The organism is Pseudomonas frederiksbergensis (assembly GCF_900105495.1).
Taxonomy (GTDB): domain Bacteria; phylum Pseudomonadota; class Gammaproteobacteria; order Pseudomonadales; family Pseudomonadaceae; genus Aquipseudomonas; species Aquipseudomonas frederiksbergensis.
The window spans coordinates 6,181,374-6,237,030 of record NZ_FNTF01000002.1 but is presented as its reverse complement, the minus strand read 5'-3'; the positions used below and the strand labels follow the sequence as shown (position 1 = coordinate 6,237,030).

Genomic DNA, 55,657 nt, shown 5'->3' with positions numbered 1-55,657 from the left:
GCTCACACAGCCCGGCGTGACCGGTACCGGCGTTGTTCCACGGGTTCGAACTCTCCGCAGCACCGGAATCCATCAGCTCGACGACTTCCAGCTTGATCGCGGGGTCGAGCTCTTTGAGCAGTACAGCGAGGGTGGCACTCATGATGCCGGCCCCAACCAGTACTACGTCGACTGCTTCGTTATGCGCCATTTAACGCGTCTCCAAAATCTGCAGCACCAAATTGTCGGCATGGCTGCCAGGTGTTCAGGGGCGTGTCAGTGAGGCCCCAAGTAACCATGGCAGTATCGCCATGTCCGAATCTTCGCAATTTTTTGCAACTTCGACGGACGCTACCGGCCGGGTCTAAAAGAGTCACATGAACTCACTTCAACACGCGGCTGGCAATTCGACTTATGGTCGATACATCCGTTTGTGCAACCAAATCCGTAGAGGACAGGCTTCAGGATCCGGTGTTCGAGGCGTACTCGGTCCTGTGTCGTTGGGCTGTTTCAGACGCTAATGGTGCATGTTCAGACGCAAAACTATTCATTTGCTCGCCACACTCTTGTGAAGTTGTGAAAACCCGTTTTTTTCACGCTCTTTTGAAGACGTGAACCTCAAAAAAGGGCTGCCCCAGCCTGGCACCGTGCCCGGATGGATTGCCGCCATGGGATACATGACAGGCAAAACGGGCAAACAGCTCAGTGACCGAGCGTAATGACAGCTCTGCAGATTCGCGAAAAGTGGGGTTTTTGCTCAAGGAACAGCAAGCGCGCCAGCTTCACTCGATCTGTGTGGGCGGCTCTCTGTAGGGCGGTGCGGGGTGTCAATACAAGCGCATTGACGATGCTGCGAGGCCCGATCAGGAGACGTCCTTATAATCGGGGGGAGATTGTAGCGAAGAAACGCAGGGAAATGGTCGTGTTAAATGACTTTTATTAGGTGTTCGGTCAGGTGGTCAACAGTTGCTGAGCCCGCGCACGAGGCTGGCGCTGGCTGACACGGGCGCTAGGGGGCAGGGGGTGATGTAACCAGTTGAGACGGATTTCTTCGATTTCGACCCAGCCATCACCCATCGGCTGGAGGCTGCACTGTTTGAATGCCTGGCAAAGGCCGTTGCGGTCGAGCAGGGCGAAGCAGCGATGCAGAGGGCGTGGAGTGAACAGCGAGATGAGATAGCGCATGGCGAAGTACCTTGTGGGGTGACTGCTCTGAAGGTTGCCAGCGTGCCGTGACGAGCAAGTGTATGGGCGGTGACATATCTGTGACAGGAACCGCAGTCTGGAGGGTTTGTCAGAGATTTCAGTATTCACTGTGAGGTGCTAGTTACCCACAGTGGCCCACCGCTATACTGCGGGCCTGTTTGTGCCTGATTCTGGAGAGAAGAGCATGTTGCAACGCCTGTTGTTCGGTTTGATCACTGTGACCAGTTTGACCCTGGTCGGCTGCGCCCACAGCCCGCAACAACTGAATCCGGAACCCAAGCTGACCACTCAGCTGGCACCGGTCGGCCGTGGCCAACCGGTGGTGGTGCGTGTGGTGGACGGTCGTCCGTCGCCGACCTTGGGCACCCGTGGTGGCCTGTACCCCGAGACCAGCGCGATCACCGTGCAGGGCGCGCAGATTCTGCCGAAGTTGCAGGCTCAGGCCGAAGCGGCCGTGCGGTTGTTGGGCTTCACCCCAACTTCCAATGCGCTGAATGCTCCGCAGTTGACCGTGACCCTGTCGGAGCTGAAGTATCAGTCGCCTAAAGAAGGCATGTATGTGACTGAAGCCACCATTGGTGCGACATTCCGTTCCGATGTGCAGAACGCCAACCGTCGCTACAGCGGTCGTTATGGTGCCTCCCTGGATCAGCGTTTTGGTATGGCGCCGAATCAGGAAACCAACACCAAGCTGGTCAGTGATGTGTTGAGCGATGCGTTGACGCGTCTGTTCAAGGATCCGACGATTGGTCAGATTCTCGCCGAATAAACGTTCGCTGGAATCAAAAAAGCCCGGTGCCAGCAATGGCCCCGGGCTTTTTCATGCGTGCTGATTTGGTGGAACTGCACCCACAAGGGATCCGCGGTGTCAGGCGGCCTGCGAATAAAAATCCAGAACACTCACGCCCGTCAGCAAATCCGTCTCCGGCAAATCCGCATGCTGATGCCCGCCCAATGCGCAATACACCAGCCAGTGGCAGTCCTGGACGTTGAAGGCGAGGCTGCCGACGAGGTTTTGTTGTTCGTCGCTTTGGGCGATGAGGTAGAGGCGATCCTGGTTTTCGGCGTGCAACATGACGGTTTCCGTGTCGGTTTCGAAGGGCGCCAGACTGGATGATCCAGATGAAGGTGCCGTGACACAGGACAGGAATTGATCGAATGGTTCGTTATTTGTCGGAAAGCAAGGGCAGGAGGTGAGGCTTTCGGTAGAATTCGCGCCGCGGTCGCCGGTTCGGCGTCTGCCACCTGTTTTGCTGAGGTCCGTGATGTCGTTGCATTTGATTTCGCTGTTTACCAACCATCCCGCCAAGTTGATCAACCTGTTCGCCTTGTTGTTGGCCTTTCCGGGCAGCTGGTTGCTGCATGCCACTCGGCGCCGCGAACAGCGCGCGCGGGCCATTCTCCAGGCGCAAAGCCAGAGCCGTCGTATCGATGAGCCGACGTTGATGCCGGACAGTGCGACCTCGCGCATGAACCGGTTTTTCTATCGTTTCGGTTTTGCCTGCCTGGGGTTGGCGCTGCTGGTGTCGTGGATCAGCACGCGCTTCTGAAGCGCTGACACCAACCTTGTGGCGAGGGGACTTCTGTGGCGAGGGGATTTATCCCCGTTCGGCTGCGCAGCAGTCGTAAGTCGGTACCCCTGGCCTGTCTGAAAAATATGATCGCAGGTTTTGGGGCCGCTTCGCAGCCCAACGGGGACAAGTCCCCTCGCCACAGGTGATGTGGTGACAGTCAAATAGAGCGCCGTTGTCGTATCCAGCCAAAAGCCCTACAGCGGCAAACCTGCTTTCACACGGTACTGATTGCGCACCGGCGTCGCGTATTGCAGGACCATGAACGGACGATGCTCCTCAGGGCACGCGTCCAGACGCTGTTGCCATTGCTCCTGCGCCTTGGCCAGTTCGTCGGCCGCAAACACTTCAGAGGCTTTCGGCACCTGCAATTGCGGGTCGGCGTCTTTCCACTGGGCGTAGGCCAGGTAATGCACCGGGAACAGGCGGTAGCCGCCGAGGATCTGCCGGTCTATCTCGACCGCCAATTGCTTGGTGTCGTCGAACAGTTCAGTGATCGGCGAGGCGAAGTTCACATGCACCCGGCCCTTGTAGCCGGTGATGCCCTTGGCGATGCTGACATCGTCCTCGCCCGGCACTTTGGTGTAGCTGCCGGTGGTGGCGCGGATGAACAGCTCGCGAGCCTTGGCTTGATCGCACGGATCGTATTCATAGCTGATCGACACCGGGGTGAGGTTCAACGACTGAATGACTTCGCCGAACGGCTCGTCCTTGCGGCTCATGTGGAACATCTTGAGGATCGCCGACTCGGTGCGGTCGTCGCCGTCCTTGGCCCGGCCTTCGGCCTGGGCGATCCAGATCGAGGCGCAATCGTTGCGGATCGAGTGGTTGATGTAGGCCGACAGCAACTGATACGCCGCCATCTTCTCGCGTCGACCGGTGATCGAACGGTGCACGATAAAACTCTTGTTCAGGCGCATCAGATCGCTGACGAAGGGCTTTTGCAGCAGGTTGTCGCCGATCGCGATGCGCGGTGTCGGCAGGCCGGCGTGGTACACGGCGTAATTGACGAAGGCCGGGTCCATCACGATGTCGCGGTGGTTGGCAATGAACAGGTAGGCGCTGCCGGACTTGAACTGCTCGACGCCGGTGTACGTCACACCGTCCGTGGCTCGCTCGATGGTGTGGTCGACATACATCTCGACTTTATCCTGCAACGTGGCCACCGACGTCACGTCGGCGAACTCACGGCGCAGCCGATGAGCTATAAGAGGTTTGAGCATCCAGCCGAAAGCACCGGCAAAACGCGGGAAGCGGAAGTGGATGAGGATATCTAGAAACGCCTTGTCGCCGAGCAGCCGGTCCAGCACCGCAGGGACTTCGCTGTCATTGTAAGGTCGGATGGCATCGAATTCGCCCATCATGCTCTCTTGTTAGAAACGGCTAGGGTAAGTAAAGGTTTTGATCGAAAACCAACGGGGTACGGTCTGAAAAGTTAGCCAGACAAAAATAGCCCTGCAAATAGACCGGCGATTATACGCACAAGTCACCTGGGAGACCGCGATGCTGGAAACCGAGCGCTACGAATGTCCATATTGTGGTGAAGAGGCTGAGGCCGTTCTGGACTTGTCCGGCGGCGATCAGACCTATATCGAAGACTGTCCGGTGTGTTGTCGCCCCATCACGTTTGTCCTGCAGACTGACGGTCAGGAATGGTTGCTCGAAGTTCACAGCGAAAACGAATGAAAGGGGCACCCCATGCAGCGAATCTACGAGCCGGAAAACCTCATGGAAGGAGAGTTGCTGCAAAGCATGTTGGCCAGCGAGGGCATAGAAGCGCATCTTGTTGGGCGTGACTTGCTCGGTGGCAGCGGAGAATTGCCGACCTTTGGCCTGCTTGGCCTGTCGGTCGATAACGACGAGGCCGAGTACGCCCGGGAGCTGATCACTGCGTACAATGCCGCGCTGCCACTGCCCGGCGATGAGCCGGACAGTTTTCCCGGCACGCTGGTCTGTTAGGCTGACGTTCGTTTTATCAAGAGTCGTGTTGCCCCATGTGTGGACGTTATGCCCTGTTTCGCTGGAACCCCGCCTTCGCGGCCCTGCCTGGCTTTCCCGCCGATCAGCAGGCCCAGTGGAATATTTCCCCCAACGATTCGGTGTTGATGCTGCGCGCCGGTGTTGACGGTCAGCGTGAGTTGGCCCGCGCGCGTTGGGGTTTGACGCCGCCGTGGCTGACTGATTTGTCTCGCACGCCAGCCCATGCCCGGGCCGAAACCGTTGCCGAACAACCGATGTTTCGCCAGGCCCTGCGCGAACGCCGTTGCCTGCTGCCGGCCAATGGTTTTTACGAATGGCGCGGCACCACACGTAAGCGTCCGTATTGGTTGACGCCGGGTGAGGGTTCGACGCTGTTCTTTGCGGCGATTTGGGAAGCGTATCCGGTGCAGGAGCAGGTGTGGCTGAGTACGGCAGTGATCACGCAACCGGCGGCGAGTCAGCGCCGTCCTTTGATTCTCGATGCGGCGGGGCAGGAAGCATGGCTCAATCCCGAGACTCCGTTGCATGCTTTGCAAGCGTTGCTCGCCAGTGAGCCCGCGGCGTTGCGCGAGCGGGTGTTGGCGAATCTGGTGAATGATCCGAAGCTCAATGGGCCGGAGTGTTTGACCCCGGGCTAAATGGGCGTTGGTGCTGGCCTCATCGCGAGCAGGCTCGCTCCCACATTTGATCTGCAGTGTTCACAAAAAATGTGTTCACAGGAGCATCCCCTGTGGGAGCGAGCCTGCTCGCGATAAGGTCCGCAGGACCTTCCGGCGATTGTTAAACCATGAACTAATTGATCGTTATGTGAGTTTTTTTCTACGGCCATGAGAGCTTTGTCTGAAATGTGCGTCTACACCTCTGTTGTATCTGGCGTCGATGCAAATCCACGCCTAGGATACGCGGCATGTTTTCAGGGAGTTTTTTGATGAACAAGACATTGGTTGTGTGTGCACTGAGCGCAGGTTTGCTGCTCGCCGGTTGTCAGTCGGTCAACACCACCAGCGGTGGCGCGGTGGGCGTTGAACGCAAACAGTACATGTTCAGCATGCTGTCGACCGACGACGTCAACCAGATGTACGCCCAGTCTTATCAAAAGACTGTCGGTGAGGCGAACACCAAAGGCGTGCTGGACAAGACCAGTAACAATGCCAAGCGCGTCCAGGCGATCTCCAGTCGCCTGATTGCCCAGGCGCCAGTGTTCCGTCCGGATTCGGCCCAGTGGCAATGGGAAGTGAACCTGATCAAGAGCGATGAGCTGAATGCCTCCTGCGGGCCTGGCGGCAAGATCATTTTCTACTCCGGGCTGATCGACACCCTGCAACTCACTGACGACGAAATCGCCGCCATCATCGGCCATGAAATCGCTCACGCCTTGCGTGAACACGGCCGTGAAGCGATGTCCAAGGCTTACGGTATCGAAATGGCCAAGCAGGGCGCCGGGGCATTGTTCGGTCTGGGCGAGGGCAGCCTGGCTCTGGCGGACACCGTGGCCCAATACGGCATGACCTTGCCCAACAGTCGCGGCAATGAAAACGAGGCGGACCTGATTGGCCTCGAATTGGCCGCCCGTGCCGGTTACAACCCGAACGCTGCGATCACCCTATGGAACAAGATGAGCAAAGCCTCGAATGGTGCACCGCCAGAGTTCTTGAGCACTCACCCGGCGTCGGCCAGCCGGATTGCTGCTTTGCAAGCGGCGATTCCGAAAGTCATGCCGCTGTACGAGAAAGCCAGGAAGTCCTGATCATGATCGTTCCCACGCTCTGCGTGGGAATGCATCCTGTGACGCTCTGCGTCACGACGTTAAAGCGGACGCGGAGCGTCCAAGGCGGCATTCCCACGCGGAGCGAGGGAACGATCAATGTCCCGAGTTACACCCACCCACTGCTCTGCATCGCCTTGTACACCGCGACAATGGCGAGGATGAAGAATGCCGACGCCGCCAGGCGACGGATCAGGGTCAAGGGCAGTTTGTCCGCAGCAAAGTTACCGGCCAAAACGACCGGCACGTTGGCAATCAACATCCCGACGGTAGTGCCGATGATCACCAGCCACAGTTCCGGATATTGTGCCGCGAGCATCACCGTGGCGACCTGGGTCTTGTCGCCCATCTCGGCAAGGAAAAACGCGATCAGCGTGGTCAGGAACGGTCCGAATTTGCGGGCGGTGCTGGCTTCGTCCTCATCCATCTTGTCCGGTACCAGGGTCCACAATGCGGTCGCGGTAAAGCTCGCGGCGAGGATCCAGTGCAACGTCGCATTCGAGAAGAAACTGCCGACCCAGGCACCTACTGCGCCTGCGGCCGCGTGGTTGGCCAAGGTTGCAGCGACGATACCGGCGATGATTGGCCAGGGTTTGCGAAAGCGAGCGGCGAGAATGAGCGCGAGCAGTTGCGTCTTGTCGCCGATTTCGGCCAAGGCAACGATTGCGGTGGGAACGAGAAGTGAATCCAGCATCAGGGTTTTCCTAAGGGGCGGGTCGACACGGCTATGACACGTACAGCCTTCCCGCCCCGGGTAAGGTGTTCGTGTCATAGGTCTTGTCAAACCCTGCGATCCGTCTGATGCGGACGCTTGGGTCGCATACGCCATGGTCTGTTGACCAAGTATGTTGACGTATGCCGGACGAGCATGGCGCTCGTGGGAGACTACTCCCCTAGGACGGAGCGGATTCTGCCTAGGCAAAATCCGTTAGGCAAGCACTTATTTATCAGCCGCGTTTGGCCCGATAGATTCTGAAACCCTGTCCTTCGGCCTTGATTGCGCACACCCCCAGATGCTCCTCGATCAGCGGCTGGTACTTCAGGAAGCTGTTGGCTACCAAGCGCAGTTCGCCACCGTTTTTCAGATGTTTAGCTGCTTTTCGCAGCAAGTTCTCGGTGGCGAAGTAGTCGGTATGAACCCCGACATGGAACGGTGGGTTGCTCAAGATCGCACTCAAACCCATCGGTGCGGCGTCGATACCGTCACCGGTGATCACGTCAGCTTCCAGGCCGTTGGCAGCCAGTGTCAGACGACTGCTGGCGGCGGCAAACGCATCTACATCAAGCAAGGTGACCTGGTTGTGTGGGTAGCGACGTTTCACGGCTGCGCCCAACACACCGGCACCGCAACCGAAGTCCAGCAAATGGCCACTCGGCAATTTGTCCAGATGCTCCAGCAACAGTGCGCTGCCGCGATCCAGCCGACCGTGGCTGAACACGCCTGGCAGGCTGATGACTTTTAGCGGACCTTCGGCCAGCGGCAACTCATAAGTCTGGGCCAGGCTTTCCAGCGACTTGGCTTGCGGTGCCGTGGCCACCGTAACCAGCCACAACTGACAATGCCGCGCGCTGTCGAGTTTGCGCGGCTTGCCGAAGGGGTTCAGTTGCTTGGCCGCGCCTTCGATGCCGCTGCGTTTTTCACCCACCAGATACAGCTCACGACCGGCCAGCCGTGAGGCGAGGGCGTTGAGGATGTAGTCGGTGAGGTCCTTGGACTTGGGCAAAAACACCACGGCGGTGTCGAACGCGCGCTCCGGTACATTCACGCCGAAATGGCTACGTTCGGCAAAACGGGCGTCCAGCGCTGCTTGATCGCCGGCATGCCAGCACCAGCCATGAGCGTCGGGCAGACGGCCCAGCAAGTCATCGGCGGGCAAACCGGCCAGCAGCACCGAACCCTGGAATAACTCGGCCTGACGAAGCAGTACTTCACTGCGCGGATCCATACTCTGCTCCTGTGAAAAAAGTGCCGCAGTCTATCAACTGACGACCCGCAGTGCTTTACCGCTGAAGTATCCCCGCGCGTTTTCGGTCAACTGGCCCACGATCCGCTGACGTGCCTCGCGGCTGCCCCAGGCGTTGTGCGGGGTGACAATCAACCGCGGAATGTCGTGGGCCAGCAGCGGATTGCCGGCGGTCGGTGGTTCGACGCTCAACACGTCGGTGGCCGCGCCACCCAGGTGGCCTTTGCGCAAGGCATCGGCCAGGGCCTGTTCGTCGATCAGGCCGCCGCGCGCGGTGTTGACCACGAACGCACCGGGTTTCATCGAGGTCAGCTCACGGGCTCCGATGAAATGGCGGGTGTGTTCGTTGAGCGGGCAGTGCAGGGTCAGCGCGTCAATTTGCGGCAGCAGCTCTTCCAGTGGCAAACGATCCGGCCGGGCAGGGCGCCCGGGAATCTGCCCGAGCAGTACACGCATGCCAAAGGCTTCGGCCAGTCGTGCGACCGCGCCGCCCAATTCGCCGTGACCAAGCAGGCCGAGGGTTTTGCCTTCCAGTTCGACAATCGGGTAATCCAGCAGGCAGAACTGTTTCGCCTGCTGCCAGCGACCTTCGCCGACAGCCTTTTGATAATCAGCCAGGCGTGTTGCCAGATTGAGCAGCAACATGATCGTGTGCTGCGCCACCGACGGCGTGCCGTAACCCTGACAGTTGCAGACAGTAATCCCGTGGGCGCGGGCGGCGACGAGGTCAACGTTGTTGGTGCCGGTGGCGGCGATCAGGATCAGCTTCAACTCGGGGCTGGCAGCGATGGCGGCGGCATCGATCGGGATTTTGTTGCTGATGACAACGGTGGCGCCCTTGAGGCGTTCGATCACTTGGTCCGGCGTGGTTTGGGCAAAAAGCTTGAAGTCGCTGAAACACTCTTGCAGCGGGCTGAGGTCGAGGTCACCCAGGTCCAGGGACGGGTGGTCGAGGAAAACGGCGCGGTGAGTGTTCGTCATCAACTGTACCTTTTGTGCAATGAACTGAAGGCGTAATCTGCCGAGCCTATCAGATGAAACAAACAGTTACGCTTGGCCAAAAGGATCCCCCCATGTACTGGACAGAGTTTTTGACCGTTGCCCTTATTCATTTGTTGGCCGTAGCCAGCCCCGGCCCGGACTTTGCCGTGGTAGTGCGTGAGAGCGTGACCCATGGTCGTCGCGCTGGCACCTGGACGGCGCTGGGGGTCGGCACCGCCATTTTCCTGCACGTCGGCTATTCGTTGCTCGGCATTGGCCTGATCGTGTCCCAGTCGATCGTGCTGTTTAATGCCTTGAAATGGGCGGCCGCCGCGTACCTGCTGTACATCGGCTTCAAGGCCTTGCGAGCACAACCGGCCCAACCTGCGACTGACGATCTGCACAAGGAAGCGGGCGAGCGCACTGCTCGCGGCGCTTTCACTTCAGGCTTCGTGACCAACGGCCTGAACCCGAAAGCGACGCTGTTTTTCCTTTCGTTGTTCACCGTGGTGATCAATCCGCACACGCCGCTGACGGTGCAGGCGGGCTATGGCATCTACCTCGCGGTGGCCACCGCTGTGTGGTTCTGCCTGGTGGCCATGCTGTTCAGCCAGCAGCGCGTGCGCGCAGGTTTTGCCCGGATGGGCCACTGGTTCGATCGGACCATGGGCGCGGTGCTGATCGCCATCGGGGTGAAACTCGCATTTACCGAAATGCACTGAGTCGCGCTTAGCGATGTAATACCAGCCGCTTGAAGCGTTTGAAGCTGGTTCTATTAAGGTGTCGCCAGGGAATCGAGCGCAACAGCTGCCAGGCTTCTTTCTTGTCCTCGACCACGGCATATTTGAGGGCCTTGTTCACCAGTCTGGTGCGGGCGCTCTGATAGCCGGGATGGTTCACGTACGGCGCGATCGCCTCAAGGTCCGCCTGGAGCAGCGTCCGGTATTTTCTCGACAGGTTGTTGGCATGGCGGCGATAGCGGGACATGCAGATCGGCAACTCATGGATCTCATAACCCAGCCGGGCAATCCGCAACGTCATCTGAAAGTCCTGAACCCGCAGCTTCGGCGCGTAGAAGTCGGCACTTCGCATCGCTTTCATGCGATAGAGGGCAACAGGGGCGCCGACCACGACGGCACCTCTGAGGACCTGATCGAAGTTGTAGGTGTGTATCCGGTCGCGGTGTTGTTGCTTGATGGTGTTGCCATCACTGTCCATGTAGCTGACCAACGCACCTACGCAGCCGACGTTCGGGTGCTGGTCCAGGTATTCGGCGCGCATGCGCACTGACCCCGGCAGCATGATGTCGTCCAGGTCCGGGGTCGCCACATAGACGCCTTTGGCGTATCGCAAGCCGTGGTTGAGCGCCGCGCTCACGCCCTGGTTCGGTTGCGAATACAGCTGGAAGTCATAGGTTTGTTGCAAGCGCTCGAGAATGGCGAGGCTGTCGTCGCTGGACCCGTCATTGACGATGATGACTTCGAAATTTGGATAGTCCTGGGCGAAGATGCTCTTCAGGGCGTCTTCCACAAATTTTTGCATGTTGTAGCAGGACGCCACGATGGAAACCAGGGGCGCAGGTGTTGATGGGCAGTGCTCGGGGGCGTTCAGTTCAATGCTCATTATTTATGCAATACCGATGGCGTTTGACCAGGCAGGTCTAGTGAACAAGATCCTTCTCTTGAAGATGAGGTGAAGGCCGGGGCGACCAGGGGGAGGCAACCTGTTTGGCTGCCAACCGATCGGCTCATCGTGTCCGTATGGTACGTAGGCTCACAGACAAGTGTTACGAGCATGCGTTGCAACGTTTTACAACGCAACTGCCGAATTCCCGACGAAACAGTCCAGACAGTGGCGCAAAGCTAGCATTTGCCCCTCTTCTGCAAATCATTCCTTTGGCTGATTTGGCTGGCGCCCAAGGGCACTAAAGTGCTTACTTTCAGCCACGACCGTGTAGTCAGAAAAGGGACTCTTATGTTGCAGACTCGCGTTATCCCTCCAGCCGAAGGCGCTTACCAGTATCCGCTGCTGATCAAACGGCTGCTGATGTCCGGCGCTCGTTATGAAAAAACCCGCGAGATCATTTACCGCGACCAGTTGCGCTACAGCTATCCGACCCTGATCGAACGGGTGGCCAGGCTGGCCAACGTGCTGACGGCGGCCGGCGTCAAGGCCGGGGATACCGTGGCGGTGATGGACTGGGACAGCCATCGTTATCTGGAATGCATGTTCGCCATCCCGATGATTGGCGCTGTGATCCACACCATTAACGTGCGCCTGTCACCGGAGCAGATCCTCTACACCATGAACCACGCCGAGGACCGCTTTGTGCTGGTCAACAGTGAGTTCGTGGGGCTTTACAACGCGATTGCCGGGCACCTGACCACCGTCGAGAAAACCTTGCTATTGACTGACCTGCCGGAAAAAACCGCCGACTTGCCGGACCTGATCGGCGAGTACGAGCAATTGCTGGCGGCGGCGAGCACGCAGTACGACTTCCAGGACTTCGACGAAAACTCCGTCGCGACCACGTTCTACACCACCGGCACCACCGGTAATCCCAAAGGTGTGTATTTCACCCATCGGCAACTGGTGCTGCACACCATGGGGGTGTCGACCATCATGGGCGCCATCGACAGCGTGCGGTTGCTGGGCACCAACGACGTTTACATGCCGATCACCCCGATGTTCCATGTGCACGCCTGGGGCCTGCCATATGTGGCGACCATGCTCGGACTCAAGCAGGTCTATCCCGGTCGCTATGATCCTGAATACCTGGTGGAGCTGTGGCGCAAGGAAAAGGTCACCTTTTCCCATTGCGTGCCGACCATCCTGCAAATGGTCCTCAATGCCAAAGCGGCGCAAGGCACGGATTTCGGCGGCTGGAAAATCGTCATCGGCGGCAGCGCGCTGAACCATGCGCTTTACGACGCGGCCAAGGCCAAGGGCATTCAACTGACCGCCGCGTATGGCATGTCGGAAACCGGGCCGTTGGTATCGTGTGCACACCTCAATGACGAGCTGATGGCCGGCACCGAAGACGAACGCACCACGTACAGGATAAAGGCCGGTGTACCAGGCCCATTGGTGGAAGCGGCGATCGTCGATACCGACGGCAACTTCCTGCCCGCCGATGGCGAGACCCAGGGCGAACTGGTGTTGCGTGCGCCGTGGCTCACCGAGGGCTATTTCAAGGAACCGCAGAAAGGCGCAGAGCTCTGGGCCGGAGGCTGGTTGCACACCGGTGACGTGGCGACTCTGGACAGCATGGGTGTGATCGACATTCGCGACCGGATCAAGGACGTGATCAAGACCGGCGGCGAGTGGATCTCCTCCCTGGACCTTGAAGACTTGATCAGTCGCCACCCTGCGGTACGCGAAGTAGCAGTGGTGGGCATCGCCGATCCGCAGTGGGGCGAACGTCCGTTCGCCCTGCTGGTGGTCCGCGAAGGCCATGAGATTGGGGCCAAGGAACTGAAGGAACACCTCAAGCCGTTCGTGGAACAGGGGCACCTGAGCAAGTGGGCCATCCCAAGCCAGATCGCCCTTGTTACTGAAATTCCCAAGACCAGTGTCGGCAAACTCGACAAGAAGCGTATTCGTGTCGACATCACCGAATGGCAAGCCAACAACAGCACCTTCCTCTCGACGCTTTAAGCGTCACCTGGCGTGCCCAAAAAGGGCACGCCAGCCCCACCAAGCAAGCGCTTGGCTTGTCAAATCTGAAATTTCAGCCATTCTTGCCGTGCCGACGGGTGTCGGCTTGGCAAAGGACTGTTCCAGAGTGGCTGGCAGCTGCAAATCACACTTTAGAGGGATCAAGCAGTACTACCTGCTGGCTATAGTCCGCTCAAGGATTTTTAAGAACGGGGCAAACGCACAAACCGGGGCGATGCAACTTTGGAATGACTTGGGGACACCTTGGCTCCCCGTCATCCAAGCGTTTTTAAAAGTGCTCACTGCCATAACAATAATGCACATGGAGTAGCGTCGATGACATCAGTAAACCAGTTCTGGCGCCGGGCAAAACTGCCCCTGGCGGTCAGTCTTGCCTCTTCGCTCGCCGGGCCAGCATTCGGCGTCAGTTTCAACGTTGGGGAAATCGAAGGTCAGTTCGACTCGTCCCTGTCGATCGGTTCCAGCTGGTCGACTCAAAGTCCCAACAAGAACCTCATCGGCGTCAACAACGGCGGCCGTGGCCTGTCCCAGACCTCCGACGACGGTCACCTGAACTTCAAGAGTGGCGAAACGTTCTCCAAGATCTTCAAGGGTATCCATGACCTTGAATTGAAATATGGCGACACCGGCGTTTTCGTCCGTGGCAAATACTGGTACGACTTTGAACTCAAGGACGAAAGCCGTCCGTTCAAGGACATCAGCGACAACAACCGCAAGGAAGGCGCCAAGTCCTCCGGCGGTCAGATCCTCGACGCTTTCGTCTACCACAACTACGCCGTTGCCGATCAGCCGGGCTCCGTGCGCCTGGGCAAGCAAGTAGTAAGTTGGGGTGAAAGTACCTTCATCGGCGGTGGTATCAACTCGATCAACCCGATCGACGTGTCCGCGTTCCGTCGTCCCGGTGCCGAGATCAAGGAAGGCCTGATCCCGGTCAACATGTTCTACGTCTCGCAGAGTCTCACCGAGAACCTCTCGACCGAAGCCTTCTACCAGCTCGAATGGGACCAGACCGTCACCGACAACTGCGGCACCTTCTTCTCGCAACCGGACGTGATTTCGGATGGCTGCGACAACAATCTGGCCGTACTGCGCACCCGTAACGGGCTCAACAGCGCATTGGCGGCGGCGGGGCTGCCGGCTTCGTTGCGTAATGCCAGCATCAACACCCTGGCTGCCAGGGGCGTCACCTGGGGGACCCGGATGAAGGCGTAATCGTTCGTCGCGGTCCGGATCGCGATGCCCGTGACAGCGGGCAATTCGGCGTGTCCTTCAAATACATGTTCGATCCGCTGGACACCGAGTTCGGCGCCTACTTCATGAACTACCACAGCCGTGCGCCGATTTTCAGCGGCAAGGGTGCTCCGGCGAGCGCTTACAGCGCGGCGGGCCTGGTAGGCGCGCTGACGGCCAGGGGTGTTCCTCTCGCTGTCGCGCGTAACCTGGCACCGACCTTGTTGCCATTGAACGTGGCCGGTAATTCCAGCTACTACGTCGAGTACCCTGAAGATATTCGCCTGTATGGCTTGAGCTTCTCCACCACGCTACCGACAGGTACTGCGTGGAGCGGTGAAGTCAGCTACCGGCCGAATGCTCCCGTTCAGCTCAACACCACCGACATTCTGTTTTCCGGTCTGACGCCGCTGAACCCTAACGTTTCCGTGCTCCAGGGGACGCCAGGACAGGATCAAAAAGGCTATCGCCGCAAGGAAGTGACCCAGCTCCAGACGACCCTTACCCACTTCTTCGACCAAGTGATGGGCGCCGAGCGACTGACCCTGGTGGGCGAGGTCGGCTTTACTCACGTTGGCGGTCTGGAAAGCACTAACAAAGCGCGTTACGGCCGTGACCCGAGCTACGGCCCTGGTCCATTGTCTGCGGGTCAATGCGTGGCATTGAACACTTCTACCCTGGCAGGCGGACCGCAAAACAACGTCAGTCGCTACTGCGAAAACGACGGGTTCACCACCGCAAACTCCTGGGGCTACCGTGGTCGCGCCATCTGGGAATACAACGACGTTTTCGCTGGTGTGAACCTCAAGCCGAACGTGGCCTGGTCTCATGACGTGGAAGGCTACTCGCCTGGCCCTGGCGGCAACTTCGAGGAAGGCCGCAAAGCGGTGAGCCTGGGTGTGGATGCCGAGTATCAGAACACCTACACCGCGAGCCTGGCCTACACCAACTTCTTTGATGGCAAGTACACCACCGTCGATGACCGCGATTTCGTTGCGCTCAGCTTCGGCGTGAACTTCTAAGCACTGCATTATCAGGACGAACACACCTATGAAAATAACAAAGAGTCTGTTCCACGTCGGTGTTCTGGGGCTTTCGCTGCTGGCGACCGGCGTCATGGCGGCGGTCCCTGCGGCCGAAGCGGACAAACTGGGCAAGAGCCTGACGCCGATGGGCGCCGAAATGGCGGGTAACGCCGACGGATCGATCCCGGCCTGGAAGCCGATGGCGAAAAACGCCGGCACCGCCGACAGCAAAGGTTTCCTGTCCGACCCGTTCGCCAGTGAAAAACCACTGTTCACCATCACCGCGCAGAATGTCGACCAGTACAAGGACAAACTCGCACCGGGCCAGTACGCGATGTTCAAGCGCTACCCGGAAACCTTCAAAATGCCGGTCTACCCGTCCCATCGCGGCGCGACCGTGCCGGATGCCGTGTTTGCCTCCATCAAGAAAAACGCCACGTCCACTAACCTGGTGTCCGGCGGCAACGGTCTGGAGAACTTCGAAACCGCCATTCCATTCCCGATTCCGAAGACCGGCGTCGAAGTCATCTGGAACCACATCACCCGTTATCGCGGTGGCAGCGTGACCCGTCTGGTGACCCAGGCCACGCCGCAGCCGAACGGCTCGTACAGCCTGGTGTACTTCCAGGATCAGTTCGTATTCCGCGACAAGATGAAGGATTACGATCCGGCGAACCCGGGCAACATCCTGTTCTACTTCAAGCAGAAAGTGACCGCGCCGGCACGTCTGGCCGGTGGTGTGCTGCTGGTGCACGAAACCCTCGACCAGGTGAAAGAGCCACGTTCGGCGTGGGTCTACAACGCCGGTCAGCGTCGTGTGCGTCGCGCACCACAAGTGTCCTATGACGGGCCGGGTACTGCAGCCGACGGCCTGCGTACCTCCGACAATCTGGACATGTACAACGGTGCGCCGGATCGTTACGACTGGAAACTCGAAGGCAAGAAAGAGATGTACATCGCCTCCGACGCCTACAAACTCGACTCGCCGCAACTCAAGTACGACGACATCATCAAGGCCGGTCACATCAACCAGGACCTGACTCGTTACGAGCTGCGCCGGGTCTGGCATGTGGTGGCTACCTTGAAGGAAGGTCAGCGTCACATCTATGCCAAGCGTGACTTCTACATCGACGAAGACACCTGGCAAGCAGCGGTGATCGACCACTACGACGGTCGTAATCAACTGTGGCGTGTGGCGGAAGCTCACTCCCAGAACTACTACAACGTCCAAGTGCCGTGGTACACCCTGGAAACCTTGTACGACCTGCAATCGGGCCGCTACCTGGCGCTGGGCATGAAGAACGAAGAGAAATCGGCGTACGACTTTGGCTTCACCGCCACTACCAGCGACTTCACCCCGGCCGCGCTGCGCCAGGATGGTGTTCGCTAAGCTGCCCTGAACAGAGGCCGCATCCTCGAAAAACGCCCCGACTGGTTCGGGGCGTTTTTTTTACGGCCATAACAATTCCTTGTAGCAGCTGTCGAGCCTCGCAGGCTCGACAGCTGCTACAAGGTGAGTTCAGATCAGGCATTGCTTGTATTCTTTTTGTAGCCATTTGTAGCAATAACCTTCATTCCCTCTTCGTTTACCGCTAGGCTGCGGACATCTGCAACGCCGCCAACAGCATTTCAAACAAGAGCCGGCCATGACTGATCTGTCCCCACCCCCGGGCCCTGCAAGCGTTGCCGTCGCGGCACTGGACGGGCGTTTTTTTCGGCCTCCGTTGCCTGACGGCCATGTCCTGCGACCTCGTCTGTGCGAGCGCCTGAGTGCGGGCCTCGGCGGCAGGTTGTTGCTGGTCAGCGCTCCGGCAGGGTTTGGCAAGAGTTCGTTGGCGGTGGAGTTCTGTCAGGGCTTGCCGGCTCACTGGCAAAGTCTGTGGCTGGGGTTAAGTCCGCGAGACAGCGATCCCGGACGTTTTCTTGAGCGGATGCTCGAAGGCCTCCAGGACTTTTTTCCGCAACTGGGCAGCCAGTCCCTGGGGCTGCTGAAAATGCGGCAGCGGCACCAGCCGTTTGCCTTTGAGGAATGGCTGGACGGTTTGCTCGATGAGTTGGCCGTGCACCTGTCAACGAATACGCCCCTGCTGTTGGTGCTGGATGACTACCATCTGGCACAGGGTCCGGTTCTCGATCGCTGCCTGCAATTTTTCCTCAATCACTTGCCTGACGGTTTACTGGTGATGGTCACCAGTCGACAGCGGCCGGACTGGCATCTGGCGCGCCTGCGGCTGTCGCGGCAATTGCTCGAGTTGAATGAACAGGACTTGCGCCTGACTCACGATGAAGCCTTGACCTTGCTTGATCGGCACAGCAGTTCCTTGCGCGGCGAAGCGCTGGAAAGCCTCATCCAGCGCAGCGAAGGTTGGGTTGCCGGATTGCGTTTCTGGCTGTTGGCAGCGTCTGAAGCGGGCTCCCAAGGGGCTTTGCCGCAGACCTTGCATGGCGGGGAAGGGCTGATCCGCGATTATCTGCTGGAAGAAGTCATCGATTGTCTGCCTGCCGAGGTGCAGTCGTTCCTTTACGACACCGCCCCTCAGGAGCGCTTTTGCAGCGAACTGTGCGATGCCGTTCGCGAAGCCCATGACAGTGCCGAGATCCTGCGTTTTCTGCTGGCCCACCAGGTGTTCCTGGTGCCACTGGATGAAAACGGTCACTGGTATCGCTACCACCATTTGTTTTCCGACCTGTTGCGCACCCGGCCTACCGCTCAAGCGATGGTGCCGGCGGCCAGCCTGCACCTGCGCGCCTGTCGCTGGTTCAATGCCCAAGGGCTGCTCGACGAGGCGGTTGAGCAGGCGCTGCGTGCCGGGCACCTGGACGTCGCGGCGAACCTGGTGCAGAACCTCTCCGAAGAACAATTGCTGGCCGAACAGAACGTCGGCATGTTGCTGCGCTGGAAAATGGATTTGCCCGACAGCCTGCTGATCAGCACCCCACGGCTGATTGTGCTGTACAGCTGGGCGTTGGGGCTGGCTTGTCAACTGGACGCCGCCGAGGAATTGGTCAGCCATTTGAGCCGCTTCCTGCCGGCCCCATCGGCCACTGCGCAGAAATCCATGCTGGCGCAATGGCTGGCCCTGAGCGGGATCATTGCTCGCGGGCGCGGCAATCGTGAGCTGACGCTGCGCTATTGCACCGAAGCGCAGGAGAGCCTGCCCGCTAAACGCTACGGGCAACGCCTGATGTGCCTCTCGACCCTGTCCAACCTGGCCATTGCCGATGGCGACTTGTGGCGTGCCCGCGAGTTGAACCGAGAATCTCTGGAGTTGGCGCAACGGGTCGGCAACCCGCTGTTCGAAGCGCTGGCCCATTACGATCGCGCTCGCGTACTGCAAGCGCGAGGGGAAATCCTGCGTGCACTGGATGAGGTGCGCCAGGGGCTGCAACGGCTGCAACCGTTATCCCCGCAACGACTTTATGCCGTGCGCGCCCGACTGATTCTGTACGAAGGCTTTTTGCTAGCCCTGCGCTTGCAGCCCCAAGCTGCGCGCGCACGCTTGCAAGCCGGTTTGAATGAGGCACGCGCCTGTCGGGACATCAGCGTATTGATCGGTCACTGCGTGATCGCCAGGCTTGAGGGCAGCAGCGGCGAATTCGCCAAAGCCTTCGCCGAACTTGCCGAAGCCGAGCGCCTGATGCACATCTGGGATGTGCCGCCGATCTACTACCTGGCGATGATTACCCTGGTCAAATGCGAACTCTGGCTATCGCAGGGGCGCACCGACCTGGCCGAAGCCTGGCTCGCTCGCTTGGGGCAGACCTACAACGGCGAACACGCGGCGGCCCCTCCAGAGTTCCATCCGCAACTACCGCTGCATATCGAGTTGCAACAGGCCTTGCTGGAGGTCATTCAGGGGCAACCGATGCTGGCCGAAGGACGATTGAACGCGTTGCTTGAGCATGGGCAGCAAACCGGCAGGCAGCTGCTCAGCGTGATGGCGCTGACTCAAAAAGTGACGTTATTGCTTGGGAATGGGCGTGAACCCGAGGCCCGCAAGGCCCTGGGTCAGGCGCTGGAAGCGGCGGCCGGTGGAGTGCTGCAACCGTTTGACCGGTTGTTGGCTGAACATCCGGACTGGCTGCGTACCCAACTTCAACTCGGTGTGCCGACGCCCGTTTCGCAGAGCCTTTCAGAGCAGCTTCCGGCAGTGTCAGCCCGTCCGGCGGAGTCATCCGCCGCAGCGGAACAACTCAGTACGCGGGAAATGGCCGTCCTGCGACTGATTGCCCAAGGCTGTTCGAATCAGGAAATCAGCGATCAGTTGTTTATTTCGCTGCACACGGTGAAAACCCATGCCAGCCATATCAACAGCAAGCTTGGGGTTGAACGGCGCACGCAGGCGGTCGCCAGGGCGAAAGAGTTGGGTGTATTGCAGTAATCACCGATTAAAGACCTCTGGCACAAGGTGGGCCTTGCGATCAGAGGTTTCGGTCATTTCTCCTCGGAGGCAGTCACTCCGGGGCGTTTGCCTCACGTCGATTCAGGGCTTCAGGATCGACAGTAAGCCCAGGGAGCAGTCATCTTCGGTTTTACTGGCAATGGACTGTTGCAGGTTGTCAGCCAGCACTTCCTTCATTTTTTTTCTGGGCAGCGTTGCATTCAACTCCAGTAGCTTTTGAAGCGCCGGGGCGGGGACGCCGCTGGATTTTTCATAGAGGCTTTCTGCGCTGCCTTCGCTCATGATCGCGAAGCCAGTCGTGGCTTCGATTGGCCCACGGTACAACCTGAGTCGCGACGCCGCTTTATGGTCAGTCAGAAACAGGGCGGTGTTGGCGAGCTCGCCGTTTTCCGGATGAGAAAGGGCCTGAAGTTGTCCGTCCGCATCAGCGCTTGCGATAACGCCATCGCCCAAGTGGCCTGCCAGGTAGCGGCCTCGTGAGTAAGCGACGAATGACAAGTTGCAGGCCAGGTCATTGATCTCGCCGCCAAGTTTTGCAGATTTACGCCTGAACGCATCGAGGCAGCGATTAACCAGACGCTGGGCTGCCTTCGCGTTGTGTTTGTCCATGTTTTGCCAGAGGCTTTCAAAGTTTTTGCAGACAAAGGCCAGGGTCGCCGTGACCGCTACCTGGGCGCCGATTGCAGAGCTGGCTGGGGAGCCGGCCCCATTGGCCAATGAAATGCAGGTCACCTCGTTGGACTCTCTGGCCGCGACATAGTCCTGGCAAGGGGTTTGAGTCTTGAGGTGCGAGCGTCCTGGCACAAACGCGCAGGTCGTTTTACAGCTGAAGTCTATCGGGATCTCAGGCATGGTTCAGACCTGTGCCCAGGCTTCGATACCTTTAATGTCCTGATGAAGGAGATAGTCTTCTTGCATGGGATTATCCTTTTTGGGCTGAGCGTTAGAAAAAACGCTTCAAGAGTCGTTTGAACCAGGCATTGGCTTCCTGCCGTCTTGTTTCAAAACTGGCGCGGCGCGAGGATAACCTATCAATTTTGCGGATCACAACCGCAGTACCCAGCCCTGGCACCAGGATTTAACCCATGCAAACCCCCAATACTGCCCTCATCCGCGAAACCTTCCCCGTCGGCCCCTTGCAGTGCAACTGCACGATCATCGGCGATCCGATCACCAAAAAGGCCATCGTGGTCGATCCGGGCGGTAACCACGAACTGATCCTCGCGCGGCTCGACGCATTGGGCCTGAAGGTGGTCAGCATCATTCACACCCATGCTCACCTCGACCACTTTCTGGCTTCCGGTCAGTTGAAGGAAAAAACCGGTGCTACCCTGCACCTGCATAAAGAAGATCAATTTCTGTGGGACAACCTGGAGATGCAATGCCAGATGTTCGGTGTGCCCTACACCCCGGTGCCGCCGCCGGATCGCTGGTTGGCCGATGATGAAGAACTGGCCTGCGGCTGTGGCGTGGCGTTGCACACGCCGGGTCATACGCCGGGCTCCATGAGCTTTTGGTTTTCAGAAGCTAAGCTGCTGATTGCCGGAGACACGTTGTTTCGTCGCGGGGTAGGGCGCACGGATTTGTGGGGTGGCGATCAGGCGACCATCGTGCGGTCGATCAAGCAGCGGCTGTATACCCTCGATGAAGAGGCGACGGTGGTGACCGGGCATGGTCCGGACACACGTCTTGGCGATGAAATGCGCGAGAATCCTTTTGTACGGGCTTAATTGTTACAGACGGAATTTTTGTCCGCTGAAACGATCCAACGCCCGCAAAGGTTTAATGCCTTGTCCGTTGCACCACAGAATGCAAAAAAAGTAGGAGCTCTACATGTTCACCAAGCAGCGTTTGATTATTGTCGCTACGGCTGTGGCCTTGCTGTCTGGCTGCGTCTCGCCTAACCCTTACGACAACCAGGGCCAGGCCGACGGTGGTTCCGCGGGCATGAGCAAAACCGCTAAATACGGTGGCCTCGGCGCTCTGGCCGGGGCTTTGGCCGGTGCCGCCATCAGTCACGATAACCGTGGCAAGGGCGCGCTGATTGGCGCCGCGGTGGTCGGTGCTTCCGCCGCCGGTTACGGGTATTACGCCGACCAGCAAGAGAAAAAGCTGCGGGCCAGCATGGCCAACACCGGGGTGGAAGTGCAGCGCCAGGGTGATCAGATCAAACTGATCATGCCGGGTAACATCACCTTCGCCACCGATTCGGCGAACATCGCCTCGGGTTTCTATCAGCCGTTGAACAACCTGGCGGGCTCGCTCAAGGAGTTCAGCCAGAACCAGATCGAGATCGTCGGCTACACCGACAGCACCGGCAGCCGCCAGCACAACATGGACCTGTCCCAGCGTCGGGCCCAGAGCGTGGCGACTTACCTGACGTCCCAGGGCGTGAGCGGTGCCAACCTGTCGGCTCGCGGCGCCGGGCCGGATAACCCGATTGCCAGCAACGGCGACGCCAATGGCCGGGCGCAGAACCGCCGGGTCGAGGTCAACCTGAAGGCGATTCCGGGTCAGCAGTATGGTGGTCAGCAACAGCAAGGTACGGTTCAGCAGTATCCATAAGCGTCTGACTGAACCCCAGGCGTAAAAAAGCCCGCTCGATCCTCAACAGATCGGGCGGGCTTTTTTGTGCCGTCAGTCAGGGCCTCTTCGCGAGCAAGCCCGCTCCCACAGGGGAGTGCATTCCAAATGTGGGAGCGGGCTTGCTCGCGAAGAGGCCCGAACTGGCAACTAAACCATCAGCAACAAAAAAGCCCTCGGACAATCTCTTGTCCGAGGGCTTTTTCATGTCGCGCGAAACCTGATTACTTCTTCAGGCCGTAATGCTCATCGAGCATGCCCGGCGCGTTCGGGGCTTTGGGGGCGTAGTCGCGAGGCGGCTCCTGATTACGCGGCGGCGTCAGGCGTTCCCGTGGGGCGGCTGCCGCATCGGCGTGCAGCGAAGCCAGCAGGCGTTGGCGGGTTTGCTCGTCCAGGGCCAGGCGGTTGGCGCCCTCGGCGAGGTGATCCTGCACTTCCTGATAGCTCTGAGTCAGCTTCTTGACCAGTGTTGCAGTGCTGTTGAAGTGGGTAACCACCTCGTTCTGATAACTGTCGAAACGTTCCTGAATGTCATCCAGCTGACGTTGCGTGCTGCTAGGCGCGGCATTCGGCACCAGGCGAGCGATCAGGAAACCAATGGCGACACCCACAACCAGGGCAAGAGTCGGTAACAACCAAACTAAGAGCGAGTGTTCCACGAGTCCTTCCTCTATAAACGGCTTTGCTTTACGTTAACGGCTCGAACCTGCGCTGTATACCGCGATTCACTCGCAATAGATTGGCACAGACAATTTGCTAGACGAGTCGACCCGATTCGAGGTCACGGAGTTCCTTCCTTGCTTATGCGCGAAACCCCTGTAGTGATTGATGGCCCGGTGGGTCAACTGGAAGCACTTTACCTGGAAAACGAGCAGCCCCGCGGCGTGGCGCTGATTTGCCATCCAAACCCGGTGCAGGGCGGCACCATGCTCAACAAAGTCGTCTCGACCTTGCAGCGCACCGCCCGCGATGCCGGTTTGATTACTTTGCGGTTCAACTACCGTGGCGTCGGTGCCAGCGAAGGCACCCACGACATGGGCACCGGCGAAGTCGACGACGCCCAGGCCGTTGCCGAATGGTTGCGGGCCAAACACCCCGAGTTGCCGCTGACGCTGTTCGGCTTCTCCTTCGGCGGTTTTGTTGCAGCCAGTCTCGGCGGACGTCTGGAAGCCAAGGGTGAGCCGCTCAATCACCTGTTCATGGTTGCGCCTGCGGTGATGCGCCTGGGCGATCAGGATCAACTGCCGCAGCAAGGCGAACTGACGCTGATCCAGCCGGAAACCGACGAAGTCATCGATCCGCAGCTCGTTTACGACTGGTCCTCGAAACTCGAGCGCCCCCATGAGCTGCTGAAAGTGGCAGAATGCGGACACTTTTTTCATGGCAAGCTGACCGATCTCAAGGATCTGATCCTGCCGCGTCTTTCGAATTGATTGCAGTCTGACAAGCGATTACCCATGACGACTCGTACCCGTATCCTCACCGGCATCACCACCACCGGCACGCCGCACCTGGGCAACTACGCCGGCGCGATCCGCCCGGCGATCATCGCCAGCCGTGACAGCAATGCCGATTCGTTCTACTTCCTGGCCGATTACCACGCCCTGATCAAATGCGATGACCCGCTGCGCATCCAGCGCTCGCGTCTGGAAATCGCCGCGACCTGGCTGGCCGGTGGCCTGGATGTGGAGCGCGTAACCTTCTATCGCCAGTCCGACATCCCGGAAATCCCCGAGCTGACCTGGCTGCTGACCTGCGTTGCCGCCAAGGGCCTGCTCAACCGCGCCCACGCCTACAAGGCTTCGGTGGACAAGAATGTCGAAACCGGCGAAGACCCGGACGCCGGTATCACCATGGGTTTGTACAGCTACCCGGTGCTGATGGCCGCGGACATTCTGATGTTCAACGCCCACAAGGTGCCGGTCGGTCGTGACCAGATCCAGCATGTGGAAATGGCCCGTGACATCGGCCAGCGCTTCAACCACCTGTTCGGCCAGGGCAAAGAATTCTTCACCATGCCCGAGGCGCTGATCGAAGAAAGCGTCGCCACGCTGCCAGGCCTCGACGGTCGCAAGATGTCCAAGAGCTACGACAACACCATTCCGTTGTTCAGCAGCGCCAAGGAAATGAAGGACGCGATTTCGCGGATCGTCACCGACTCCCGCGCGCCGGGCGAGGCGAAAGATCCGGATAACTCGCACCTGTTCACCTTGTTCCAGGCCTTCGCCACCCCGGCGCAGTCCGAGGAATTCCGCAGCGAATTGTTGCAGGGCCTGGGTTGGGGTGAGGCGAAGAATCGTCTGTTCCAGTTGCTCGACAGCGAATTGGGCGAATCCCGCGAGCGTTATCACCAGTTGATCGAACGTCCGGCGGACCTGGAAGACATGCTGCAGCTCGGCGCCAAAAAGGCTCGTTCGGTGGCGACACCGTTCCTTCACGAACTGCGTGAAGCGGTTGGCCTGCGTTCTTTCGTCGCTCAGACCCAGGTCGCGGCGACGACCAAGAAGAAAGCCGCGAAAGCCGCGCGTTTCGTCAGTTTCCGTGAAGACGATGGCAGTTTCCGCTTTCGTCTGCTGGCGGCCGACGGCGAACAGCTGCTGCTGTCGCGCAACTTCGCCGACGGTAAAACCGCGGGCCAGGTAACCAAGCAACTGCAATCGGGCCAGCCATTGGACGTGCGCAGCGAAGACCTGAGCTTCAGCGTCTGGCTCGAAGGCGAGTGCGTTGCCGACAGCCCGGCCTTTGCTGACAGCGCCGCCCGCGATGCTGCCATCGAGACCCTGCGAGTGGCTCTGACGCCGGTTCAGGAATAAATCAGCGGCTCGGCCCGACCAAGGGCTGATTGCCATTCCCACGGGCCGTCGCTACAGTGACGGCCCGTTTTTGTTGCCTTGCTAACGAATTATGACGCCCCTAGAACGATATCAAGCTGATCTGAAACGCCCGGAGTTCTTCCATGACGCCGCGCAGGAAACTGCGGTGCGCCATTTGCAGCGCCTGTACGACGATCTGGTCGCGGCCTCGCAGAGCAAGCCGGGCCTGTTCGGCAAACTGTTTGGCAAAAAAGACGCGGCACCGATCAAGGGCCTGTACTTTTGGGGCGGCGTCGGTCGCGGCAAGACCTATCTGGTCGACACCTTCTTCGAAGCGCTGCCGTTCAAGGAAAAGACCCGCACTCACTTCCACCGCTTCATGAAGCGCGTGCATGAAGAGATGAAGACCCTGGGTGGCGAGAAAAACCCGCTGACCATCATCGCCAAGCGTTTCTCTGACGAGTCGCGAGTGATTTGTTTCGATGAATTCTTCGTCTCCGACATCACCGACGCGATGATTCTTGGCACGCTGATGGAAGAGCTGTTCAAGAACGGCGTGACCCTGGTCGCGACGTCGAACATCGTGCCGGACGGTCTGTACAAAGATGGACTGCAACGTGCGCGCTTCCTGCCAGCGATTGCGCTGATCAAGCAGCACACCGAGATCGTCAACGTCGACAGCGGCGTCGATTACCGTCTGCGTCACCTCGAGCAAGCGGAGCTGTTCCACTTCCCGCTGGATGATGCGTCCCACGAAAGCCTTCGCAAGAGCTTCCGCGCCCTGACGCCGGAATGCACGGCAGCCATCGAGAACGATGTGCTGATGATCGAGAACCGCGAAATCCGTGCCTTGCGCACGTGCGATGACGTGGCCTGGTTCGACTTCCGCGAACTCTGCGACGGCCCGCGCAGCCAGAACGATTACATCGAACTGGGCAAGATCTTCCACGCCGTGTTGCTCAGCGGTGTCGAGCAAATGAGCGTCACCACCGACGACATCGCCCGACGCTTTATCAACATGGTCGACGAGTTCTACGACCGCAACGTGAAGCTGATCATTTCCGCTGAAGTCGAGCTCAAGGACCTCTACACCGGCGGTCGACTGAACTTCGAGTTCCAGCGCACCCTGAGTCGCCTGCTGGAAATGCAATCCCACGAATTCCTGTCCCGGGCCCACAAGCCGTAGGATTTCGGAAAATGAAAAAGGTCTGCATCTGCAGGCCTTTTTTGTAGATGTGCTGCAGATCCCTACTCGCTGCTACAGGTTGTTGTGTCAGTCTTCCAGGAGGAAGCTGGCCAGTTCATCTTGCCGCTGGCAGCCGATCAGCAACCACAGCAAGATCCGGGCTTTACGCGGGCAAAGAAATCCAGCCATCGATACACCTTTGCGGATCAAGTCCATCTCGCCGCCAATAAAGCCGTAGGAAGAGTGCGCGGTGGACCCGGAACCGGTCCGGGTTGCAACGATCACCGGGATTTTCCTGGCGATCTTTTCGATAACATCCGCCCAACTCTGCGAAACATGTCCGGCACCGAAACCGCCGAGCACCAGCCCGTCATAGCCCAGTTCAAGGATGTTCTCCAGTAACAGCGTGTCGGCAGAGAGCGACGCCTCCAGCATCGCAACCTTCTGCGTCGTCTGTTGCGGCAAAGGTAAAACCGTTCGCGGGGTTGGTGGGCGCAAATAGCGGGTGATGTTTTCCACAAGCATTCCGCAGGGGCCAAAGGCTGGTGAGGAAAACGCCTGCAATGCCAGCGAATCGGTTTTACGCACGCGGCATGCCGCGTGAATCTGCCCGTTCATGACCACCTGAACGCCTCGCAGTCGACTGTTTTCAGCCAGTGCAACCCGGCAGGCATCCAGCAGATTCGCCGGACCATCGGCCCCTGCCTGGGCTGCCGAACGCATGGCGCCGGTCACGACCAGCGGTTCGTCGTGCGCCCACAAGTAATCAAAAAACGCCGCTGTTTCTTCAAGGGTGTCCGTGCCTTGGGTAATCACAACCCCGACGGCACCTTGCTTGATCTGAAAGTTGGCCCAGGAAAGGACACTCAACAAAAACTCGAAATCCAGTGAGGCGCTGGGCAGTAACCCGAGCGTTTCAACGTCGACCCGGGCCAGTGCCGTCAGCTCCGGTACCGACGCCAGCAGGGTTTCGCCGCTGACGGTCGGGACAACACCTTCGCCAGCGTTCCGGGCTTGCATGCTCACGGTGCCGCCGAGCGCGGCTATGGCCAGTTGGGGCAGGTCCATGTGATACCTCGCTTGTTTGTAATGAGAAGTGGCTGTATCCGGCTTCGAGCCCGGATACAGCCGGCTGGCAGCGTGCATCAGTTGGCGATCAGCAGTCCGATAATCGGAATGATCAGCAAAGTGCTGATGGCCATGGACAGGACATTACCGATGTAGGCATGCATGTACGCAGGCACTCGCTGGGCAATGGCGCAAGCCAGGGGCGGTGCAATCAGTGCGCCCAGCAGTGCGCTCGAGAGGATCACCTGCCAACTGCCGCCATACGTCAGAACGGCCGCCGGCACCACGGACACCAATGGAACGTAAGTGGGATACCAGCCGCGTGACATCCATTTCCGACGCCAGATCACCACCCCCAGCGCTGAGGTCAACGCCTGGGCACCGATCAATTGGGGCAGCAGGCCCGAGCCGTATACCGGGCTCATCGGATTCCAGGTGTAAGCCAGCAATACACCCAGCAACAGGCCGAGGCTGGCCAGCTCATTGCCAAAGAACGGCGCTTCCGAAAAATCGGCCAGCACCCGGCGCAAGCTCCAGATCACCCCGTAGTCGGGCGTTTTGGTATTGACGGTTGCGGGTGAAGGGGCGGATGGCTGCTCGCAGGGCTCGGACTTCACCAGGCTTGGCAGATAACGGCAAAGTACAAAAGCGAAGACGCTGGCGACTGCCATGCCCAGGACATTGCCGATGACGACAGGCAAACCCAGGGGATTGCACACGTAGTTGACGAACAGCAGGCACGTCGGCGTGACCAGCACGGCGCCCATGATTGCGCCATTGATCGTGACCTTCCAGCCACCACCAAACATCAGCACCATCGCCGCGGGCAGCGAAACAAACGCGGCAAACGTCGGTTGCCAACTGGTTGCGGTGACCGTCCAGCCCCACAGCAGGTTGCTCAGCAACAGTCCAAGCAACGAACTGGTCACCAGCCACGGCCACAATCCAGTCCCATAGGAAATGGCAAAACCTTGCCAGGTTTTTCCCGTGCGATTCGCCCAGTAGGCCAGATAGGCGCCGGCCAACAACCCGATAGAGGCGAACTCGTGCTTGTAGAACGCCACCTCGCTGATGTCGCCCAGCACCCAGCGCAACCACGCAGCCGGTTCGGGAAGCTTCGAGACCATGTCGCTGTAGCTTGGCCAATGCGCTTCCCAGACGGAACGGTGGGTGAATGAAAGCCAGAAAATCAGCAGTGCCGTGCCGATCATCAGCAGGATGATCGCAAGATCCAGTGGCGATCTGGCGCCAGGCCGGTTTTTTTCGATTGTGATGTTCATCGGTTAGCCCCCTTGTCAGCGCGGCAGGCAAGGGTGCTGGGTGTAACCGAGCATCTGATCGTAGAGATCGGCGCGACGATCGCGATGCAGATCGTTCAAATTGTTCCAGATGGGCGCGCTTCGGGAGCTGGTCATGTCGATATCGGCAAACAGGATTTGTTCCTGGTCCGCTGACGCCACGGCGCCAATCGGCCAGCCATTCGTACCGGCAATCAGTGAGCAGCCCAGATAACGAGCCCCTCGTTCTTCGCCGATCCGGCTGGCGGCGGCGATAAACACATTGTTGACGTGTGCGGCGGTCATGGTCAGGTACGACGCCATGCACTTGCCGGCCTCGTCGAACAGCGGTGGCGGTGTCCATACCCAGTTGTTCAGGCTGCAAATGATGTCCGCGCCTTGCTGAGTCAGGATTCGCGGCACTTCCGGGAACCAGATATCCCAGCAGATCAACAGGCCGATACGACCAATAGGCGTATCAAACACCGGAAAGCCCAGGTCGCCTGGCGTGAACCACAGCTTCTCCAGATTCCACAAATGGGCCTTGCGGTACTTGCCGATAAAACCGTCAGGCCCGACCAGAACGCCGGTGTTGAACAGCCGCATGCCGTCACGCTCAGGTAATCCGGCGACCAGGTAGACCTTGTGGTTGCGGGCGAAGTCCATCCAGATTTTCACACTCGGTCCGTCGGGAATGGCCTCCGAATGGTCGAACGCATCTTGCCGGTTGCTGAAGAAATAACCTGTGCTGGAAAGCTCGGGCAGCACGATGAGATTGGCACCGCCATTTACCGCCTCCAGTGCCAGTTCCAGACCACGACGCAAATTACCTGCACGTTTTTCCATGCCGACTTGTGGGTCGAATTGCACAACTGCTACACGAACAGGACTTGTTGGCTCGCTCATTCGGGATGACCTCTTTTTATTGTTATTCACGCTGTTTAATTGCGTGTTTATTAAGAGTTGAAATGGCGTTTTTGCGTAAGTCAGCGGCTTCCGTTTGAGCTGTAGTCCGTGTCCGAAGATCGCGCAGGGCAGAGCGCCCGGGTTTCCCTGCCGGGGCGCAAGATGGCGTAATAGAGCGGTTTGACGCAGGCAGAACCAACGCGCAGGCGCATTGGTTCGGGCAAGGTCTCAGGTGCGGATGCGGTATTGCGGGTAGTCGCTCATGCAGAATCCGCCATTGAACACCGCTGCGGTTTTATTGCAGATATGAATCACCGCATCCACGGCGCCGCGAAAACAGGGCTCTGTCCAGCCGGCATCGACCGAAAACGATTCTCCGCAAAAATACAGGCCGGACAGATGTGAGAAATCCCGGTTGTACTTCATCAGGCTCACTGCGTCGTAATAAGTGCCGGGCCTGTATAGCTTGGCGCAGCCCAAGGCGTTTCTGTCCGTCATCCAGCGTTGGACCAACGCTTGTTCAGTTTGAATATAGGGAGAAATCCTCTCCTGGATATTGGCGCAATTCATCAATATCCGGTCGAGTTCCTCTACGCACTTCGCCACCAGTTCCTGGTCGTTGAACAACGCCAGTTTGGTGGCGTCATCCTCCCATGTGTAACTTAATAATATGCAGTCGTACGGATAATTCTCGTTGTAGCGATAGCTGTAAACGTCATGAATGAAACTGTCGGTCACAATGGCCTGGGGAATTCTGGTGTTACTCGAAAGGAAAGATTTACTTAACGGCGCATACACTTTGCAGCTGGTTTCCCAGTGTGCTGTTTTGTAAGCGTTGATCATTGCGAACGGCAACATGTGCTGATTGAAGTTTTCGAGCCGGACACCCGTTTCGATCAGCCAGGAAGGCAGGGTCATGATGACCGCGTCAAAGTCATTGAACAGTTCCTGCGATTGACAGGGCTGGCTGAATTTCCACGTGTAATGGACACGTATTTTTTGATCGTCCAGTTTCTTCAGTTTGTTGACGGAAGAGTCGGTGAAAAAACCGTCGCCCCTTTCAAGACAATGTTCGTAGAACGATTTGTGCGCGCTGTCGGTGTTCATGAACAGCAAGCATTCGTCCAGCGCCGCAAGACCGATATAGCGCGGACTGTCGAAAGGCAAGCCCTTCGCATCGAGAACAGCATCGCTGTGCAAGTACGGCGCGGGAAGCGGTTCGCCGCACGAATCGACCCTGCCGTGAACGAGTTGCAGGCGGCTGCTGAATCCGAAAATGGCGGTGCGCAGCGGGTAGAGCGCGCACACGTCATAAAAAGCGCCCCAACTACCGTCGCCGATGCCTATCGAATAGAACAGGGTTGATTCGTGCGAGGTCATTCCGACTCCGCCAAAATCCCCAGGTTTGTCTTTATCCCAGGTGTCCAGCACCGGCATACAGACCAGCTCGCGAAACGAAACACGCTCGTATCTTTCGACGATTGCCGCCCAGACAGCTTCCCATTCCGGCGTGGCGTAGATCGGCGCAACCTGGCGAGTCATGCTGGCGGCAAAGGTTTTCCACTTGGCATAAACCGTTTGCAGCGCCTCGTCGGGTGGAGGGGTCAAGCCGTCTTTGTTCGTCCAGATCAACATGTGCGGATCCGCACGACCACCCAGGCTGCCTTCCTGGAGATAAATACCGGTCGAACTCACCCACTGGCTTCCCGGGTTGGGGAAATCCGATAGCGCCAGGTCAAATGCCTTGGCGTAATAAGCCATCAGCGATCGACCCTCTTTAGGTGGTTCGTTTTCCCTATTGAAGAATGGCAAGCGCATGGCGCCCATCTCGAAAGGAGTGTGACTTTCTTTTATTGAATGGCGGCCATGGACGGTCAGGTGTCTGCCGCCGATGCGTGTCGATTGTTCTATCAGTGTCACGTCGGTAAAACCGCAACGGTAAAGTTCCCGGGCGGCAGTCAGTCCGGTAACACCTGCGCCGATGATGCATATTTTATGCGTTGGATTGGTTGCCTTTGCGACGCCATGTTCCTGTTCGATTAACGCCCGGTAGTCAAAGCACAAGTCCGGTGGATTGGGGAATCGACCTGCCCAGTTCTTTTTAGTCTGGAGATTGTCGGTGTTGTCGTTACATGAAAGAGGTTGGGGAGTGATGTCCGTAGTCATTATTGATCTTCCCTGAAGTGCGGTTCAGTTGGCGGGAAGAATATATTGGCGATTCGAGAAAGCAGCTCGCAAGAGTACAAAGGACTTGTCCGGTACTCTGCATTCCGTTTTTCATGTAAGGGAAATAATCACTTTATCGTTATCTTTAAACACAGTTGGTACAGGCAGTTTAATTCGCAAGCAGGCGCCGCTTGGCAATTACGTGGCGGCGCCTGTATCAACCGTTAGGCTGCTTGTTGAAACTGCTGCCGATACTGGTTCGGCGAGAGCTCGGTGTGCTGGCGGAACAGGCGCGCAAAGAAACTTGCATCGTCATAGCCGACTTCATAGCTGATGGTCTTGATGCTCTTGCGGCTGCCGGACAGCAGACCCTTGGCGGTTTCGATGCGCAGTCGTTGCAGGTAATGCAACGGCTTGTCGCCGGTGGCGGTCTGGAAGCGCCGCATGAAATTGCGGATGCTCATGCCGTGTTCGCGAGCCACGTCTTCGAAGCGGAATTTGTCGGCGAAATGTTCTTCGAGCCAGTGCTGGATCTGCAGGATGATCACATCCTGGTGCAGCTTCTGACCGCCGAAACCGATTCGTCCTGGCGAGTAGCTGCGCTGCACTTCATAAAGGATGTCGCGGGCCACGGCCTGGGACACGTTGGCGCCGCAGAAGCGTTCGATCAGGTAGATGTAAAGGTCGCAGGCCGAAGTGGTGCCGCCCGCGCAATACAGGTTGTCGGCGTCGGTCAGGTGCTTGTCCTGATTGAGCTGAACCCGTGGGAAGCGTTCGGCAAACGCATTGAAGAAGCGCCAGTAAGTGGTCGCCTCCTTGCCGTCGAGCAATCCGGCCTCGGCCAGCCAGAACACCCCGGTGGCTTCGCCGCACAGCACTGCGCCGCGAGCATGTTGCTGACGCAGCCAGGGCAGGACCTGTGGGTAGCGTTGGCAAAGGGTGTCGAAGTCGTCCCAGAAGGCTGGAAGGACAATGATGTCGGCGTTTTCCAGGCCGCCATCCACCGGCATGATCACGTCACTGAAGCTGTTCACCGGTTTGCCGTCGGGGCTGACCAGGCGGGTTTCGAATGCCGGAGTCAGGCCTTGGCCCAGTTGTTTGCCGTAACGCAGGCTGGCCAGGTGGAAAAAATCCTTGGCTTGCATGAGGGTGGAAGCGAAAACCCGATCGATAGCCAGGATGCTGACGCGCCGCAAGGGCGTGGAGACTTGGTTAGACATAATTCAACTTTATTCTTATAGGGGAAAGTGGTCACCAGACGGCTGGATCGTCTTATTTTTTGTCGCATGTGTCCAGTGTCCTGTGCCGGAGGCGAGGCATAGTCTTTGAGGATCAATTCCGGCTAACAATAACGACAGGTGCCGCATGATCCCCAGAACCTTGTTCAGTTCCGAGCACGAACTTTTTCGCGACAGCGTACGAACGTTCCTCGAAAAAGAGGCCGTGCCGCTCCATGGGCAATGGGAAAAACAAGGCTTTATCGACCGCAAACTCTGGAACAAGGCAGGGGAGGCGGGGATGCTCTGTTCGCATCTGCCGGAAGAATACGGTGGCCTGGGTGCTGACTTTCTCTATAGCGCGGTGGTGATCGAAGAGATCGGTCGTCTCGGCCTGACCGGTATCGGTTTTTCCCTGCATTCGGACATCGTCGCGCCTTACATCCTGCATTACGGCAGTGAAGCGCTGAAACACAAATACCTGCCGAAACTGGTGTCTGGCGAAATGGTCACGGCGATTGCCATGACCGAGCCGGGTGCCGGTTCCGACCTGCAAGGGGTGAAAACCACCGCGGTGCTTGATGGCGACGAGTATGTGATCAACGGTTCGAAGACCTTCATCACCAACGGGTTTCTCGCTGACCTGGTGATTGTCGTGGCCAAGACCGATCCGAAAGCTGGTGCAAAAGGCACCAGCCTGTTTCTGGTGGAGGCCAACACCCCGGGCTTCGCCAAGGGCAAACGCCTGGAAAAAGTCGGCATGAAGGCCCAGGACACTTCGGAACTGTTCTTCCAGGATGTTCGGGTGCCCAAGGAAAACCTGTTGGGGCAGGCCGGGATGGGCTTTGCGTACCTGATGCAGGAATTGCCTCAAGAGCGTCTTACCGTGGCCATCGGCGGGCTTGCTTCGGCTGAAGCTGCGTTGCAATGGACGCTGGATTACACCCGCGAGCGCAAGGCATTCGGCAAGGCAATCGCCGACTTCCAGAACACCCGCTTCAAACTGGCGGAAATGGCGACCGAGATTCAGATCGGTCGGGTCTTCGTCGATCGCTGTCTGGAGTTGCACTTGCAAGGCAAGCTCGACGTGCCGACCGCGGCGATGGCCAAATACTGGGGCACAGACCTGCAATGCAAGGTGCTCGACGAGTGCGTGCAGTTGCATGGCGGTTACGGTTTCATGTGGGAATACCCGATCGCCCGGGCGTGGGCGGATGCGCGGGTACAGCGGATTTATGCGGGGACCAACGAGATCATGAAGGAGATTATTGCGCGGTCGCTTTGATTTGCAGCGACTGTCAGGCCGCTATCGCGAGCAGGCTCGCTCCCACACTAGACCGAGTTCTCTTAGAGATACGCGATCGAGTGTGGGCGCGGGCTTGCTCGCGAAGGCTTTTTAGTTATCGATCAAGGAGCCGGGTTCGGGTGATCCTTGTGAATCGCCTCAATCCCCTCCAGCACTTCATCGGAAAGTTTCAGATCGAAGCTGGCAAGGTTGCTTTCAAGCTGCTCCATAGTGGTCGCGCCAATGATGTTGCTGGTCACAAAGGGTTGCTGCGTGACAAACGCCAACGCCATTTGCGCCGGGTCCAGGCCATGTTCACGCGCCAGTGCAACATAACGACTGCAAGCGGCTTCCGACTGCGGGTTGAAATAGCGGCTGAAGCGGCTGTAGAGGCTCAGGCGACCTTTCGGCGGACGTGCGCCACCTTCGTACTTGCCCGACAGGAAACCGAACGCCAGCGGGGAATAGGCGAGCAGGCCGCACTGTTCGCGGATAGCGATTTCCGCCAGGCCGACTTCGAAGCTGCGGTTGAGCAGATTGTACGGGTTCTGGATCGACACGGCGCGCGGCCAGCCACGGGCTTCGGCCAGGGCGAGGAAGCGCATGGTGCCCCATGGCGTTTCATTGGACAGGCCGATGTGGCGGATCTTGCCGGCCTTGACCTGTTCGTCCAGCGCTTCGAGGGTGTCCTCCAGCGGCGTGAGGTTGGCTTCGGTCTGGTGTTTGTAGCCGAGTTGGCCGAAGAAATTGGTGCTGCGTTCCGGCCAATGCAGCTGGTAGAGGTCGATGTAGTCGGTCTGCAAGCGCTTGAGGCTGGCGTCCACGGCTTCGGTAATGTGCTGGCGGTTGTGTCGCAGGTTTTTGTCGCGGATGTAGTCGATGGTGTTGCCGGGGCCGGCGATTTTGCTGGCCAGGATCCAGTCGGCGCGATCACCACGGCTTTTGAAGTAATTGCCGATGTAGCGCTCGGTGGTGGCGTAGGTTTCGGCCTTGGGCGGCACCGGGTACATCTCGGCAGTATCGATGAAATTGATCCCGGCACTCTTGGCCCGTTCAATCTGGGCGAAGGCTTCAGTCTCGCTGTTTTGCTCGCCCCAGGTCATGGTGCCGAGGCAGATTGCACTCACGTTCAGATTGGTTCGGCCTAGCTGGCGATAGTCCATCGGGTGCTCCTTGGGCAAAACAATCATAAAAGCAGGTTGAATTATTTTTCGCAATCTGCATAATTGCGCACCTCTTTCTGCAGTGGAAGTGATGCGCCGCCGCCGAAGAATCTTGCCGTTGAACGGACGCGCCGACCCGAGCCCCCGAAAGCGTCTGTATCCGGCTGCCTTTGACTTGTCAAAGTACGCACTATTCAGTAAGATCCGCCGTCTAATTTACAGGGCGGCCCCTGAGGCTATAAAGAATGAAAACTTTTACTGCTAAACCGGAAACAGTACAGCGCGACTGGTTTGTCGTCGACGCTGCAGGTCAGACCCTGGGTCGTCTGGCCACCGAAATCGCGAGCCGTCTGCGTGGCAAGCATAAAGCTGAGTACACTCCTCACGTTGACACCGGCGATTACATCGTCGTTATCAATGCCGAGCAGATTCGTGTAACCGGTGCTAAAACCACCGACAAAATCTACTACTCCCACTCCGGTTTCCCGGGCGGCATCAAGTCGATCAACTTCGAGAAGCTGATCGCTAAAGCCCCTGAGCGCGTGATCGAGACCGCGGTCAAAGGCATGCTGCCTAAGAACCCGCTGGGTCGCGACATGTATCGTAAGCTGAAAGTCTATGCGGGCGCTGTACACCCTCATACTGCTCAGCAGCCCCAAGAACTGAAGTTTTAACGGAATAGTTCATTATGTCGGCGACTCAAAATTACGGCACTGGCCGTCGCAAGACCGCAACCGCACGCGTTTTCCTGCGTCCGGGTACTGGTAACATCTCCATCAACAACCGCACCCTGGAAAATTTCTTCGGCCGCGAAACTGCCCGCATGGTAGTTCGTCAGCCGCTGGAACTGACTGAGACTGTCGAGAAATTCGACATCTACGTCACCGTGATCGGTGGTGGTGTAAGTGGTCAAGCTGGCGCAATCCGCCACGGTATCACTCGCGCACTGATGCAGTACGACGAAACCCTGCGTGGCGCTCTGCGCAAAGCTGGCTTCGTTACTCGCGATGCACGTGAAGTTGAACGTAAGAAAGTTGGTCTGCGTAAAGCGCGTAAGCGTCCGCAGTACTCGAAGCGTTAATTCGCTTTTACGTTCAAAAAAGAACGCCCAGTTTCCTTGCGAAGCTGGGCGTTTTTTTATGGGCGCGATTTATCAAAGAATTGCTCTGTGACAACTTGCCACAGCCGTAGAAGCCCTATACTGCAAGGCTTGGCAGTTAAGCCCCTTGGTAATTACCTTGTCAGAATTGGGGCTTTTCATTACCATTCGGCAAAATTTTTATAAGTTCAGATTTTTACTTAGTAGACGCCTGATTTAACAGGCCACAAAGCTGATGGGAGAGGACTGAATGAGCAATGACGGCGTGAATGCAGGCCGGCGTCGCTTCTTGGTAGCAGCCACATCCGTGGTGGGTGCTGCAGGAGCGGTGGGGGCTGCGGTCCCGTTCGTGGGGTCATGGTTTCCCAGTGCCAAGGCGAAAGCCGCAGGTGCACCGGTGAGGGTGAATGTCAGCAAGATCGAGCCAGGCCAGCAGATGATTGCTGAGTGGCGTGGTCAGCCGGTGTTCATTGTCCGCCGTACCGAGGAAATCCTGGGGAATCTGAAAAAGATCGAGGGCCAGCTGTCTGACCCGACCTCCAAGAACTCGACACAACCGACCTATGTCGACCCGGAAACGCGTTCGATCAAGCCAGAGGTTCTGCTGCTGATCGGTATCTGCACGCACCTGGGTTGCTCGCCGACCTTCCGTCCAGAAGTGGCACCTGCGGATCTGGGCAAGGATTGGGTAGGTGGTTATTTCTGCCCTTGCCACGGTTCCCACTACGATCTGGCTGGCCGCGTCTACAAGTCGCAACCTGCGCCTTTGAACCTGCCAGTTCCCCCGCATTCCTATGAGACCGATGACATCATTGTCGTTGGCGTCGATACGGAGAAAGCGTGATGAGCAAGTTCATGGATTGGGTTGATGCGCGCTTTCCCGCGACCAAAATGTGGGAAGACCATCTCAGCAAGTACTACGCCCCGAAGAACTTCAACTTCTTCTATTTCTTTGGTTCCCTCGCACTGCTCGTTCTGGTTAACCAGATCGTTACCGGTGTCTGGCTGACCATGAGCTACACCCCGTCGGCGGAAGAAGCGTTTGCTTCCGTCGAATACATCATGCGCGACGTCGAGCACGGCTCGATCCTGCGCATGCTGCACGCAGTCGGCGCTTCGATGTTCTTCATCGTCGTTTACCTGCATATGTTCCGTGGCCTGCTTTACGGTTCGTACCAGAAGCCGCGTGAGCTGGTGTGGGTGTTCGGCATGCTGATCTACCTGGCGTTGATGGCTGAGGCCTTCATGGGTTATCTGCTGCCGTGGGGCCAGATGTCCTACTGGGGTGCCCAGGTGATCATCTCGCTGTTCGGTGCGATCCCGGTCATCGGTGACGACCTGACCCAGTGGATCCGTGGTGACTACCTGATTTCCGGTATTACCCTGAACCGCTTCTTCGCCCTGCACGTTGTTGCCTTGCCGATCGTGATCCTCGGTCTGGTGGTGCTGCACGTTCTGGCGCTGCACGAAGTCGGTTCGAACAACCCGGACGGCGTGGACATCAAGAAATTCAAAGACGAAAACGGCGTACCGCTGGATGGCATTGCCTTCCACCCGTACTACACCGTGAAAGATATCGTCGGCGTGGTGGTGTTCCTGTTCATCTTCTGCTCGATCGTGTTCTTCTTCCCTGAAATGGGCGGCTACTTCCTCGAGAAGCCGAACTTTGAAGTGGCGAACGCCTTCAAGACTCCTGAGCACATCGCTCCGGTCTGGTACTTCACACCGTTCTACGCGATTCTGCGGGCGGTTCCGGACAAGCTCCTGGGCGTTATCGCCATGGGCGCGGCCATCGCTGTGCTATTCGTCCTGCCATGGCTCGATCGCAGTCCGGTCAAGTCGATGCGCTACAAAGGCTGGCTGAGCAAGATCTGGCTCTGGGTGTTCTGCATTTCGTTCGTGATCCTGGGCGTGTTGGGTGTTCTGGCTCCAACGCCAGGCCGTACGTTGCTGTCGCAGGTATGTACCTTCCTGTACTTCGCCTACTTCATTCTGATGCCGTTCTACACCAGGCTCGAGAAGACCAAACCGGTTCCGGAAAGGGTGACTGGCTGATGAAAAAGCTATTTGCTGTACTGATTCTTGCGGCGATGCCTGTACTGTCTTTCGCATCGACATCGAGTGGCCCGGAGCTGGAAAAGGTCGATATCGACGTTTCCGACAAGGCTGCCATGCAGGACGGCGCACGTACGTTCGCCAACTATTGCATGGGCTGTCACAGCGCCAAGTTCCAGCGCTACGAGCGTGTTGCCGATGACTTGGGCATTCCGCATGACCTGATGCTCTCGAAGCTGGTGTTCACCGGCGCCAAGATTGGCGACCACATGAGCATCGGCATGCAGCCGGCTGACGCCAAGACCTGGTTCGGTGCGGCACCGCCCGACCTGACCCTGGTCGCCCGTGTTCGTGGCACTGACTGGCTCTACGGTTACCTGAAATCTTTCTACGAAGACCCATCGCGTCCTTGGGGCGTGAACAACAAGGTATTCCCGAACGTCGGGATGCCTAACGTTCTGGTCGGCCTGCAGGGTCGCCAGGTGGTAGGCTGCAAGCAAGTTCAAGTCGTCGAAGACGGCAAGAAGCAATACGATCCGCTGACTGGCACGGCTTTGACTCATGAAGCTTGCGACCAACTGACCGTATTGCCGAAAACCGGCACGCTGAACGAAGAGCAGTTCGACGAGAAGGTCAAGAATCTGGTGACCTTCCTGGCCTACTCGGCCAACCCGGTGAAGCTGCAGCATCAGCGCATCGGTACCTATGTGTTGCTGTACCTGGCGTTCTTCTTCGTATTCGCATACTTGCTCAAGCGTGAATACTGGAAAGACGTCCATTGATATTGCTGTAAAATTGCTGTCAATCGCGCGCGCCCAGGGGCGTCTCTTAAGGTGTAACGAGCCTGGTGGTCCAGGCGTTACGGGAGGCGCCCTCTGGGCGCGCGCGTTTTTCCGTTTCCGATAATTTCAACAAGCGAGGAGGACCGCCATGGGCGTGACCAATCGGTTGGCCTGTTACTCCGACCCCGCCGACCACTATTCCCACCGAGTGCGTATCGTACTTGCAGAGAAGGGTGTCAGCGCCGAGATCATTTACGTGGAAGCTGGTCGCCAGCCGCCTAAACTGATTGAAGTGAACCCTTACGGCAGCTTGCCCACCCTGGTCGATCGTGACCTGGCGTTGTGGGAGTCGACCGTGGTGATGGAATATCTGGATGAGCGTTACCCGCACCCGCCTTTATTGCCGGTTTATCCCGTGGCGCGTGCCAACAGCCGTCTGCTGATTCATCGTATTCAGCGTGACTGGTGTGGTCTGGTGGATCTGATCCTGGATTCCCGATCCAAGGAAGCAGCCCGTGTCGTTGCTCGTAAAGAGCTGCGCGAAAGCCTGACTGGCGTGTCGCCGCTGTTCGCCGACAAGCCGTTTTTCCTCAGTGAGGAACAAAGCCTGGTGGATTGCTGCCTATTGCCAATACTCTGGCGATTGCCGATTCTGGGTATTGAACTGCCGCGGCCTGCCAAGCCGCTGCTTGATTATATGGAGCGCTCGTTTGCGCGTGAGGCTTTCCAGGCGAGTCTGTCTGGTGTCGAACGCGATATGCGCTAAGGCTTAAGGAGCCGCTATGAACTCCAGTCGACCTTATCTGGTCCGCGCGCTCTACGAGTGGATTGTGGACAACGATTGCACCCCGCACATGCTGGTCAACTCCGAGTATCCGTCGGTGCAGGTGCCTCAAGGTTTTGCCAGTGACGGACAGATTGTCCTGAACGTATCACCGGCAGCCGTGCGTCATTTGCACATGGACAACGAAGCGGTCAGCTTCGAAGGGCGTTTCGGTGGCGTGCCACACACCCTGTACGTGCCTATCGCATCGATCCTGGGCATTTACGCTCGGGAGAATGGTCAAGGCATGGTGTTCGATCTGGAATCGCCTATGGAAGACGACGAAGAGATCGAGCCGGATGACGATATTCCGCCACCCGACAGTGAGCCACCGCGTCCCAGCGGTCGACCCAGTTTGAAAGTGGTGAAGTAATAAAAAAGGCGATCCGAAAGGATCGCCTTTTTTATTACGTGTAGGAGCACGGCTTGCCGGCGATGGCGATCCTGAGATCGTCATCGTCGGCAGGGTTGGTTCAGTCGATGTATTCGAACAGCTTCACGATTTTCTGCACGCCGGAAACGCCCTGTACCAAATTGGTGGCTTGGGCCGCTTCCTGTTTGGTCAACAGACCCAGCAGGTAGACGATGCCGTTCTCGGTGACAACCTTGATGCGCGAGCCCGGAATGTTCGGATCGGTAAGCATCTGGGTCTTGATCTTGGAGGTCAGCCAGGTGTCGTTCTGGCGAGCCAGGAAGCCGGAAGGTGGCAGGACTTGCAGTTCGTTGTGGACTGTCTTCACGCGCTGAACAGCCGCAGCGGCCTGTTCAGCCTTGGCCTTGAGGTCGGCACGCGGGGTTTGTCCGGCAAGCAGCACGACGCCATTGAAGCTGGTGACGACGATGTGCGAGTCGTTATCCAGGGCGGGATCGGCCTTGGCAATGTTCACGCCGACCTTGGTGTCGATCAGAGAGTCGTCGATCTTGCTGCCGAAGGTGCGCGTGCCGCGGTCATCTTCAATCGGTGCTTCGCGGCTGGCTTTAACCACCGAGGTGCAGCCGCTGATGCCGAGGCACAGGGTCAAGGCCAGAAGGCCTAGGCGATTAGGGGTCATTCTTCACTCCCGAACAATTGGCTGTCGATCAAATCGCAAAGGCAATGGATCGCCAGCAGGTGGACTTCCTGAATACGTGCGGTGACGTTGGCCGGTACGCGAATCTCGACGTCCTCGGGCAATAGCAGCGACGCCATGCCGCCGCCATCACGACCGGTCAATGCTACGACAACCATTTCGCGATCATGTGCGGCCTGGATCGCTTGAATAATGTTTGCCGAGTTGCCGCTGGTGGAAATCGCCAGCAATACATCTCCCGGCTGGCCGAGGGCGCGGATCTGTTTGGAGAAGATTTCGTTGTAGCTGTAGTCGTTGGCGATCGAGGTAATCGTCGAGCTGTCGGTGGTCAGCGCAATCGCTGGCAAGCTCGGGCGCTCGCGCTCGAAGCGGTTGAGCAGCTCGGACGAAAAGTGCTGGGCATCCCCGGCAGAGCCGCCGTTGCCGCAGGACAGCATTTTGCCTTCGTTGAGCAGGGCGTTGACCATCACCTGGCTGGCTTGCTCGATGTGCGGTGCAAGTACGTCCATCGCCATTTGCTTGGTATCGATACTGGCCTGAAAAAGCTGGCGAATTCGGGATTGCATGTCCATCTGTGTGACCTTAATTAGCGCGGCTACTCGGCACATGAATGTGCAGCCCGCAAAGCAAAGAGCAAAAGTGTTGGGTGAAAGTGTCCGGTTCGGGGCGCGCGCGATCAGCTGTCGAAGGCATTCTGCAACCAGTTCAACTGATCGAGGTTGCTGTCGATGGCAACCACGTCGAAACGGCAAGGGGAATTGGCCCAACGCGACTCGCGCTGAAGAAAGTGCTGCGCGGCAATTATCAGTTTCTGCCGTTTGCGCTCATCGATGCTGCCGAGCGCGCCACCCCATTGAGTGTTTTTTCTGTAGCGGACTTCAACGAATACTACTGTATCGCCATCAAGCATGACCAGATCAAGCTCGCCGCGTTTGCACAACCAGTTCTGCGCCAACAGGCGCAGACCTTGTTGTTGAAGATGCTCGAGCGCATGGCGCTCGCCATCTTTACCGCTTTGCTGGCGTGATCTGTCGGGCATCAGCGCGGAGTATCCGGGAGGCGTTGAACCTGACCGCTGACAAACTGTGCCCACGGCAACTGGCGCACGACTCGCTGGTTCTGAGTCATGCCCAGGCTGCCCGACTGACCTTCGATGCGGCTGTCCGGCAGAGCCTTGAGTTGGCCCAGGCGTGGTGCCAGGCTGTAAGCATCGACACCCATCGCGTACAGGCGGCCCAGGCTGCCAGCAGCTTGTGGCCATTGAGCGGTGACCTGTTTGCGCAGCGGATCGTTGGTTTCCAGCAACCATGGGGTTTCGCAGAAGCGAATGCCGTTCATGTCGTTGTACTGGTTCACATCGCCGCTGGCGCTGAACACGTGGGAGGTGGCATAGACCGGCACGTCGCCGGCGTACTGGAAGTTCAGGGTCGGCTTGATCTGCTGGGCCTGCTGAGGTGTTGCAGCGAGGAAGATGAACTCGATGTCCTGGCGACGCGAAGGTTGGGCGGCTATCTGCCCGCCAACGGTGCTTTGCAGGCTCTTGGCACGACCTTCGCTCTGACGCAGCTGGAACATGTCGGCAATCTGCTGGGCCAGTTGAACCGGTTGATCGACACGTTCGGTGGCGACGATGCTGCCACCGTTAGCCTGCCAATCCTGGCTGAATGCTCTCAAGACGCGATCGCCCCATTCGCCTTTCGGCACCATGATGGCTGCGCGATGCAGGCCATCGGCGCGAGCACGGCGGGACACTTCGCGGGCTTCGTCTTCTGCCGCAAGACCAAACTGGAACAGTTGGGCCGGACCTTGTGCGCCTTCGCTGTAATTCAGCGCCAGGGTGGTGATCGGCAGTTGCGGGCGAGCGCTGAGCTGTTTGACCAGCGGTTTCTCCAGCGGGCCGATGACCAGTTGCACGCCGTCGGCCTGGGCCTTGCGATAGAACTCATCGAGGGATGTCAGACGCGTGCTGTCATAGAACTCGATGGCTGGCGGCTTCTGCCCGGCTTGTTGGGCCTGGTAGTGAGCAGCCATGAAACCTTCGCGCAGTGCCCTGCCGACCGAGGCCAGCGGGCCATCTTGTGGCAGCAGCAGGGCGATTTTGCTCAGGGGCTGGCTGGCCAGTTCCTTGAGTTTGGTCAGTGGCAGCGGCAATTGAATGGCGGCCGGGTGCTTTGGATTCTGGGCGCGCCAGTTGTCGATCGCGGCTTGCTGTTGTTCCAGGGTGCCGGCAGTTTTCACCGCCTGCGCCAGGCCCATCCAGCCGCCGAGGTCGTCGGTGGCGCTCGGCTGCAATTGATCGGTCGGCAGCGAGGCGATCAATGTCCAGATCGCTTCGTGGTTTTTGCTGGCGGCTTCACCTTCAAGCATTGGCGCGATGAAGATGCGCTCCCGTGCGGCGGCCAGTGTCTGGCCATCGGCTTCAAGGGCGCGGGCATGGACGGTACCGGTGCGAACCTGTTGCTCGACCGGCAGTTCGCTCAGGCGTTGCAGGCTCGGATGACTCAAGGCAGTCAGCGCCGCTTTGGGCTGATTGCGAACCATGGCCAGTTCAGCCGCCAGGGTACTGGCGAAAACCTGTGGGCCAGGCTTGAGTGTTTCGACGGGGACTTGTTGCAGGATTTGCGCGGACTGGCCGGCATTCCCCTGGCGATAGGCCAGGTCTGCCGCGCTCAGGCGCAACAGGGAGGCTTTTTCCGGGTCTTTGCTTTCAGCGGCCTGTGCGAGCAGTTGCTCGATACTGGCATCCGGGGTCCGTGGAAGTTCGCCAAGGCTGGAGGAGGGCGAGCTGGCGCAAGCCGCCAGCAAGGCAGCAAGGCAGAGGGCAGTGAACAGCCGCAGGCAAGCGATCATGTAGTGTTCCTGATACTCGATCAAATTAGCGTGGAATTGTACCCAAGCACTGGCCGGGGCGCGATGTTACTGGTGTGAATCGATCAATTTAGCTCGTGCAAATGTTGCGGCACTGCACAAAAGGCTGCAAAACCGAGGGTTGCTTGCGCGTATCGCGAGCGTCGCGACGCGCTACAATGGCGGCTTTTACCGATAATGAGGTGTGCGCTTTGACTGCTCCAGGTGCTTTGAATTCCGCTGCTGGCTCGCTTTATGTGGTGGCGACGCCCATCGGCAACCTGGACGACATCAGTGCGCGTGCGCTGAAAATCCTGCGCGACGTCGCCCTGATCGCCGCCGAAGATACCCGTCACTCCCAGCGATTGATGCAGCATTTCGGCATTCCTACACCGCTGGCGGCCTGCCATGAACACAATGAGCGGGATGAAGGTAGCCGCTTTATCACTCGTTTGCTTGCCGGCGACGATGTGGCACTGATTTCAGATGCCGGCACGCCGTTGATTTCCGATCCGGGTTATCACCTCGTGCGTCAGGCTCGTGCTGCGGGTATCAATGTGGTGCCGGTTCCGGGGGCCTGTGCGTTGATCGCGGCGTTGTCGGCGGCGGGTTTGCCGTCGGACCGTTTCATTTTCGAAGGCTTTCTGCCGGCCAAGGCTGTCGGTCGGCGCGCCCGTCTTGAGTTGGTAAAGGAAGAGCCGCGCACGCTGATTTTTTATGAAGCCCCGCACCGGATCCTTGAGTGCCTTCAAGACATGGAGTTGGTGTTTGGTGGCGAACGTCCGGCGTTGCTGGCGCGTGAGCTGACCAAGACGTTCGAAACCCTTAAAGGTTTGCCATTGGCTGAGTTGCGCGAGTTCGTCGAATCAGACAGCAATCAGCAGCGTGGTGAATGCGTGGTGCTGGTGGCGGGTTGGTCTGCCCCCGAGACCGAGGATGCCGTCAGCAGTGAAGCCATGCGCATTCTGAATCTGTTGCTTGAAGAAATGCCGCTCAAGCGAGCCGCAGCGTTGGCGGCGCAAATTACCGGCGAGCGCAAGAATGTGCTCTATCAGGTCGCGCTGGATAAGCAGAAGGGCGAATAGAAACCGACGTGCAGGCGCAGTCCAAGGCGTTTAGCGCTTGTCCTTCGGCCGCTCTGCCGTTAATCTTCGCCGCGGAGAGTCGATCGGACAGTCGCTGCCCTCTATGAAAATTAGGGGGGGGAGGAAAGTCCGGGCTCCATAGGGCGAAGTGCCAGGTAATGCCTGGGAGGCGTGAGCCTACGGAAAGTGCCACAGAAAATAACCGCCTAAGCGCTTCGGCGCCGGTAAGGGTGAAAAGGTGCGGTAAGAGCGCACCGCACGACTGGCAACAGTTCGTGGCTTAGGTAAACCCCACTTGGAGCAAGACCAAATAGGGTCCCAAGGCGTGGCCCGCGCTGGGACCGGGTAGGTTGCTAAAGATGTCCAGTGATGGCCATCGTAGACGAATGACTGTTCAAGACAGAACCCGGCTTACAGATCGACTCTCCACCTTTTTCCCCTCCCTGCTTTAATCATTGAGCAGGGCGCCTGTAGTAGCTTTTTCCCTCCTTACAGAATCAACAGCAGAAGCACTTTCCTAATACCGAAAAAATCTTACTCTTAACAAACTACTTTAACTTTCGAACGCAGCTTTCAGTGCTGATTCAAGTTATTGAGCAAGATGATGCGCCAAATTCTCGCTACCCCTCCTTTTACGCTCCTAAATCTCAGTTCTGTAAGGGTTTTCCTTTAATCCGCGCCTTGACGGTGCGGTGGCCGCATTCCTATAGTGTGCGCAAGTGGCGGAAAGTGGCATGAAGTGGGTTTTTTGAGCTCAAAACGCTAATATTTGGAGAAACGCTGACGTGTTTCGCGGAGCTAACGCTATCAGTCTCGATGCAAAGGGCCGTCTCGCTATGCCGAGCCGGTACCGTGACGAGCTCGTTTCGCGTAGTTCCGGTCAGTTAATCGTCACAATTGATGCCGTTGATCCGTGTTTGTGTGTTTACCCCCTCGATGAGTGGGAAATTATTGAAACCAAACTGCGCGCACTGCCTTCGCTTCGCGAAGAGAACCGCCGCCTGCAACGTTTACTGATTGGTAATGCCGTCGACCTCGAGCTCGATGGCAGTGGTCGTTTTCTGGTTCCGCCGCGTCTTCGTGAATATGCCAAGTTGGATAAGCGCGCGATGTTGGTAGGCCAACTGAACAAGTTCCAATTGTGGGACGAGGATGCCTGGGATGCGGTTTCTGCCGCTGACCTGGCTGCCATTCAACAACCGGGCGCCATGCCTGATGAACTGCGTGATTTGATCCTGTGACTATTGATAGCGGCTTTAACCACATCACCGTACTGCTCGACGAAGCCGTGGAGGCTCTCGCCGTACGTCCTGATGGCTGCTATCTGGACGGTACGTTCGGGCGCGGCGGACACAGCCGGTTGATCCTCAGTCAGCTCGGCCCCGAGGGTCGGGTACTCGGGTTCGACAAGGATCCTCAAGCGATTGCCACCGGGCAAACGCTAGCGGCCGAAGACGGCCGCTTTGTCGTTGTGCAGCGCAGCTTTGCCGAGCTCGGTTCGGAAGTCGCCGAACGTGGTCTGGCCGGCAAGGTCAGCGGCGTTTTGCTCGACCTCGGCGTGTCCTCGCCGCAGCTCGATGACCCTGAACGCGGCTTCAGTTTCCTCAACGATGGCCCGCTGGACATGCGCATGGATCCGTCCCGCGGGATCAGCGCTGCCGAATTCGTCAACACCGCCCCGGTGGAAGAAATCGCCCGTGTATTCAAGCAATACGGCGAAGAGCGTTTTTCCGGCCGCATGGCCCGTGCCGTGGCCGAGCGTCGCGACATCAAGCCGTTCGAGCGCACTGCCGATCTGGCTGAAGTCCTGAAAGTCGCCAACCCTGCATGGGAAAAGGGCAAGAACCCGGCGACCCGTGCGTTCCAGGGCTTGCGTATTCACGTCAACAACGAACTGGGTGATCTGGAAGCCGGCCTCGAAGCCGCACTGGAATGCCTGGAAGTCGGTGGCCGCCTGGTGGTCATCAGCTTCCACTCGCTGGAAGACCGCATCGTCAAGCTGTTCATGCGCAAACTGGTGAAAGGCGAAGCCGACAACCTGCCGCGTAATCTGCCGGTCCGTCACGTCGCCTTCGAACCAATAATCAAAATCCATGGCAAAGCGCAGTCCGCCTCCGAGGCCGAACTCAAAGCCAACCCACGTTCCCGTAGCGCCGTCATGCGCGTCGCGGAGAAGCTGCGGTGAGCAAGCTTTTCGCCAAGCCACTTCCCGGCGGAAGCTTTTTCATGTTTCTGCTGTTTATTGGCGTGCTCGTGTCGGCCATCGGCGTTTCCTATAGCGCCCACTGGAACCGTCAACTGTTGAACTCCCTGTACAACGAGTTGAGCGTGCGCGACAAGGCGCAAGCGGAGTGGGGCCGTTTGATTCTCGAACAGAGCACCTGGACCGCCCACAGCCGTATCGAAGTCCTGGCGACCGAGCAACTGAAGATGCGCATTCCTGGCGCCGCTGAAGTGCAGATGGTGGCGCCATGATGAAACTCGAGGGCGCTCTCTTTCCATGGCGGTTCCGCCTGGTACTGGGTTTGCTCGGCGTCATGGTCGCGGCGATTGCCTGGCGCATTATCGATCTGCAGGTGGTCGACCGTGCCTTTCTTAAAGGTCAGGGCGATGCGCGCAGCGTTCGTCATATTCCGATTCCGGCTCACCGTGGTCTGATCACCGACCGTAACGGCGAGCCTTTGGCCGTGAGTACCCCGGTCACCACCCTTTGGGCCAATGCCAAGGAAATGCAAACGGCCAAAGAGAAGTGGCCTGCACTGGCGGCTGCCTTGGGGCAGGACCCGAAAGCCCTGGCCGAACGTCTCGAAGCCCAGGCCAACAAAGAATTCATTTACCTGGTGCGCGGGCTGACCCCCGAGCAAGGCCAGTCCGTGCTCGATCTGAAAGTGCCGGGCGTTTATGGCATCGAAGAATTCCGCCGTTTCTACCCGGCCGGTGAAGTCACTGCCCATATGGTCGGTTTTACCGACATCGATGACCACGGTCGTGAAGGCGTCGAGCTGGCCTACGACGAATGGCTGGCCGGGGTTCCAGGCAAGCGGCAGGTGATCAAGGATCGGCGTGGCCGACTTATCAAGGATGTTCAGGTCACCAAAAACGCCAAGGCCGGAAAGCCCTTGGCGTTGTCCATTGACCTGCGTCTGCAATACCTGGCCAACCGTGAGCTGCGTAATGCAATCATCGAGAACGGCGCCAAGGCCGGCAGTCTGGTGATCATGGACGTGAAGAGCGGCGAGATCCTCGCCATGGTCAACCAGCCGACCTACAACCCGAACAACCGTCGCAACCTGCAACCGGCGATGATGCGTAACCGCGCGATGATCGACGTGTTCGAACCGGGTTCGACCATGAAAGCGATCTCCATGAGCGCCGCGATTGAAACCGGGCGCTGGAAGCCGACCGATACCGTCGAGGTTTATCCGGGCACCTTGCAGATTGGTAAATACACCATCAAGGACGTCTCCAAATCCGAAGGCCCGGTGCTCGACCTCACCGGCATCATGATCAACTCCAGTAACGTCGGCATGAGTAAAGTCGCGTTCGATATCGGCGGCGAAACGATTTTCCGCCTGGCGCAAAAAGTCGGCCTCGGCCAGGACACCGGCCTCGGCTTCCCGGGCGAGCGCGTCGGCAACCTGCCGAACTACCGCGAATGGCGCAAGGCTGAAACCGCCACGCTGTCGTACGGCTACGGTATCTCCGTGACCGCGATCCAGTTGGTCCACGCTTTCTCGGCCCTGGCCAACAACGGTCGCCTCGCGCCGCTGACCCTGATCAAAACCGACAAGGCACCGCAAACCACACAGGTATTGCCGGAAGCTGTCGCGAAGACCATGCAAACCATGCTGCAACAAGTGATCGAAGCCCCGCGCGGTGTATTCCGTGCGCAAGTGCCGGCGTATCACGTGGGCGGCAAGTCGGGTACCGCGCGCAAGACGTCGGTCGGCACCAAAGGCTACGCCGAGAATTCCTACCGCTCGCTGTTCGCCGGCTTCGGCCCGATGAGTGATCCGCGCTATGCCATCGTGGTGGTGATCGATGAACCGTCCAAGGCCGGTTACTTCGGTGGTCTGGTATCGGCCCCGGTGTTCAGCAAAGTGATGTCCGGGACCTTGCGCCTGATGAACATCACCCCGGACAACCTGACACCTACTCAACAAGCGAACGCAGCACCGGTCGTTCCGCTGAAAGCCAATGGAGGGCGAGGCTGATGTCTCTGAGCTTGAACAAGATTTTCGCCCACGCCGGCCGCGATCTGTTGATCCGCGAACTGACCCTGGACAGCCGCAACGTGCGGGCAGGCGATCTGTTTCTCGCCGTCCCTGGCGGCAAGTTCGACGGACGCGCGCACATTGCCGACGCCCTGCAACGCGGCGCTGCCGCTGTGGCGTATGAAGTCGAAGGCGCGACCGTATTGCCGATTACCGATGTCCCGCTGATTCCGGTCAAAGGCCTGGCGGCGCAGCTGTCGGACATTGCCGGGCGTTTTTACGGTGACCCTAGTCGTCACCTGAACCTGATCGGCGTGACCGGCACCAACGGCAAAACCAGCGTGACGCAGTTGGTTGCACAAGCCCTGGATTTGCTCGGCCAGCACTGCGGCATCGTCGGCACGTTGGGTACCGGTTTTTACGGCGCGCTCGAAAGCGGCTTGCACACCACGCCGAACCCGATCGCCGTGCAGGCAACCCTCGCCGACCTGAAAAAGGCCGGTGCCAAAGCCGTCGCCATGGAAGTTTCTTCCCACGGTCTGGATCAGGGGCGCGTGACCGCACTGGCCTTCGATGTGGCGGTGATGACCAACCTGTCCCGCGATCACCTGGATTACCACGGCACGATGCAAGCCTACGGCGAAGCCAAGGCCAAGTTGTTTGCCTGGAATGATTTGAAGTGCCGGGTGGTCAACCTCGACGACGATTTCGGCCGCCGACTGGCCGCTGATGATGGTGAGTCGCGCTTGATCACCTACAGCCTGGAAGACTCCAGGGCCTACCTTTATTGCCGTGAAGCGCAGTTCGATGACGAGGGCGTGCGCGCCACGCTGGTCACGCCGCAGGGTGAGCATCATCTGCGCAGCACCTTGCTCGGTCGCTTCAACCTGAGCAACGTGCTGGCCGCGGTCGGCGCCTTGCTGGGTCTTGACTACGCGCTAGACGAAATTCTCAAGGTCCTGCCAAAACTCGAAGGCCCGGCCGGACGCATGCAGCGCCTCGGCGGCGGTACTCAGCCCCTGGTGGTGGTCGATTACGCTCATACACCGGATGCACTGGAAAAAGTCTTGATGGCCCTGCGTCCTCACGCCAAAGGTCGTTTGCTGTGCCTGTTCGGTTGCGGTGGTGATCGCGATCGCGGCAAGCGTCCGCTGATGGCTGAAGTGGTCGAGCGTCTGGCTGACGGCGTGCTGGTGACCGATGACAACCCGCGCACTGAAGACCCGGCAGTGATCTTCGACGACATCCGCGCCGGTTTTACCGCTGTGGATAAAGTCACCTTCGTCGCAGGCCGTGGCCAGGCGATTGCCCAATTGATCGCCAACGCTTCGGCGGATGACGTGATTGTCCTGGCCGGTAAAGGTCACGAGGACTATCAGGAAATCAACGGCCAGCGTCATGCTTTCTCCGATCTGGTCGAGGCCGATCACGCCTTGAGCGCGTGGGAGGTGGCCCATGCTTAAAGCCTTGAAACTGAGCGAACTGACCGGCGCGCTGAATGCCCGCCTGGTTTCTGCCGATGCCAGCTTCGACGGCGTCAGCATCGACAGCCGTGCGATCAAGCCAGGCCAACTCTTTATTGCCCTGGCCGGCCCGCGTTTCGATGGTCACGACTATCTCAATGACGTCGCCGCAAAAGGCGCCGTGGCGGCGTTGGTCGAGCATGAAGTCGCCGACAGCGCACTGCCGCAATTGCTGGTCAAAGATACGCGTCAGGCGCTGGGGCAACTCGGTGCATTGAACCGTGCGGCTTACACCCATCCTGTCGCGGCCATCACCGGTTCCAGCGGCAAGACCACGGTCAAGGAAATGCTTGCCAGCATCCTGCGCACGCGCGGTCCGGTGTTGGCGACCCGTGGCAACCTGAACAATGACCTCGGCGTGCCGCTGACCCTGCTCGAACTTGCACCGGAACATACCGCTGCGGTGATTGAGCTGGGTGCGTCGCGTCTTGGCGAAATTGCCTACACCGTCGGCATGACCAAGCCGCATGTCGCCGTGCTCAACAACGCCGGGACCGCCCACGTCGGCGAGTTCGGCGGGCCGGAAAAAATCGTTGAAGCCAAGGGCGAGATTATTGAAGGGCTGGATGCCGATGGCGTCGCCGTTCTCAATCTTGACGACAAGGCGTTCGACATCTGGAAGACCCGCGCTGCCGGTCGCAAAGTGCTGACCTTCGCCCTGAGCAATGTCAGTGCCGATTTCTACGCCAGCGATCTGGACCGCGACGCTCGCGGTTGTCCGGCTTTCAACCTGCACAGCCCTGAAGGTATGGAGCGCGTTCAACTGAACCTGCTCGGCACCCATAACGTCGCCAATGCCATGGCCGCCGCCGCCGCCGCCCATGGACTGGGCGTGTCGCTGTTCGGCATCGCCACCGGTCTGGGCGCGGTGCAACCGGTCAAGGGCCGCACCGTCGCGCAACTGGCCAGCAATGGCATGCGCGTAATTGATGACACGTATAACGCGAACCCCACCTCCATGTGCGCCGCCGTTGATATACTCGCCGGCTTTTCCGGCCGCACCGTTCTGGTGCTCGGGGATATCGGCGAGTTGGGCGATTGGGCGGAGCAGGGGCACCGCGATGTGGGCGAGTACGCCCGCGGCAAGGTTTCCGCGCTTTACGCCGTCGGGCCGATGATGGCTCACGCCGTGAACGCTTTCGGTCCGCAGGCCTTTCACTTCAGCACGCAGGCTGAACTGATCGAGGCCCTGGGCGCCGAGCAAGACACAAACACCACCATTTTGATCAAGGGCTCGCGCAGCGCCGCGATGGAAAACATCGTCGCCGCTTTGTGCGGGACCAGCCTGGAGAAACATTAATGCTGCTGCTGCTAGCGGAGTATCTGCAACAGTTCTACAAAGGCTTCGCGGTCTTTCAGTACCTGACCCTGCGCGGGATTCTCGGTGTGCTGACCGCGTTGGTTTTGTCGCTGTGCTACGGCCCGTGGATGATCCGCACGTTACAGAATCGTCAGATCGGTCAATCCGTTCGCAACGACGGTCCGCAATCGCACCTGTCCAAGTCCGGCACCCCGACCATGGGCGGCGCGCTGATTCTGTCGTCCATCGGCGTCAGCACTTTGCTGTGGGCTGACCTGAGCAACCGTTACGTGTGGACCGTGCTGCTGGTGACTTTGCTGTTCGGCGCGATCGGCTGGGTCGACGATTACCGCAAAGTGATCGAGAAGAACTCCCGTGGCCTTCCGAGTCGCTGGAAGTACTTCTGGCAGTCGGTGTTCGGCCTGGGCGCGGCGATCTTCCTTTATATGACCGCGGCAACACCGGTAGAAACCACCCTGATCCTGCCGATGCTCAAGGACCACAGCATTCCGCTGGGCATAGGTTTCATTGTCCTGACTTACTTCGTGATCGTTGGCTCGAGCAACGCGGTCAACCTGACCGACGGCCTCGACGGTCTGGCGATCATGCCCACCGTAATGGTCGGCGGCGGGTTGGGGATCTTCTGCTACCTGTCGGGTAACGTGAAATTCGCTGAATACCTGTTGATTCCATATGTGCCGGGCGCAGGCGAGTTGATTGTGTTCTGCGGCGCGTTGATCGGCGCGGGCCTCGGATTCCTCTGGTTCAACACGTATCCGGCCCAGGTGTTCATGGGCGACGTCGGCGCACTGGCGCTGGGCGCGGCACTGGGCACCATCGCGGTGATCGTCCGTCAGGAAATCGTTCTGTTCATCATGGGCGGCGTGTTCGTGATGGAGACCCTGTCCGTCGTGATCCAGGTTGCCTCCTTCAAGTTGACCGGTCGCCGTGTGTTTCGCATGGCACCGATTCACCACCACTTTGAACTCAAGGGCTGGCCCGAGCCGCGTGTGATCGTCCGTTTCTGGATCATCACCGTGATTCTCGTACTGGTTGGCCTTGCCACCCTGAAGCTGAGGTAGAACGAGTGTCTCTGATCGCTTCTGACCACTTCCGCATCGTTGTCGGCCTCGGCAAGAGCGGCATGTCCCTGGTTCGCTTCCTGGCGAACCGGGGCACGTCGTTTGCTGTTGCCGACACGCGGGAAAATCCACCGGAACTGGCCACGCTCAAGCGTGACTATCCGCACGTGGAAGTGCGTTGTGGCGAGCTGGACGTCGAATTCCTGTGCCGCGCCGACGAGCTCTACGTGAGCCCCGGCCTGGCGCTGGCGACCCCGGCCCTGCAGGCTGCCGCCGCCCGTGGCGTGAAATTGTCCGGTGACATCGAGTTGTTCGCGCGTAACGCGAAGGCGCCGATCGTCGCCATCAGCGGTTCCAACGCGAAAAGCACCGTCACCACACTGGTCGGCGAGATGGCTGCGGCGGCCGGCAAGCGTGTCGCCGTCGGTGGCAACCTCGGTACGCCGGCGCTGGACCTGCTCAGCGACGACGTCGAGCTGTACGTGATGGAACTGTCGAGCTTCCAGCTCGAGACCACCGATCAGCTAAACGCCGAAGTGGCGACCGTGCTCAACGTCAGCGAAGACCACATGGACCGCTATAGCGGCCTGCCGGCTTATCACCTGGCCAAGCACCGGATCTTCCGGGGTGCCAGGCAGTTTGTGGTCAACCGTCAGGATGCCTTGAGCCGTCCGCTGATTGGCGAAGGCCAGCCATGCTGGACCTTCGGTTTGAGCAAGCCTGATTTCAAGGCATTCGGTATCCGCGAAGAAGACGGCGAGAAGTACCTGGCCTTCGAATTCCAGAACCTGATGCCAGTGCGCGAGCTGAAAATTCGCGGTGCCCACAACCAGTCCAACGCCTTGGCGGCATTGGCCCTGGGCCACGCCGTCGGCCTGCCGTTCGACGCGATGCTGGCGAGCCTGCGCACCTTCGCCGGGCTCGAGCATCGCTGCCAGTGGGTCCGTGACCTGAATGGCGTGAGCTACTACAACGATTCCAAAGCCACCAACGTCGGTGCCGCACTGGCGGCCATCGAAGGCCTGGGCGCGGACATCGACGGCAAACTCGTGCTGATCGCCGGTGGCGATGGCAAGGGTGCCGAGTTCAAGGACTTGCGTGATCCGGTGGCGGCCAACTGCCGCGCCGTGGTGCTGATGGGGCGTGACGCCGAGCTGATTGCTCAAGCCATCGGCGATGCCGTGCCACTGATTCGCGTCAACTCGCTGATCGAAGCGGTCGAGCAATGCCGCGCCATCGCAGAGAAGGGCGACGCCGTGTTGTTGTCGCCGGCCTGCGCCAGTTTCGACATGTTCAAGAATTACGAAGACCGTGGTCACCAGTTCGTCCGCGCTGTGGAGGACCTGGCATGAGCCTGATGAACATCATCAAGCCCTACCCGTCGCCGATCATCACCGGGCGCGGTATCGACCTCGACTTCCCTATGCTCGCCGGCTGCCTGGCCTTGATCGGCCTCGGGCTGGTCATGATTGCCTCGGCATCGACCGAAGTGGCGGCGGTGCAGTCGGGCAGCGCGCTGTACTACATGATTCGCCACCTTATCTACGTGGTGCTGGGCCTGGGTGCCTGCATCGTCACCATGATGATTCCGATCGCCACCTGGCAACGCCTGGGCTGGCTGATGCTGATTGGTGCGTTCGGTTTGCTGGTGATGGTGATCATCCCGGGGATCGGCCGTGAAGTGAACGGTTCGATGCGCTGGATCGGCTTCAGTTTCTTCAACGTTCAGCCGTCGGAAATCGCCAAGGTATTTGTCGTTATTTACTTGGCCGGTTACCTGGTGCGTCGCCAGAAAGAAGTGCGTGAAAGCTGGATGGGCTTCTTCAAGCCGTTCATCGTTCTGCTGCCAATGGCGGGTCTGTTGCTGATGGAGCCGGACTTCGGCGCCACTGTCGTGATGATGGGCGCTGCTGCGGCGATGCTGTTCCTCGGCGGGGTCGGGCTGTTCCGTTTTTCCCTGATGGTTGTCCTGGCGGTCGGGGCGGTGGTGTTGCTGATTCAAGTGCAGCCGTATCGAATGGCGCGCCTGACCAACTTTGCCGATCCGTGGGCCGACCAGTTCGGTGCCGGTTATCAGTTGTCTCAAGCGTTGATCGCTTTTGGTCGCGGCGAATGGCTGGGCGTTGGCCTGGGCAACAGCGTGCAGAAACAGTTCTACCTGCCGGAAGCCCACACCGACTTCGTGTTTTCGGTCCTGGCCGAAGAACTGGGTGCCGTCGGTTCTTTGTGCACGGTAGCGCTGTTCGCCTTTGTCTGTATTCGCGGGATGTACATCGGTTATTGGGCCGAGAAGGCCAAGCAGTTTTTCGCCGCCTACATCGCGTACGGCTT

The 55,657-nt window shown here is 58.7% G+C and carries 53 protein-coding genes, 1 other RNA gene, 1 pseudogene and 1 riboswitch (2 of these 56 only partly in view); of the genes and pseudogenes, 35 read left to right on the top strand and 20 right to left on the bottom strand.

The features are described from left to right. Positions 1-190: the start of a malate dehydrogenase (quinone) gene (mqo, locus tag BLW70_RS29300; protein ID WP_074880188.1), read on the bottom strand. Its footprint begins 1,319 nt before the window's first position; the window shows 190 of its 1,509 coding nt (coding positions 1-190); the start codon lies at positions 188-190; the stop codon falls past the left edge of the window. Positions 191-930: 740 nt separating this feature from the next. Then, positions 931-1,164: a hypothetical protein gene (locus BLW70_RS29295; protein ID WP_074880185.1), complete on the bottom strand. Its 234-nt coding sequence runs from the start codon at positions 1,162-1,164 to the stop codon at positions 931-933. A 205-nt stretch (positions 1,165-1,369) separates the two neighbouring features. Between BLW70_RS29295 and BLW70_RS29290 the strand changes: the two genes are divergently transcribed. After that, on the top strand, positions 1,370-1,954 hold the full coding sequence (locus BLW70_RS29290) for a YajG family lipoprotein (RefSeq protein WP_074880182.1): 585 nt from the start codon (positions 1,370-1,372) through the stop codon (positions 1,952-1,954). A 99-nt stretch (positions 1,955-2,053) separates the two neighbouring features. Here BLW70_RS29290 and BLW70_RS29285 read toward each other — a convergent pair whose 3' ends face one another. Further along, complete coding sequence (locus BLW70_RS29285; RefSeq protein WP_074880179.1) at positions 2,054-2,260, bottom strand: hypothetical protein; 207 nt, start codon at positions 2,258-2,260, stop codon at positions 2,054-2,056. Between the two features lie 190 nt (positions 2,261-2,450). Here BLW70_RS29285 and BLW70_RS29280 point away from each other — a divergent pair, with 190 nt between their 5' ends. Then, positions 2,451-2,735 (top strand): hypothetical protein, encoded by a 285-nt coding sequence (locus tag BLW70_RS29280; RefSeq protein WP_074880177.1) that lies wholly within the window; start codon positions 2,451-2,453, stop codon positions 2,733-2,735. A 218-nt stretch (positions 2,736-2,953) separates the two neighbouring features. On the opposite strand, the gene BLW70_RS29275 is transcribed toward BLW70_RS29280, so the two are convergent. After that, positions 2,954-4,117 (bottom strand): 1-acyl-sn-glycerol-3-phosphate acyltransferase, encoded by a 1,164-nt coding sequence (locus BLW70_RS29275; RefSeq protein WP_173860457.1) that lies wholly within the window; start codon positions 4,115-4,117, stop codon positions 2,954-2,956. 142 nt (positions 4,118-4,259) lie between these two features. Between BLW70_RS29275 and BLW70_RS29270 the strand changes: the two genes are divergently transcribed. The 4 genes from BLW70_RS29270 (at position 4,260) to BLW70_RS29255 (ending at position 6,483) form a co-directional block, all read left to right on the top strand. Then, on the top strand, positions 4,260-4,442 hold the full coding sequence (locus BLW70_RS29270) for a CPXCG motif-containing cysteine-rich protein (RefSeq protein WP_008153387.1): 183 nt from the start codon (positions 4,260-4,262) through the stop codon (positions 4,440-4,442). 12 nt (positions 4,443-4,454) lie between these two features. Continuing rightward, complete coding sequence (locus BLW70_RS29265; protein WP_074880171.1) at positions 4,455-4,715, top strand: putative signal transducing protein; 261 nt, start codon at positions 4,455-4,457, stop codon at positions 4,713-4,715. Positions 4,716-4,750: 35 nt separating this feature from the next. Further along, entirely contained in the window at positions 4,751-5,374 is a 624-nt protein-coding gene (locus BLW70_RS29260; RefSeq protein WP_046048287.1) for an SOS response-associated peptidase, read from the top strand. A gap of 290 nt (positions 5,375-5,664) precedes the next feature. Continuing rightward, positions 5,665-6,483 (top strand): M48 family metallopeptidase, encoded by an 819-nt coding sequence (locus BLW70_RS29255; RefSeq protein ID WP_074880168.1) that lies wholly within the window; start codon positions 5,665-5,667, stop codon positions 6,481-6,483. 127 nt (positions 6,484-6,610) lie between these two features. On the opposite strand, the gene BLW70_RS29250 is transcribed toward BLW70_RS29255, so the two are convergent. The 3 genes from BLW70_RS29250 to BLW70_RS29240 form a co-directional block, all read right to left on the bottom strand. After that, a complete protein-coding gene (locus BLW70_RS29250) occupies positions 6,611-7,195 on the bottom strand; it encodes a TMEM165/GDT1 family protein (protein ID WP_074880165.1) in 585 nt (194 codons plus the stop codon). 88 nt (positions 7,196-7,283) lie between these two features. After that, a riboswitch (yybP-ykoY riboswitch) is annotated at positions 7,284-7,408 on the bottom strand. 40 nt (positions 7,409-7,448) lie between these two features. Then, entirely contained in the window at positions 7,449-8,447 is a 999-nt protein-coding gene (locus tag BLW70_RS29245; protein ID WP_074880163.1) for a class I SAM-dependent methyltransferase, read from the bottom strand. Between the two features lie 33 nt (positions 8,448-8,480). Then, positions 8,481-9,446, bottom strand: a complete 966-nt coding sequence (locus BLW70_RS29240) for a 2-hydroxyacid dehydrogenase (protein ID WP_074880160.1) — start codon at positions 9,444-9,446, stop codon at positions 8,481-8,483. A 92-nt stretch (positions 9,447-9,538) separates the two neighbouring features. Between BLW70_RS29240 and BLW70_RS29235 the strand changes: the two genes are divergently transcribed. Beyond that, positions 9,539-10,168, top strand: a complete 630-nt coding sequence (locus BLW70_RS29235) for a LysE family translocator (protein ID WP_074880157.1) — start codon at positions 9,539-9,541, stop codon at positions 10,166-10,168. A gap of 7 nt (positions 10,169-10,175) precedes the next feature. On the opposite strand, the gene BLW70_RS29230 is transcribed toward BLW70_RS29235, so the two are convergent. Beyond that, entirely contained in the window at positions 10,176-11,069 is an 894-nt protein-coding gene (locus tag BLW70_RS29230) for a glycosyltransferase family 2 protein (protein ID WP_074880154.1), read from the bottom strand. Positions 11,070-11,420: 351 nt separating this feature from the next. On the opposite strand from BLW70_RS29230, the gene BLW70_RS29225 reads away from it, so the two are divergent. From BLW70_RS29225 to BLW70_RS29205, 4 genes and pseudogenes are all read left to right on the top strand, one after another. Further along, positions 11,421-13,103, top strand: coding sequence for a fatty acid--CoA ligase (locus BLW70_RS29225; protein ID WP_074880151.1), 1,683 nt, complete (start codon positions 11,421-11,423; stop codon positions 13,101-13,103). Between the two features lie 336 nt (positions 13,104-13,439). Then, positions 13,440-15,376: pseudogene (locus tag BLW70_RS29215) on the top strand (DUF1302 domain-containing protein). 28 nt (positions 15,377-15,404) lie between these two features. Next, positions 15,405-16,769 (top strand): DUF1329 domain-containing protein, encoded by a 1,365-nt coding sequence (locus BLW70_RS29210; protein WP_074880145.1) that lies wholly within the window; start codon positions 15,405-15,407, stop codon positions 16,767-16,769. A gap of 256 nt (positions 16,770-17,025) precedes the next feature. Then, complete coding sequence (locus BLW70_RS29205; protein WP_074880142.1) at positions 17,026-19,761, top strand: winged helix-turn-helix domain-containing protein; 2,736 nt, start codon at positions 17,026-17,028, stop codon at positions 19,759-19,761. Between the two features lie 102 nt (positions 19,762-19,863). Here BLW70_RS29205 and BLW70_RS29200 read toward each other — a convergent pair whose 3' ends face one another. Continuing rightward, on the bottom strand, positions 19,864-20,634 hold the full coding sequence (locus BLW70_RS29200) for a PP2C family serine/threonine-protein phosphatase (protein WP_074880141.1): 771 nt from the start codon (positions 20,632-20,634) through the stop codon (positions 19,864-19,866). Between the two features lie 233 nt (positions 20,635-20,867). On the opposite strand from BLW70_RS29200, the gene BLW70_RS29195 reads away from it, so the two are divergent. Next, positions 20,868-21,512: an MBL fold metallo-hydrolase gene (locus tag BLW70_RS29195; protein ID WP_046048274.1), complete on the top strand. Its 645-nt coding sequence runs from the start codon at positions 20,868-20,870 to the stop codon at positions 21,510-21,512. Between the two features lie 103 nt (positions 21,513-21,615). Beyond that, positions 21,616-22,347 carry a YiaD family glycine zipper/OmpA-like lipoprotein gene (locus tag BLW70_RS29190; protein WP_074880138.1) on the top strand — a complete coding sequence of 244 codons (732 nt, stop codon included), beginning with the start codon at positions 21,616-21,618 and terminating at the stop codon, positions 22,345-22,347. A 242-nt stretch (positions 22,348-22,589) separates the two neighbouring features. Here BLW70_RS29190 and BLW70_RS29185 read toward each other — a convergent pair whose 3' ends face one another. Further along, positions 22,590-23,024 (bottom strand): Z-ring associated ZapG family protein, encoded by a 435-nt coding sequence (locus BLW70_RS29185; protein WP_008155956.1) that lies wholly within the window; start codon positions 23,022-23,024, stop codon positions 22,590-22,592. A 144-nt stretch (positions 23,025-23,168) separates the two neighbouring features. Between BLW70_RS29185 and BLW70_RS29180 the strand changes: the two genes are divergently transcribed. The 3 genes from BLW70_RS29180 to zapE all read left to right on the top strand — a co-directional run bounded on the left by BLW70_RS29180 (position 23,169) and on the right by zapE (position 26,364). Continuing rightward, positions 23,169-23,798, top strand: coding sequence for an alpha/beta hydrolase (locus BLW70_RS29180; protein WP_074880135.1), 630 nt, complete (start codon positions 23,169-23,171; stop codon positions 23,796-23,798). 24 nt (positions 23,799-23,822) lie between these two features. Further along, complete coding sequence (locus BLW70_RS29175) at positions 23,823-25,178, top strand: tryptophan--tRNA ligase (protein ID WP_074880132.1); 1,356 nt, start codon at positions 23,823-23,825, stop codon at positions 25,176-25,178. 91 nt (positions 25,179-25,269) lie between these two features. Then, complete coding sequence (gene zapE, locus BLW70_RS29170) at positions 25,270-26,364, top strand: cell division protein ZapE (RefSeq protein WP_074880131.1); 1,095 nt, start codon at positions 25,270-25,272, stop codon at positions 26,362-26,364. Between the two features lie 87 nt (positions 26,365-26,451). Here zapE and BLW70_RS29165 read toward each other — a convergent pair whose 3' ends face one another. The 5 genes from BLW70_RS29165 to BLW70_RS29145 form a co-directional block, all read right to left on the bottom strand. After that, on the bottom strand, positions 26,452-27,432 hold the full coding sequence (locus BLW70_RS29165; protein ID WP_074880127.1) for an asparaginase: 981 nt from the start codon (positions 27,430-27,432) through the stop codon (positions 26,452-26,454). 77 nt (positions 27,433-27,509) lie between these two features. Next, positions 27,510-28,712, bottom strand: a complete 1,203-nt coding sequence (locus BLW70_RS29160) for a threonine/serine exporter family protein (protein ID WP_074880124.1) — start codon at positions 28,710-28,712, stop codon at positions 27,510-27,512. A gap of 15 nt (positions 28,713-28,727) precedes the next feature. Beyond that, entirely contained in the window at positions 28,728-29,615 is an 888-nt protein-coding gene (locus BLW70_RS29155; RefSeq protein WP_074880121.1) for a nitrilase family protein, read from the bottom strand. A 228-nt stretch (positions 29,616-29,843) separates the two neighbouring features. Next, positions 29,844-31,781, bottom strand: a complete 1,938-nt coding sequence (locus tag BLW70_RS29150; RefSeq protein WP_083383394.1) for a flavin monoamine oxidase family protein — start codon at positions 31,779-31,781, stop codon at positions 29,844-29,846. A gap of 224 nt (positions 31,782-32,005) precedes the next feature. After that, positions 32,006-32,902, bottom strand: a complete 897-nt coding sequence (locus tag BLW70_RS29145) for a GlxA family transcriptional regulator (RefSeq protein WP_173860460.1) — start codon at positions 32,900-32,902, stop codon at positions 32,006-32,008. Between the two features lie 244 nt (positions 32,903-33,146). On the opposite strand from BLW70_RS29145, the gene BLW70_RS29140 reads away from it, so the two are divergent. Beyond that, positions 33,147-34,283 (top strand): acyl-CoA dehydrogenase family protein, encoded by a 1,137-nt coding sequence (locus BLW70_RS29140; protein ID WP_074880118.1) that lies wholly within the window; start codon positions 33,147-33,149, stop codon positions 34,281-34,283. 122 nt (positions 34,284-34,405) lie between these two features. Here BLW70_RS29140 and BLW70_RS29135 read toward each other — a convergent pair whose 3' ends face one another. Beyond that, complete coding sequence (locus tag BLW70_RS29135) at positions 34,406-35,446, bottom strand: NADP(H)-dependent aldo-keto reductase (RefSeq protein WP_074880116.1); 1,041 nt, start codon at positions 35,444-35,446, stop codon at positions 34,406-34,408. Positions 35,447-35,691: 245 nt separating this feature from the next. Between BLW70_RS29135 and rplM the strand changes: the two genes are divergently transcribed. The 7 genes from rplM to BLW70_RS29100 all read left to right on the top strand — a co-directional run bounded on the left by rplM (position 35,692) and on the right by BLW70_RS29100 (position 40,578). Beyond that, on the top strand, positions 35,692-36,120 hold the full coding sequence (rplM, locus tag BLW70_RS29130) for a 50S ribosomal protein L13 (RefSeq protein ID WP_007905295.1): 429 nt from the start codon (positions 35,692-35,694) through the stop codon (positions 36,118-36,120). A gap of 14 nt (positions 36,121-36,134) precedes the next feature. Next, positions 36,135-36,527: a 30S ribosomal protein S9 gene (gene rpsI, locus BLW70_RS29125; protein WP_003216038.1), complete on the top strand. Its 393-nt coding sequence runs from the start codon at positions 36,135-36,137 to the stop codon at positions 36,525-36,527. Positions 36,528-36,795: 268 nt separating this feature from the next. Further along, positions 36,796-37,389, top strand: coding sequence for a ubiquinol-cytochrome c reductase iron-sulfur subunit (petA, locus tag BLW70_RS29120; RefSeq protein WP_074880113.1), 594 nt, complete (start codon positions 36,796-36,798; stop codon positions 37,387-37,389). Beyond that, the gene (locus BLW70_RS29115; protein ID WP_074880111.1) at positions 37,389-38,600 is read left to right on the top strand and encodes a cytochrome b; all 1,212 of its coding nucleotides are present in this window, start codon (positions 37,389-37,391) and stop codon (positions 38,598-38,600) included. The genes petA and BLW70_RS29115 overlap by 1 nt, the downstream gene beginning before the upstream one ends. After that, complete coding sequence (locus tag BLW70_RS29110; RefSeq protein WP_074880110.1) at positions 38,600-39,382, top strand: cytochrome c1; 783 nt, start codon at positions 38,600-38,602, stop codon at positions 39,380-39,382. Before BLW70_RS29115 ends, BLW70_RS29110 begins: the two co-directional genes overlap by 1 nt. Positions 39,383-39,530: 148 nt before the next feature. After that, positions 39,531-40,148 carry a glutathione S-transferase N-terminal domain-containing protein gene (locus tag BLW70_RS29105; RefSeq protein WP_008155978.1) on the top strand — a complete coding sequence of 206 codons (618 nt, stop codon included), beginning with the start codon at positions 39,531-39,533 and terminating at the stop codon, positions 40,146-40,148. A 16-nt stretch (positions 40,149-40,164) separates the two neighbouring features. Continuing rightward, positions 40,165-40,578 (top strand): ClpXP protease specificity-enhancing factor, encoded by a 414-nt coding sequence (locus tag BLW70_RS29100; RefSeq protein WP_074880107.1) that lies wholly within the window; start codon positions 40,165-40,167, stop codon positions 40,576-40,578. Positions 40,579-40,678: 100 nt separating this feature from the next. On the opposite strand, the gene BLW70_RS29095 is transcribed toward BLW70_RS29100, so the two are convergent. From BLW70_RS29095 to BLW70_RS29080, 4 genes are all read right to left on the bottom strand, one after another. Next, complete coding sequence (locus BLW70_RS29095; protein WP_074880104.1) at positions 40,679-41,257, bottom strand: BON domain-containing protein; 579 nt, start codon at positions 41,255-41,257, stop codon at positions 40,679-40,681. Then, the gene (locus BLW70_RS29090) at positions 41,254-41,847 is read right to left on the bottom strand and encodes a phosphoheptose isomerase (protein WP_007943727.1); all 594 of its coding nucleotides are present in this window, start codon (positions 41,845-41,847) and stop codon (positions 41,254-41,256) included. Before BLW70_RS29090 ends, BLW70_RS29095 begins: the two co-directional genes overlap by 4 nt. A gap of 104 nt (positions 41,848-41,951) precedes the next feature. Continuing rightward, the gene (locus BLW70_RS29085) at positions 41,952-42,314 is read right to left on the bottom strand and encodes a YraN family protein (protein WP_074880102.1); all 363 of its coding nucleotides are present in this window, start codon (positions 42,312-42,314) and stop codon (positions 41,952-41,954) included. Then, complete coding sequence (locus BLW70_RS29080) at positions 42,314-44,125, bottom strand: penicillin-binding protein activator (protein WP_074880099.1); 1,812 nt, start codon at positions 44,123-44,125, stop codon at positions 42,314-42,316. The genes BLW70_RS29085 and BLW70_RS29080 overlap by 1 nt, the downstream gene beginning before the upstream one ends. A gap of 176 nt (positions 44,126-44,301) precedes the next feature. Here BLW70_RS29080 and rsmI point away from each other — a divergent pair, with 176 nt between their 5' ends. The 11 genes from rsmI to ftsW all read left to right on the top strand — a co-directional run. After that, positions 44,302-45,207, top strand: a complete 906-nt coding sequence (gene rsmI / locus BLW70_RS29075) for a 16S rRNA (cytidine(1402)-2'-O)-methyltransferase (RefSeq protein ID WP_162493963.1) — start codon at positions 44,302-44,304, stop codon at positions 45,205-45,207. 75 nt (positions 45,208-45,282) lie between these two features. Next, an RNA gene (gene rnpB / locus BLW70_RS29070) (RNase P RNA component class A) lies at positions 45,283-45,637 on the top strand. A gap of 355 nt (positions 45,638-45,992) precedes the next feature. Beyond that, positions 45,993-46,448, top strand: coding sequence for a division/cell wall cluster transcriptional repressor MraZ (gene mraZ / locus BLW70_RS29065; protein ID WP_008147486.1), 456 nt, complete (start codon positions 45,993-45,995; stop codon positions 46,446-46,448). Beyond that, positions 46,445-47,392: a 16S rRNA (cytosine(1402)-N(4))-methyltransferase RsmH gene (rsmH, locus tag BLW70_RS29060; RefSeq protein WP_074880092.1), complete on the top strand. Its 948-nt coding sequence runs from the start codon at positions 46,445-46,447 to the stop codon at positions 47,390-47,392. The genes mraZ and rsmH overlap by 4 nt, the downstream gene beginning before the upstream one ends. Beyond that, positions 47,389-47,682 carry a cell division protein FtsL gene (ftsL, locus tag BLW70_RS29055; protein ID WP_033053422.1) on the top strand — a complete coding sequence of 98 codons (294 nt, stop codon included), beginning with the start codon at positions 47,389-47,391 and terminating at the stop codon, positions 47,680-47,682. Before rsmH ends, ftsL begins: the two co-directional genes overlap by 4 nt. Continuing rightward, a complete protein-coding gene (locus BLW70_RS29050) occupies positions 47,682-49,421 on the top strand; it encodes a peptidoglycan D,D-transpeptidase FtsI family protein (protein ID WP_173860459.1) in 1,740 nt (579 codons plus the stop codon). The genes ftsL and BLW70_RS29050 overlap by 1 nt, the downstream gene beginning before the upstream one ends. Beyond that, a complete protein-coding gene (locus BLW70_RS29045) occupies positions 49,421-50,884 on the top strand; it encodes a UDP-N-acetylmuramoyl-L-alanyl-D-glutamate--2,6-diaminopimelate ligase (protein WP_074880086.1) in 1,464 nt (487 codons plus the stop codon). The genes BLW70_RS29050 and BLW70_RS29045 overlap by 1 nt, the downstream gene beginning before the upstream one ends. Continuing rightward, entirely contained in the window at positions 50,877-52,244 is a 1,368-nt protein-coding gene (locus BLW70_RS29040; RefSeq protein WP_074880084.1) for a UDP-N-acetylmuramoyl-tripeptide--D-alanyl-D-alanine ligase, read from the top strand. Before BLW70_RS29045 ends, BLW70_RS29040 begins: the two co-directional genes overlap by 8 nt. After that, the gene (gene mraY, locus BLW70_RS29035; protein WP_008147501.1) at positions 52,244-53,326 is read left to right on the top strand and encodes a phospho-N-acetylmuramoyl-pentapeptide-transferase; all 1,083 of its coding nucleotides are present in this window, start codon (positions 52,244-52,246) and stop codon (positions 53,324-53,326) included. Before BLW70_RS29040 ends, mraY begins: the two co-directional genes overlap by 1 nt. Positions 53,327-53,331: 5 nt before the next feature. Beyond that, positions 53,332-54,678 carry a UDP-N-acetylmuramoyl-L-alanine--D-glutamate ligase gene (gene murD, locus BLW70_RS29030; protein ID WP_074880081.1) on the top strand — a complete coding sequence of 449 codons (1,347 nt, stop codon included), beginning with the start codon at positions 53,332-53,334 and terminating at the stop codon, positions 54,676-54,678. Then, positions 54,675-55,657 carry the 5' portion of a putative lipid II flippase FtsW gene (ftsW, locus tag BLW70_RS29025; protein ID WP_074880076.1) on the top strand. It continues 235 nt past the right edge of the window, so 983 of the gene's 1,218 nt are visible here — the first part of the coding sequence; the start codon lies at positions 54,675-54,677; the stop codon falls past the right edge of the window. Before murD ends, ftsW begins: the two co-directional genes overlap by 4 nt.

What these genes read in the sequence shown, in the direction of transcription:
- BLW70_RS29105 (WP_008155978.1), top strand. Translation starts at nt 39,531, where the DNA reads ATGGGCGTGACCAATCGGTTGGCCTGTTACTCCGACCCCGCCGACCAC.
- BLW70_RS29240 (WP_074880160.1), bottom strand. Translation starts at nt 9,446, where the DNA reads ATGACGAACACTCACCGCGCCGTTTTCCTCGACCACCCGTCCCTGGAC.
- BLW70_RS29175 (WP_074880132.1), top strand. Translation starts at nt 23,823, where the DNA reads ATGACGACTCGTACCCGTATCCTCACCGGCATCACCACCACCGGCACG.
- BLW70_RS29285 (WP_074880179.1), bottom strand. Translation starts at nt 2,260, where the DNA reads ATGTTGCACGCCGAAAACCAGGATCGCCTCTACCTCATCGCCCAAAGC.
- BLW70_RS29210 (WP_074880145.1), top strand. Translation starts at nt 15,405, where the DNA reads ATGAAAATAACAAAGAGTCTGTTCCACGTCGGTGTTCTGGGGCTTTCG.
- BLW70_RS29230 (WP_074880154.1), bottom strand. Translation starts at nt 11,069, where the DNA reads ATGAGCATTGAACTGAACGCCCCCGAGCACTGCCCATCAACACCTGCG.
- BLW70_RS29290 (WP_074880182.1), top strand. Translation starts at nt 1,370, where the DNA reads ATGTTGCAACGCCTGTTGTTCGGTTTGATCACTGTGACCAGTTTGACC.
- BLW70_RS29295 (WP_074880185.1), bottom strand. Translation starts at nt 1,164, where the DNA reads ATGCGCTATCTCATCTCGCTGTTCACTCCACGCCCTCTGCATCGCTGC.
- BLW70_RS29135 (WP_074880116.1), bottom strand. Translation starts at nt 35,446, where the DNA reads ATGGACTATCGCCAGCTAGGCCGAACCAATCTGAACGTGAGTGCAATC.
- BLW70_RS29110 (WP_074880110.1), top strand. Translation starts at nt 38,600, where the DNA reads ATGAAAAAGCTATTTGCTGTACTGATTCTTGCGGCGATGCCTGTACTG.
- BLW70_RS29260 (WP_046048287.1), top strand. Translation starts at nt 4,751, where the DNA reads ATGTGTGGACGTTATGCCCTGTTTCGCTGGAACCCCGCCTTCGCGGCC.
- BLW70_RS29150 (WP_083383394.1), bottom strand. Translation starts at nt 31,781, where the DNA reads ATGACTACGGACATCACTCCCCAACCTCTTTCATGTAACGACAACACC.
- BLW70_RS29255 (WP_074880168.1), top strand. Translation starts at nt 5,665, where the DNA reads ATGAACAAGACATTGGTTGTGTGTGCACTGAGCGCAGGTTTGCTGCTC.
- BLW70_RS29115 (WP_074880111.1), top strand. Translation starts at nt 37,389, where the DNA reads ATGAGCAAGTTCATGGATTGGGTTGATGCGCGCTTTCCCGCGACCAAA.
- BLW70_RS29275 (WP_173860457.1), bottom strand. Translation starts at nt 4,117, where the DNA reads ATGGGCGAATTCGATGCCATCCGACCTTACAATGACAGCGAAGTCCCT.
- BLW70_RS29225 (WP_074880151.1), top strand. Translation starts at nt 11,421, where the DNA reads ATGTTGCAGACTCGCGTTATCCCTCCAGCCGAAGGCGCTTACCAGTAT.
- BLW70_RS29180 (WP_074880135.1), top strand. Translation starts at nt 23,169, where the DNA reads ATGCGCGAAACCCCTGTAGTGATTGATGGCCCGGTGGGTCAACTGGAA.
- BLW70_RS29280 (WP_074880177.1), top strand. Translation starts at nt 2,451, where the DNA reads ATGTCGTTGCATTTGATTTCGCTGTTTACCAACCATCCCGCCAAGTTG.
- BLW70_RS29155 (WP_074880121.1), bottom strand. Translation starts at nt 29,615, where the DNA reads ATGAGCGAGCCAACAAGTCCTGTTCGTGTAGCAGTTGTGCAATTCGAC.
- BLW70_RS29050 (WP_173860459.1), top strand. Translation starts at nt 47,682, where the DNA reads ATGAAACTCGAGGGCGCTCTCTTTCCATGGCGGTTCCGCCTGGTACTG.
- BLW70_RS29040 (WP_074880084.1), top strand. Translation starts at nt 50,877, where the DNA reads ATGCTTAAAGCCTTGAAACTGAGCGAACTGACCGGCGCGCTGAATGCC.
- rsmI (WP_162493963.1), top strand. Translation starts at nt 44,302, where the DNA reads ATGGCGGCTTTTACCGATAATGAGGTGTGCGCTTTGACTGCTCCAGGT.
- BLW70_RS29235 (WP_074880157.1), top strand. Translation starts at nt 9,539, where the DNA reads ATGTACTGGACAGAGTTTTTGACCGTTGCCCTTATTCATTTGTTGGCC.
- BLW70_RS29190 (WP_074880138.1), top strand. Translation starts at nt 21,616, where the DNA reads ATGTTCACCAAGCAGCGTTTGATTATTGTCGCTACGGCTGTGGCCTTG.
- zapE (WP_074880131.1), top strand. Translation starts at nt 25,270, where the DNA reads ATGACGCCCCTAGAACGATATCAAGCTGATCTGAAACGCCCGGAGTTC.
- BLW70_RS29140 (WP_074880118.1), top strand. Translation starts at nt 33,147, where the DNA reads ATGATCCCCAGAACCTTGTTCAGTTCCGAGCACGAACTTTTTCGCGAC.
- BLW70_RS29045 (WP_074880086.1), top strand. Translation starts at nt 49,421, where the DNA reads ATGTCTCTGAGCTTGAACAAGATTTTCGCCCACGCCGGCCGCGATCTG.
- BLW70_RS29095 (WP_074880104.1), bottom strand. Translation starts at nt 41,257, where the DNA reads ATGACCCCTAATCGCCTAGGCCTTCTGGCCTTGACCCTGTGCCTCGGC.
- BLW70_RS29100 (WP_074880107.1), top strand. Translation starts at nt 40,165, where the DNA reads ATGAACTCCAGTCGACCTTATCTGGTCCGCGCGCTCTACGAGTGGATT.
- BLW70_RS29165 (WP_074880127.1), bottom strand. Translation starts at nt 27,432, where the DNA reads ATGGACCTGCCCCAACTGGCCATAGCCGCGCTCGGCGGCACCGTGAGC.
- BLW70_RS29080 (WP_074880099.1), bottom strand. Translation starts at nt 44,125, where the DNA reads ATGATCGCTTGCCTGCGGCTGTTCACTGCCCTCTGCCTTGCTGCCTTG.
- petA (WP_074880113.1), top strand. Translation starts at nt 36,796, where the DNA reads ATGAGCAATGACGGCGTGAATGCAGGCCGGCGTCGCTTCTTGGTAGCA.
- mraY (WP_008147501.1), top strand. Translation starts at nt 52,244, where the DNA reads ATGCTGCTGCTGCTAGCGGAGTATCTGCAACAGTTCTACAAAGGCTTC.
- BLW70_RS29245 (WP_074880163.1), bottom strand. Translation starts at nt 8,447, where the DNA reads ATGGATCCGCGCAGTGAAGTACTGCTTCGTCAGGCCGAGTTATTCCAG.
- rpsI (WP_003216038.1), top strand. Translation starts at nt 36,135, where the DNA reads ATGTCGGCGACTCAAAATTACGGCACTGGCCGTCGCAAGACCGCAACC.
- BLW70_RS29090 (WP_007943727.1), bottom strand. Translation starts at nt 41,847, where the DNA reads ATGGACATGCAATCCCGAATTCGCCAGCTTTTTCAGGCCAGTATCGAT.
- BLW70_RS29085 (WP_074880102.1), bottom strand. Translation starts at nt 42,314, where the DNA reads ATGCCCGACAGATCACGCCAGCAAAGCGGTAAAGATGGCGAGCGCCAT.
- BLW70_RS29265 (WP_074880171.1), top strand. Translation starts at nt 4,455, where the DNA reads ATGCAGCGAATCTACGAGCCGGAAAACCTCATGGAAGGAGAGTTGCTG.
- rplM (WP_007905295.1), top strand. Translation starts at nt 35,692, where the DNA reads ATGAAAACTTTTACTGCTAAACCGGAAACAGTACAGCGCGACTGGTTT.
- BLW70_RS29195 (WP_046048274.1), top strand. Translation starts at nt 20,868, where the DNA reads ATGCAAACCCCCAATACTGCCCTCATCCGCGAAACCTTCCCCGTCGGC.
- BLW70_RS29200 (WP_074880141.1), bottom strand. Translation starts at nt 20,634, where the DNA reads ATGCCTGAGATCCCGATAGACTTCAGCTGTAAAACGACCTGCGCGTTT.
- BLW70_RS29160 (WP_074880124.1), bottom strand. Translation starts at nt 28,712, where the DNA reads ATGAACATCACAATCGAAAAAAACCGGCCTGGCGCCAGATCGCCACTG.
- BLW70_RS29205 (WP_074880142.1), top strand. Translation starts at nt 17,026, where the DNA reads ATGACTGATCTGTCCCCACCCCCGGGCCCTGCAAGCGTTGCCGTCGCG.
- BLW70_RS29270 (WP_008153387.1), top strand. Translation starts at nt 4,260, where the DNA reads ATGCTGGAAACCGAGCGCTACGAATGTCCATATTGTGGTGAAGAGGCT.
- BLW70_RS29250 (WP_074880165.1), bottom strand. Translation starts at nt 7,195, where the DNA reads ATGCTGGATTCACTTCTCGTTCCCACCGCAATCGTTGCCTTGGCCGAA.